This is a genomic window from uncultured Moraxella sp. (genome assembly GCF_945873075.1).
In the GTDB taxonomy this organism is placed as follows: domain Bacteria; phylum Pseudomonadota; class Gammaproteobacteria; order Pseudomonadales; family Moraxellaceae; genus Moraxella.
The window spans coordinates 1-44,688 of the sequence record NZ_CAMCBS010000018.1 but is presented as its reverse complement, the minus strand read 5'-3'; the positions used below and the strand labels follow the sequence as shown (position 1 = coordinate 44,688).

The 44,688-nt window shown below is 47.4% G+C and carries 43 protein-coding genes and 1 tRNA gene; 9 read left to right on the top strand and 35 right to left on the bottom strand.

The annotated features are described in order from the left end of the window. Positions 1–64 precede the first annotated feature (64 nt). Both pta and Q0N89_RS07260 read right to left on the bottom strand, forming a co-directional pair. The gene (gene pta / locus Q0N89_RS07265) at positions 65–1,444 is read right to left on the bottom strand and encodes a phosphate acetyltransferase (protein WP_294034905.1); all 1,380 of its coding nucleotides are present in this window, start codon (positions 1,442–1,444) and stop codon (positions 65–67) included. A gap of 85 nt (positions 1,445–1,529) precedes the next feature. After that, entirely contained in the window at positions 1,530–2,714 is a 1,185-nt protein-coding gene (locus Q0N89_RS07260; RefSeq protein ID WP_253223196.1) for an acetate/propionate family kinase, read from the bottom strand. 336 nt (positions 2,715–3,050) lie between these two features. Here Q0N89_RS07260 and Q0N89_RS07255 point away from each other — a divergent pair, with 336 nt between their 5' ends. Next, a complete protein-coding gene (locus Q0N89_RS07255; RefSeq protein WP_294034901.1) occupies positions 3,051–3,218 on the top strand; it encodes a lipoprotein in 168 nt (55 codons plus the stop codon). Between the two features lie 54 nt (positions 3,219–3,272). Beyond that, positions 3,273–4,583, top strand: a complete 1,311-nt coding sequence (gene lysA / locus Q0N89_RS07250) for a diaminopimelate decarboxylase (RefSeq protein WP_294034899.1) — start codon at positions 3,273–3,275, stop codon at positions 4,581–4,583. A 74-nt stretch (positions 4,584–4,657) separates the two neighbouring features. Here lysA and uvrC read toward each other — a convergent pair whose 3' ends face one another. After that, a complete protein-coding gene (gene uvrC / locus Q0N89_RS07245) occupies positions 4,658–6,502 on the bottom strand; it encodes an excinuclease ABC subunit UvrC (RefSeq protein WP_294034911.1) in 1,845 nt (614 codons plus the stop codon). A gap of 267 nt (positions 6,503–6,769) precedes the next feature. On the opposite strand from uvrC, the gene Q0N89_RS07240 reads away from it, so the two are divergent. Further along, positions 6,770–7,291, top strand: coding sequence for a DUF4442 domain-containing protein (locus Q0N89_RS07240; protein WP_294034897.1), 522 nt, complete (start codon positions 6,770–6,772; stop codon positions 7,289–7,291). A gap of 68 nt (positions 7,292–7,359) precedes the next feature. Here Q0N89_RS07240 and Q0N89_RS07235 read toward each other — a convergent pair whose 3' ends face one another. Both Q0N89_RS07235 and Q0N89_RS07230 read right to left on the bottom strand, forming a co-directional pair. Continuing rightward, positions 7,360–8,040, bottom strand: coding sequence for a hypothetical protein (locus tag Q0N89_RS07235; RefSeq protein WP_294034895.1), 681 nt, complete (start codon positions 8,038–8,040; stop codon positions 7,360–7,362). A gap of 10 nt (positions 8,041–8,050) precedes the next feature. Beyond that, the gene (locus Q0N89_RS07230; protein ID WP_294034893.1) at positions 8,051–8,368 is read right to left on the bottom strand and encodes a YhbY family RNA-binding protein; all 318 of its coding nucleotides are present in this window, start codon (positions 8,366–8,368) and stop codon (positions 8,051–8,053) included. A gap of 142 nt (positions 8,369–8,510) precedes the next feature. On the opposite strand from Q0N89_RS07230, the gene Q0N89_RS07225 reads away from it, so the two are divergent. Both Q0N89_RS07225 and ftsH read left to right on the top strand, forming a co-directional pair. Then, the gene (locus Q0N89_RS07225) at positions 8,511–9,143 is read left to right on the top strand and encodes an RlmE family RNA methyltransferase (protein WP_078254828.1); all 633 of its coding nucleotides are present in this window, start codon (positions 8,511–8,513) and stop codon (positions 9,141–9,143) included. Positions 9,144–9,272: 129 nt separating this feature from the next. Further along, the gene (gene ftsH, locus Q0N89_RS07220) at positions 9,273–11,168 is read left to right on the top strand and encodes an ATP-dependent zinc metalloprotease FtsH (RefSeq protein WP_294034909.1); all 1,896 of its coding nucleotides are present in this window, start codon (positions 9,273–9,275) and stop codon (positions 11,166–11,168) included. Positions 11,169–11,248: 80 nt separating this feature from the next. Here ftsH and Q0N89_RS07215 read toward each other — a convergent pair whose 3' ends face one another. The 12 genes from Q0N89_RS07215 to Q0N89_RS07160 all read right to left on the bottom strand — a co-directional run bounded on the left by Q0N89_RS07215 (position 11,249) and on the right by Q0N89_RS07160 (position 21,573). Next, positions 11,249–12,043, bottom strand: coding sequence for a crotonase/enoyl-CoA hydratase family protein (locus Q0N89_RS07215; protein ID WP_294034890.1), 795 nt, complete (start codon positions 12,041–12,043; stop codon positions 11,249–11,251). Between the two features lie 132 nt (positions 12,044–12,175). Beyond that, positions 12,176–12,679: a DUF2726 domain-containing protein gene (locus Q0N89_RS07210; RefSeq protein WP_294034888.1), complete on the bottom strand. Its 504-nt coding sequence runs from the start codon at positions 12,677–12,679 to the stop codon at positions 12,176–12,178. A gap of 64 nt (positions 12,680–12,743) precedes the next feature. Then, positions 12,744–13,892 carry a LysM peptidoglycan-binding domain-containing protein gene (locus Q0N89_RS07205; protein WP_294034886.1) on the bottom strand — a complete coding sequence of 383 codons (1,149 nt, stop codon included), beginning with the start codon at positions 13,890–13,892 and terminating at the stop codon, positions 12,744–12,746. Positions 13,893–14,050: 158 nt separating this feature from the next. Then, on the bottom strand, positions 14,051–15,379 hold the full coding sequence (locus tag Q0N89_RS07200) for a folylpolyglutamate synthase/dihydrofolate synthase family protein (protein WP_294034884.1): 1,329 nt from the start codon (positions 15,377–15,379) through the stop codon (positions 14,051–14,053). A gap of 99 nt (positions 15,380–15,478) precedes the next feature. Then, positions 15,479–16,363, bottom strand: coding sequence for an acetyl-CoA carboxylase, carboxyltransferase subunit beta (gene accD, locus Q0N89_RS07195; protein WP_294034881.1), 885 nt, complete (start codon positions 16,361–16,363; stop codon positions 15,479–15,481). 157 nt (positions 16,364–16,520) lie between these two features. After that, the gene (locus tag Q0N89_RS07190) at positions 16,521–16,871 is read right to left on the bottom strand and encodes a type II toxin-antitoxin system RelE/ParE family toxin (RefSeq protein WP_294034879.1); all 351 of its coding nucleotides are present in this window, start codon (positions 16,869–16,871) and stop codon (positions 16,521–16,523) included. Next, complete coding sequence (locus Q0N89_RS07185) at positions 16,859–17,143, bottom strand: hypothetical protein (protein ID WP_294034877.1); 285 nt, start codon at positions 17,141–17,143, stop codon at positions 16,859–16,861. Before Q0N89_RS07185 ends, Q0N89_RS07190 begins: the two co-directional genes overlap by 13 nt. Positions 17,144–17,222: 79 nt before the next feature. Further along, entirely contained in the window at positions 17,223–18,053 is an 831-nt protein-coding gene (trpA, locus tag Q0N89_RS07180) for a tryptophan synthase subunit alpha (RefSeq protein ID WP_294034875.1), read from the bottom strand. A 38-nt stretch (positions 18,054–18,091) separates the two neighbouring features. Then, the gene (gene trpB / locus Q0N89_RS07175; RefSeq protein WP_294034873.1) at positions 18,092–19,306 is read right to left on the bottom strand and encodes a tryptophan synthase subunit beta; all 1,215 of its coding nucleotides are present in this window, start codon (positions 19,304–19,306) and stop codon (positions 18,092–18,094) included. Positions 19,307–19,332: 26 nt separating this feature from the next. Then, positions 19,333–20,076, bottom strand: coding sequence for an SDR family NAD(P)-dependent oxidoreductase (locus Q0N89_RS07170; RefSeq protein ID WP_294034871.1), 744 nt, complete (start codon positions 20,074–20,076; stop codon positions 19,333–19,335). Positions 20,077–20,188: 112 nt separating this feature from the next. Beyond that, on the bottom strand, positions 20,189–20,830 hold the full coding sequence (locus tag Q0N89_RS07165) for a phosphoribosylanthranilate isomerase (RefSeq protein WP_294034869.1): 642 nt from the start codon (positions 20,828–20,830) through the stop codon (positions 20,189–20,191). Between the two features lie 74 nt (positions 20,831–20,904). Then, positions 20,905–21,573 carry a DUF4230 domain-containing protein gene (locus Q0N89_RS07160; RefSeq protein ID WP_294034867.1) on the bottom strand — a complete coding sequence of 223 codons (669 nt, stop codon included), beginning with the start codon at positions 21,571–21,573 and terminating at the stop codon, positions 20,905–20,907. A gap of 182 nt (positions 21,574–21,755) precedes the next feature. Here Q0N89_RS07160 and Q0N89_RS07155 point away from each other — a divergent pair, with 182 nt between their 5' ends. After that, complete coding sequence (locus tag Q0N89_RS07155; RefSeq protein ID WP_294034865.1) at positions 21,756–23,474, top strand: proline--tRNA ligase; 1,719 nt, start codon at positions 21,756–21,758, stop codon at positions 23,472–23,474. Between the two features lie 220 nt (positions 23,475–23,694). Here Q0N89_RS07155 and Q0N89_RS07150 read toward each other — a convergent pair whose 3' ends face one another. The 5 genes from Q0N89_RS07150 to Q0N89_RS07130 all read right to left on the bottom strand — a co-directional run bounded on the left by Q0N89_RS07150 (position 23,695) and on the right by Q0N89_RS07130 (position 27,995). Further along, entirely contained in the window at positions 23,695–24,390 is a 696-nt protein-coding gene (locus Q0N89_RS07150) for a hypothetical protein (protein ID WP_294034863.1), read from the bottom strand. 120 nt (positions 24,391–24,510) lie between these two features. Continuing rightward, positions 24,511–25,353 (bottom strand): NADPH-dependent 7-cyano-7-deazaguanine reductase QueF, encoded by an 843-nt coding sequence (gene queF / locus Q0N89_RS07145; RefSeq protein WP_294034861.1) that lies wholly within the window; start codon positions 25,351–25,353, stop codon positions 24,511–24,513. A 76-nt stretch (positions 25,354–25,429) separates the two neighbouring features. Continuing rightward, positions 25,430–26,203: an ABC transporter permease gene (locus Q0N89_RS07140; protein WP_078254811.1), complete on the bottom strand. Its 774-nt coding sequence runs from the start codon at positions 26,201–26,203 to the stop codon at positions 25,430–25,432. A 21-nt stretch (positions 26,204–26,224) separates the two neighbouring features. Next, entirely contained in the window at positions 26,225–27,184 is a 960-nt protein-coding gene (locus Q0N89_RS07135; RefSeq protein ID WP_294034857.1) for an ABC transporter ATP-binding protein, read from the bottom strand. Positions 27,185–27,356: 172 nt separating this feature from the next. Then, on the bottom strand, positions 27,357–27,995 hold the full coding sequence (locus Q0N89_RS07130) for a cytochrome c5 family protein (protein WP_294034855.1): 639 nt from the start codon (positions 27,993–27,995) through the stop codon (positions 27,357–27,359). Between the two features lie 268 nt (positions 27,996–28,263). Between Q0N89_RS07130 and Q0N89_RS07125 the strand changes: the two genes are divergently transcribed. Beyond that, positions 28,264–28,340, top strand: a tRNA-Arg gene (locus Q0N89_RS07125). 74 nt (positions 28,341–28,414) lie between these two features. Here Q0N89_RS07125 and gloA read toward each other — a convergent pair. The 11 genes from gloA to miaB form a co-directional block, all read right to left on the bottom strand. Then, on the bottom strand, positions 28,415–28,951 hold the full coding sequence (gene gloA / locus Q0N89_RS07120; RefSeq protein ID WP_294034853.1) for a lactoylglutathione lyase: 537 nt from the start codon (positions 28,949–28,951) through the stop codon (positions 28,415–28,417). A gap of 33 nt (positions 28,952–28,984) precedes the next feature. After that, positions 28,985–29,614, bottom strand: a complete 630-nt coding sequence (locus Q0N89_RS07115; protein WP_294034851.1) for a carbonic anhydrase — start codon at positions 29,612–29,614, stop codon at positions 28,985–28,987. 12 nt (positions 29,615–29,626) lie between these two features. After that, positions 29,627–30,604, bottom strand: a complete 978-nt coding sequence (locus tag Q0N89_RS07110; RefSeq protein WP_294034849.1) for a hypothetical protein — start codon at positions 30,602–30,604, stop codon at positions 29,627–29,629. A 33-nt stretch (positions 30,605–30,637) separates the two neighbouring features. Next, the gene (gene aroB, locus Q0N89_RS07105; protein ID WP_294034833.1) at positions 30,638–31,729 is read right to left on the bottom strand and encodes a 3-dehydroquinate synthase; all 1,092 of its coding nucleotides are present in this window, start codon (positions 31,727–31,729) and stop codon (positions 30,638–30,640) included. Between the two features lie 45 nt (positions 31,730–31,774). Then, the gene (aroK, locus tag Q0N89_RS07100) at positions 31,775–32,314 is read right to left on the bottom strand and encodes a shikimate kinase AroK (RefSeq protein WP_294034907.1); all 540 of its coding nucleotides are present in this window, start codon (positions 32,312–32,314) and stop codon (positions 31,775–31,777) included. A gap of 175 nt (positions 32,315–32,489) precedes the next feature. Next, positions 32,490–33,890 carry a type IV pilus secretin PilQ gene (locus tag Q0N89_RS07095; RefSeq protein WP_294034832.1) on the bottom strand — a complete coding sequence of 467 codons (1,401 nt, stop codon included), beginning with the start codon at positions 33,888–33,890 and terminating at the stop codon, positions 32,490–32,492. A gap of 15 nt (positions 33,891–33,905) precedes the next feature. Further along, on the bottom strand, positions 33,906–34,622 hold the full coding sequence (locus tag Q0N89_RS07090; protein WP_294034831.1) for a pilus assembly protein PilP: 717 nt from the start codon (positions 34,620–34,622) through the stop codon (positions 33,906–33,908). Beyond that, a complete protein-coding gene (locus Q0N89_RS07085; RefSeq protein WP_294034830.1) occupies positions 34,619–35,263 on the bottom strand; it encodes a type 4a pilus biogenesis protein PilO in 645 nt (214 codons plus the stop codon). Before Q0N89_RS07085 ends, Q0N89_RS07090 begins: the two co-directional genes overlap by 4 nt. 3 nt (positions 35,264–35,266) lie before the next feature. Further along, positions 35,267–37,162, bottom strand: coding sequence for a pilus assembly protein PilM (gene pilM, locus Q0N89_RS07080; protein ID WP_294034829.1), 1,896 nt, complete (start codon positions 37,160–37,162; stop codon positions 35,267–35,269). A 15-nt stretch (positions 37,163–37,177) separates the two neighbouring features. Beyond that, on the bottom strand, positions 37,178–37,684 hold the full coding sequence (locus Q0N89_RS07075) for a GNAT family N-acetyltransferase (RefSeq protein ID WP_294034828.1): 507 nt from the start codon (positions 37,682–37,684) through the stop codon (positions 37,178–37,180). A gap of 72 nt (positions 37,685–37,756) precedes the next feature. Next, positions 37,757–39,226: a tRNA (N6-isopentenyl adenosine(37)-C2)-methylthiotransferase MiaB gene (gene miaB, locus Q0N89_RS07070; protein WP_078254799.1), complete on the bottom strand. Its 1,470-nt coding sequence runs from the start codon at positions 39,224–39,226 to the stop codon at positions 37,757–37,759. Positions 39,227–39,450: 224 nt separating this feature from the next. Between miaB and Q0N89_RS07065 the strand changes: the two genes are divergently transcribed. Continuing rightward, positions 39,451–41,472, top strand: a complete 2,022-nt coding sequence (locus Q0N89_RS07065; RefSeq protein ID WP_294034827.1) for a lytic transglycosylase domain-containing protein — start codon at positions 39,451–39,453, stop codon at positions 41,470–41,472. A 116-nt stretch (positions 41,473–41,588) separates the two neighbouring features. Here Q0N89_RS07065 and Q0N89_RS07060 read toward each other — a convergent pair whose 3' ends face one another. Both Q0N89_RS07060 and Q0N89_RS07055 read right to left on the bottom strand, forming a co-directional pair. After that, a complete protein-coding gene (locus tag Q0N89_RS07060; RefSeq protein ID WP_294034826.1) occupies positions 41,589–42,365 on the bottom strand; it encodes a 1-acyl-sn-glycerol-3-phosphate acyltransferase in 777 nt (258 codons plus the stop codon). 229 nt (positions 42,366–42,594) lie between these two features. After that, the gene (locus Q0N89_RS07055) at positions 42,595–43,080 is read right to left on the bottom strand and encodes a peptidylprolyl isomerase (RefSeq protein WP_078253356.1); all 486 of its coding nucleotides are present in this window, start codon (positions 43,078–43,080) and stop codon (positions 42,595–42,597) included. Positions 43,081–43,309: 229 nt separating this feature from the next. Between Q0N89_RS07055 and Q0N89_RS07050 the strand changes: the two genes are divergently transcribed. After that, a partial coding sequence (locus tag Q0N89_RS07050; RefSeq protein ID WP_294034825.1) for a M61 family peptidase occupies positions 43,310–44,688 on the top strand: 1,379 nt, incomplete at its 3' end.

Here is a 44,688-nt window from a genome sequence, read left to right as displayed (position 1 = left end):
AAAAAACCGCCCACCCATAGGCAGACGGTATTTGCAGGATGACTTGGTATCAGTCAGCCAATCATCAAACCGCTTGAATTGCAGTCAAGGCGATGGTATAGACGATGTCATCCACCAAGCAGCCACGAGATAGGTCATTGACAGGCTTGTTTAGACCTTGTAGCATTGGGCCGACAGCGATGACATTGGCGTTTCTTTGTACCGCTTTATACAGCGCATTACCGACCGATAGACTTGGGAAAATAAAGACATTCGCCTGACCTGCTACAGGTGAGTTTGGCGCTTTTGATTTTGCCACGCTCTCAACCACTGCTGCATCGTATTGTAGCGGGCCATCGACTGCCAATTCTGGCTTTCTTTGGCGGACGATTTCGGTTGCATTCGCCACCAAATCCACATCCGCGCCTGCGCCTGATGTGCCAGTTGAGTAGCTGATCATCGCTACTTTTGGCTCGATACCAAAGGCTTTTGCCGAATCAGCGGTTTGGATAGCGATCTCTGCCAGCTCTTCGGCATTTGGATTTGGGTTCACCGCACAGTCAGCATAGACTGCCACAGATTCAGGCAATAGCATAAAGAAACAGCTAGATACTAGGCTGTACTGTGGTGCAGTTTTGATCAGCTGAAACGCAGGGCGGATGGTGTTCGCTGTGGTGTGAATCGCACCTGATACCAAGCCATCGACATCGCCCATTTGTAGCATCATCGTGCCTAGTACGACGGTGTCTTGTAGTTGCTCTTTTGCCCCTGCTTCATCAAGCTTACCCTTACGACGCTCAACCATCGGTGCGACATATTGCTCTTGCAAAGTGGCAGGATCGATGATTTGTAGATCGCTTGGTAGGGTTAGGCCTTTTTCATCAGCGACTTTTTGTACTTCATCTTTGGTCGCTAGCAAGATACAGTCAGCGATGCCACGAGTTTGGCAAATCACCGCCGCTTCGACAGTGCGTGGCTCAGCACCTTCTGGTAGGACGATGCGTTTTTTGGCGGCTTGGGCTTTTTTGACCAGCTCAACACGGAATGCCGATGGTGATAGATTTGGCTTACGAGTGCTTGCTTTGATAAATGCTTTGGCATCGCCCGTGGTCGCGACTTCACCAACCACACGCTCGCCATACACTGCTTTGCCGATGCTAAGTAGTGCTGTGTTATCACCCACCAATACCACATCAGCATCTAGCGCTAGTGCCAAATCACGGTTGACTTGGTTGGCATACGGATGCTTTGGATTGATACCTGCCACGACCTTGATGGCGTCGCTGTTTTCGTTTGCTTTGGCATAGATTAGCTCAAGCAAATCATCTAGATTGCTCTTTGCCAAAGCTGTTTCAAATGCCGCTTGACCAAATGATGCAAATGGCAAAAACGCATTGTCAGCGGTTTTGGTTGCAAAGCCATCGATGTCAAATTCTTCGACAGGCACAAGTAAAATTGTCGTCATAGTTTTTCCTAAAAAAATATCTTTATCTAGCTGATTCATTTAAAATCAATCAAAAACGCACCGTCAACACAGTGCGTTTTTATTATTACAGACCAAGCACCGCACGGCTTTCGCTAGCGATTTGGAATTCTTCGTCAGTTGGGATAACCCACAGTTCAACCGCTGAATCTGCTGCGTGGAAGCTACCTTCTGCACCACGGAATAGCTCAGCATTTTTTGCCAAGTCTGCTTTTGCACCAATGTGCTTGAGCGCACCAACGATGGCAGCGCGCATATCAGCGCCATTTTCGCCCACGCCGCCCGTGAATGCGATACCAGTCAGCTCAGGCAAAGCAGCGGTCAAGCCTAGGATGTATTTGGCAGTGCGATAAGCGAACATTTGTAGCGCAAGCTTGGCATCTTCGTTGCCTTCTTTGTCGGCGGCTTCTAGGTTACGCATATCATTTGAGACGGTTGATACACCCAATAGACCGCTCTTTTTGTTCAATAGTGTATCAATCTCATCGATCGACATACCTAGAGTGCGGCTTAGATGGATGTGCAGACCCGGATCGACATCACCGCTACGAGTACCCATCATTAAGCCTTCTAGCGGGGTGATGCCCATGCTGGTGTCTTGGCTTTTGCCGTCATAGACCGCAGTTGCCGAGCAGCCATTGCCTAGGTGAGCGATGATCCAGCCGTGTGTGCCTGCTTTGTCAGTCAGTTCGCTAGCACGGTTTGACACATAGGCGTGTGATGAGCCGTGGAAGCCATAGCGACGGATTTGATGCTCAGTGTATAGTGCTTTTGGCACAGCATAGCGATAAGCGTGTGCAGGCATGGTTTGGTGGAATGCAGTATCAAAGATCGCCACTTGTGGCAAATCAGGATAGATGCTATTGATCGCACGGATACCAGCAGCGTTTGCAGGGTTGTGTAGTGGTGCAAGTGCGGTCAGCTCATCGATGGTCGCTAGCACTTCATCAGTGATGACGGTCGCTGATTTGAATTTATCACCGCCATGTACGACACGATGACCCACTGCCACAGGCTTGTGTTCTTTGATTAGATCTTCTAGGATGACTTTTAGAGCATCAGCATGGACGCCGTTTGGAATCTCGATTACGGTTGCTTCGCCATCTAGGTTTTTGTGCTTGATGCGTGCTTCAGGGTTGCCCAAGCCTTCTGCCAAACCTTCGATACGGCTTTCGCCGTCTTCGCTGATTAGGGCGTATTTGATTGATGATGAACCGCAGTTCAGGACTAGAGTAGGATTCACTAAGCTCATAAATGCTCCGACGTGATATGGTTTGTTGTTGATGTTCCATATGGGTTTGTCCGCCCACATTTTTTGTATGGATAACCAAATAAATTAACCTTGATTGACCCTATTGTCAAGCTATAAATCATAGATTTGAATAAATTAATCCATCATAATAAGTCAAATCATCGCCACGCACCAAAGCCACTTGATACAATTTAACAAAATGTTGACAAAATAATGAACCATCGCCTGGCTTGTGGCATGAAATTTTTGCCAAAAAAACCTGACAATTTTGGCGTAAGTATCTGAAATTATGCTACAATGAGAGCATTTTATTCTCAAGCATTTTGGATAGCGACCATGAAACACACTTTAGCATGGCTTTTGATTGGCTCTGCCGTTTTGCTCACCGCCTGCGGTCAAAAAGGCGCATTATACCTGCCGACAGACAGCACGCCTGCCATTGATAACACGCCAAGTATCGACACTAATGGCGATGCAGCCACCACCAATCCAGATGATTATTAATTGACCCAATTCTTTATCATTGACTAAATATTGACCAAATAATAAGAGATTCTAATGACTTTTTTGCCTGCCAGTCGCACCAAAGATGGTGCGCTTAGCATTGATGCTAGTGTATTGACCGATGCTTTGCCGTATTTTTCTTATGTGGATAATATCCTACATATTGATGGTGTCAGTAGCCAAACTTTAAAATCACACTACGACACGCCCCTGTATGTCTATTCACGCCGTGCGTTATTGGATAATTATCATGCTTATACACAAGCATTTGATGAGATTGAGCATCAGATTTGCTACGCTGTCAAAGCCAACTCAAATCTTGCGGTGCTAAAGACCCTAGCCGATGCTGGTGCGGGTTTTGATATCGTCTCAAAAGGCGAGCTAGCTCGTGTGCTACAAGTCACCGACGCCAAAAAAGTCGTCTATTCAGGCGTGGGCAAAACCCATGACGACATCGAATATGCGCTAAGTGCCGATATCCACTGCTTCAATGTCGAAGCGGTAAGCGAGCTTGATAGCATCAGCCGTGTGGCAGTGAAGCTTGGCAAAACCGCTCGTATCTCCCTGCGTATCAATCCTGATGTCGATGCCAAGACACATCCGTATATCTCAACTGGCATGAAAGATAATAAATTTGGCATCAGTCATGAACAGGCGGTTGCTGCTTATCTGCACGCCAATAGTCTGCCAAATCTACAAATCACTGGTATCGACTGCCATATCGGCTCGCAGCTACTCGATGCACAAGGCTTTAGTGATGCACTTGATAAGCTCATCGAGCTAATTGATGAGTTATCTGCCAATGGCATCACGCTTGATCATATTGACCTTGGCGGCGGTCTTGGCGTGCGTTATATTGACGAAAATCCCGTCAGTGTCGATGACTATGCCAAGCTACTTTTGCCACGCCTAAAAGCACTGGGGCTCAAGCTATATCTAGAGCCGGGTCGTAGCTTGGTCGCCAATACAGGCGTACTCTTGACCAGTGTCGATGTGCTCAAGCCGACTGAATTTAAGAACTTCGCCATCGTCGATAGCTCAATGAGTGAGCTGATTCGCCCTGCACTGTATGAGTCAGTGATGGCGATTATCCCGACAGATTTATCCAAGTCAGGCGATGAGAAAGTATGGGATGTGGTCGGCACAGTCTGCGAGTCGAGCGATTTTATTGGTAAAGATCGCCTGTTGTCACTGTCCGTCGGTGATACTTTGGCGGTGACAGGTGCGGGTGCTTATGGCTTTACGATGGCGAGCAACTACAACACTCGCCCACGCCCTTGTGAAGTGATGGTCGATGATGGCGCACATCGTGTGGTGCGTAAGCGTGAAGTGCTGTCAGATTTATGGCGTGATGAGATTGCTTAATGAGCAAGTTTAGCAAGTCATGAAAAATAAAAAAAAGATGAGCAGTGTCGATTGCTCATCTTTTTTGTGCAAAATCAGCCGTGCAATGCCTTATAAATCGTACTTGCCAAGACCTTGCCAATGCCTTGCACTTCGCTGATGTCCTTTTCGGATGCGCCGAGTAGCTGACCGATACCGCCAAAATGATTGAGCAAATCTCGGCGACGCTTCGCCCCAAGCCCCGGGATGACTTCTAGCACCGAACTACCCCGTTTTTTGTCCCGTTTTTTGCGGTGAGCGGTGATGGCAAAGCGATGCGCCTCATCACGCACCTGCATGATTAGGTGCAATGCTTTGCTATCAGCAGGCAAATCAAGCGGTTCATGATTGACAAAATGCAGCACTTCAAGCCCCGCTTTACGCCCTTCACCTTTTGCCACACCGACAAGCAAGGTATCGTCAAGCTTACCAAGTGCCGTCAGCACTTCGATGGCGATATTCAGCTGACCCTTACCCCCATCGACGAGTAGCAAATCAGGCAATGGCTGTTTGCTATATCGGCGTGTCAGCACTTGTCTCATGGCGGCATAGTCATCGCCTGCGGTGATGTCATGGATGGCGTATTGGCGATAATCTCGCTTACGAGCACCACCTTGATCAAACACCACACACGAGCCAATCGCCGCTTCACCCATCGTATGACTGATGTCAAAGCACTCAATGCGATCAATGGTGCGATCTGTCACATCAGCCAGCACACTTCTTAGCATCTCAAAGCGTGCGTGTAGCTCACGATGGTCTTTGAGTTGTGTGGCAAGCGCATTATTGGCATTGAGCGTGGCAATATTGAGCCAATCAGCTCGGTGCGTCTGCACTCGATGCTTGATGACCGTCTTGTGATTGAACTGACTTGCCAAGACATCAGCCAAAGCATCAGCATCATCAAGCGCTGTATTGACAATGATTTCGCTTGGCAAATCATCACTAACCTGAAAATAAAACGACAGCAAAAACTCGGATAATTTTTCGCCCAGATGTTTGGCATCAGGGGCAATACCATCGGGGAAATAATTTTTGCCACCCAAGACCTGCCCGCCACGCACCGTCAGCACATGGATGGCGGTCACGCCTGCTTGCTCACTGATGGCGAACACATCCGCTTCACCTTCGAGCCGATAGACCGACTGCTTGGCGGACAGATCATTAATCATCGTCAAGCGATCTCGATAAAACACCGCCTGCTCAAAGTTCATCTGCGCCGCTGCTTCTTCCATCTTGGCGACGAGCGTTGCTTGGATTTGTCCTGTATCACCCTGCAAGAATTTCAAGGTCGCATCGACATCAGCATCATAGTCAGCCTGCGATACCATGCCGACACATGGTGCTTTACAGCGTTTGATTTGATACTCAAGACAGGGGCGTTTACGCTGACTAAAAAAAGAGTTGGTACAGCTTCTTAGCATAAACAGCTTTTGCATCAATGCTAGCGAAGTCTTGGCACTCACTGCCGATGGATAAGGCCCAAAAAACCGCCCCTGAACATGATTGCCCTTACCCCGACCGATACCTAGACGGGGGAATTTATCCGTGCTGACATAGACATACAGGTAGGATTTGTCGTCTCTTAGGATGACATTATAAGGTGGTAAGTGATTTTTAATTAAGTTTTGCTCAAGCAATAAGGCTTCGGTTTCGCTTGTGGTGATGATGATTTCGATATCATAAATCCGCTGTACGAGCGCTTGAGTCTTTGGGTGTTCGATGGTCTTAGCAAAGTAGCTATTGACCCGATTTTTGAGTGATTTTGCCTTGCCGACATACAGGATTTCGCCGGTTTTGCCAAGCATCTTATACACGCCTGGTAAGTTAGGCAATCCTTTGACAAGTGCCGACAGATGCACCTTACGATCCACACCATCAGCCAAGATTGGGCGCGCCATCGGATTGACTGACACATCAGCACCATCATCAAAGCCATCATCGATAGGCTCGGACACTTCATCAAGCAATTGGTCTATATCGGGGCGGTCTTGTTGTGTTGGCATGGGTATTTTTATAAATAGATATTGGGATTAGGCTATTTTAGCATGACTTGCCCACAATCAGCTAATATCATCACGCCTGCCAACTTCTGTACAAAAATTAAACAGCTTTATTTCGTGGATAAAGTATGGCACAATACAGTGATTTTTTGAAGGGATAAACTCATGGCACTGACAACCGCCAAAAACAAACTCGGCAAACTCATCAAACAAGGCAAAAAAGCCACCTACCCACAGCTTGTCCCGCACATCATCAAAAGCAAGCTAAACACCTTTGCGCCGTTTTTGGGTGCGGGGATTCGCCTTGAGATGGTGGATTTGGACAATGGCTTGTGTGTGGTGGGACTGCCGATGACACGGCTAAATAAGAGCCTGACCGGTACGCAATTTGGCGCAAGTATGCACATGATGACCGACCCATTTATCTGCACCATGCTAGCGCATAAGCTGGGCAAGGACTATCAAGTGTGGGATATCTCATCGACCATCGAGTATCTGGGCACGACAGAAGATAAAGTCACCGCTCGTATCAAAATCAGCACCGAAGAAGTGCTTGAGATTCTTGAGCTTGTCAAATCAGGCGATACCATCTGCCGTGATTATCATATCGATATCACCGACAGCCATCAAAAAATCATCGCTAAAGTGAGCAAAACCATCGGCATTAAGCGACTTGAAAAAATGTAAATAAAATCAATGGCAAAGCTTTGATAAAGCTTGAATGCTGTTATTATACCAAGCCTAACACGGCTTTATCACACCACGCTCTGCCACACTGCCTGCTGATGAAAATCAGGCGGTACAGCGTGCTGATAAGCATAATAAATCGGCACAGTTTGACCATCAATCACAGGGTATAAAATCACGGTTGGATTTATCTTAAGCTGCGATACATCGATGCCTGTCGCAGTTTCGGTCATGTCAAAATTAGTCGCTTTAAAATTAACCGCTTGAAAATTAGCCGCTTCAAAACCAAAGCAGAATGCTACTTCATCTTGATGGACATAGCTTTGTACATCGCACGCATGACTTGTCACCGGTGGCATCACATCGGGCGTGCGATAGTCATCAAACTGATAGCTATTAAATTCACCTGCGGTATTGGCATTGATTTCTAGATAAGCAGGCTCATCCATATGACCGATAAAGCACTCAAAGCAATCTTGTTGCCACAAAAAATCCGCTCGGCGCATGAATAATCGCTTGGCAGATTCACCCAAGTCCGCCACCGCAAACACATCTTTGGTGTGGCAAGTTTTCTCTACCACAAAACTCACCTGCACCGCACCATCCACCACCGACACAGATGCCGTGATAGCGGGCGGCGATACCGCCTTGTCCAAATGCACAAAATCGCCATCAATGACAGCGATTAGGGGAAATGTACGCACCGTATCAATCGCACGATGTGCAAATAATGCTTGATGCCTATTCATCAGACAACCATCAAAAACCAAAACGGCTTAGGTTGGATAGTTTTGGATTTGGCTCAGGGTTGGCACGCAGTAGTAGCACCATGCGTCCGATGTGGTGAATCACTTCAGACTCGGTAGCAGCAGCGATGGCATTGGCGCACTCTTTGCGTTCATCGGCTGAACCTGCTGGGATTTTGATTTTGATAAGTTCGTGATCATGCAAGGCGCGTGCCACTTCTTCGATTAGGGTTGGGGTTAGACCATTTGCGCCGACGATGACGATTGGGCTAAGCTGATGACCGATGCCACGCAGGGCTTTGATGTCTTGCAGTTTTGATTTTTTGCTCATGAAAGTTCCAAATTTGCCGAATATTAAGGTGGCAGTGAGAAATAATTACGCTATTATAGCAGAATTTCACCAAATTTGCTGTCAATAATGGTAAACTAATTGATTGGTATTGATTTGATAAATTGTAGGTAATTTACCCCCAATGGCAACTCGCATTAAAAACAAAAAACTCTCCAAATCCAGTCGCAGTTGGATGAAAGAACATTTGGATGATTTTTATGTCCAAAAAGCATGGAAAGAAGGCTATCGTGCCCGTGCCGCCTATAAACTGCTTGAGATTAACGAAAAAACCAATCTCATCAAAAAAGGCATGACCGTCGTCGATCTTGGCTCTGCGCCGGGCAGTTGGTCACAGGTGGCAGGTCAGCTTGTCGGTGATAACGGTGTGCTGATTGCATCGGATATTTTGCCGATGGATACGCTTGAGAATGTCACCTTTATCCAAGGTGATTTTCGTGAAGAAGCGGTATTTAACCAAATCATGGACGAAGTCGGCGGTCGCAAAGTCGATGTGGTGCTGTCTGATATGGCGCCGAACACATCAGGCATGGCAGCGGTCGATCAGCCACGCATGATGTATCTGTGTGAGCTGGCGGTGGATTTTGCCCTAAAGGTACTGCCAGAAGGTGGCGCACTCATTATGAAAGTTTTCCAAGGTGAAGGCTCTCAAGAATTGCGAGCCCAAATGCAAAAGCAATTTAGCAAAATTAAAAGCATCAAGCCTGCAGCATCACGCCCCCGCTCAAAAGAGATGTTTTGGGTAGCGATTAAGTAAATCAATCGCAGTCTTTGGCTTGAAAAACTGGCAAATAACCAATATATAGGTACAATTAAATTCGTATTCATAGCGTCAGATACAATGTGGCTTGACGCAATTTAACCTAGGATGAAAAGTTTGAGCGACATGGTAAAAAATACCTTATTGTGGCTGGTGATTATCGGTATTGTGGTTGCGATTTTTAGCAATCTTGATAATCGCAGTGCCGATGCTGACACCATGAATTATTCGGCATTTGTGACGGCAGTATCACAAGGCGAAATCAAAGATGTAAAAATTAACGGTGAAGAAATCACCGGCACCAAGGTCAATGGCAAAGAGTTTGAAACCATTCGCCCTGATGTGACCGACAACGAGCTGATGCCACTACTTCGTGAGCATAAGGTCGAAGTCGAAGGCACTGCCCCTGAGCGTCAAGGCGTCGGTATGCAGCTACTGATGGCGGCGTTTCCTATTCTGCTGATTGTCGGTCTGTTTTGGCTATTCATGCGTGGCATGGGTGGCGGTGCAGGCGGTGGCGGTATGGGCGGTCGCAACCCGATGAGCTTTGGTAAATCAAAAGCCAAAATGCTCTCCGAAGACCAAATCAAAGTCACCTTTGATGATGTCGCTGGCGTCGAAGAATCCAAGCAAGAAGTCGCTGAGATTGTTGATTTTCTAAAAGACCCAAGCAAATTTACCAAGCTTGGTGCAACCATTCCCCGTGGCGTACTGATGGTCGGCCCACCGGGTACTGGTAAGACGCTACTTGCCAAAGCCATCGCTGGTGAAGCCAAAGTGCCGTTTTTCTCGATTTCGGGCTCGGATTTTGTTGAAATGTTCGTCGGTGTCGGTGCATCTCGCGTCCGTGATATGTTTGACCAAGCCAAGAAAAACGCACCGTGCATTATCTTTATTGATGAGATTGATGCCGTCGGTCGTCATCGTGGCAGTGGCATGGGCGGCGGTCATGATGAACGTGAACAGACATTGAACCAGTTGCTTGTTGAGATGGACGGCTTTGAAGGTAATGACGGCGTCATCGTCATCGCTGCAACCAACCGTGTCGATGTCCTAGATAAAGCACTGCTTCGCCCGGGTCGTTTTGACCGTCAAGTATCTGTTGGCTTGCCTGATATCAAAGGCCGTGAGCAGATTTTGAATGTGCACCTTAAAAAACTACCATCCACCATCGGTGTCGATGTCAATGCCCTAGCTCGTGGCACGCCAGGATTTAGCGGTGCACAGCTTGCCAATCTAGTCAATGAAGCTGCGCTATTTGCCGCTCGTCGCAATAAGCCAAGTGTGGATATGAACGACTTTGAAGACGCCAAAGATAAGCTATACATGGGCCCTGAACGCAAATCGATGGTACTGCGTGAAGAAGAACGCCGTGCCACTGCTTATCATGAAGCAGGTCATGCCCTAGTCGCTGAGCTACTACCAGGTACCGACCCTGTACACAAGGTTACCATCATGCCACGCGGCTGGGCACTGGGTGTGACTTGGCAGCTGCCTGAGCAAGATCAGGTAAGTAATTATAAAGATAAGATGCTGAACGAAATCTCAATCTTGTTCGGCGGTCGTATCGCTGAAGAGATTTTTGTTGATCGCAAATCAACTGGCGCATCAAACGACTTTGAGCGTGCCACCAAGATGGCTCGTGCGATGGTTACTCGCTACGGTATGTCAGATGCGATGGGCGTGATGGTCTATGAAGCCGAAGAACATGGTGGTTATTTTGGTGGTAGCACTCGCACCATCTCAGAAGCCACTCAGCAAAAAGTCGATGACGAGATTCGTCATATCCTAGAAGCGCAGTATGATGTGGCGTACAAGCTGATTGATGAGAATCATGACAAGATGCACGCTATGGTGGATGCACTGATGAAGTGGGAAACCATCGACCGTGAGCAGTTCTTGCAAATCATGGCAGGCGAAGAGCCGCGAGAACCAAAAGAGTATCAGCATGAAGTGCCAAGTGTGACAAGCACACCAACCACCCCTGCTGATGACGAGTTGCCACCGCCGCTGCCTGCATAAAGCACAACAACAAAAATTGCCCAAGTATCTAGATTTAGCTTGGGCAATTTTTTATTCAGATTAACGATTAACTTGGCACTCTACCCAAACTGCCGTTTGACAAATTGCACCGTATTATCCTTAGCTTTTTTGATGGCAAGCTTACGGTTATGACCGAACATCAGACGGATTTGCCACAGCTTTTCTTGATACAGCGTCAGATAATTCATCGGCGTACGAGCATGGATAACACGCTTGGCAGCGAGCACCGCATCAGGCGAACGGCTACTGATATCAGCAATCAGCTGATTTGCCCTTGCCAAAGGCTCATCATCGATCATCGTCACAAGTCCATCATCAAGCGCCGTCTTGGCATCGATAATCTCAGCAGTCATCGCAAGCTTAGCAAGCTTGTCCTTAGCAATCAGACTTGCCGTATGCGTGATACCCATATCAGCCACCAAGCCCCATTTGGCTTCAAGTACCGAGAATCTTGCATCAGGATGGGCGATGCGAATATCTGCACCCAGTGCCAATTGCAGTCCGCCACCAACACAGACACCTTGAATCACAGCAATCACAGGCATCGGCAAGCTTTGCCAAATTAGGCAAACTTGCTGAAATTTGCTTGGCGTGGGTTTAATCAGCTGATAGGATGCGTTGAGCAGATTTTTAGAATTGTTTAAATCCGCCAAATCCAGCCCTGAACAAAAATCACCACCGCTACCGGTAATCATCACTGCCTTGAGCGTTTTGTTCTTTTTTAAGGTTTTGGCAAGATGAATCAGCTCATCCATCATCACAAAGCTTAGAGCGTTTTTCTTGTCAGGACGATTGAGCGTGATGGTCATCACATCTTGGCTGATGGCCGTGGTGATGGTTTGGTAAGTTGTCATTGTATATTCCTTTAATCTGTATTATCAATTGTGCTAATTTTAATTGATAATCATCATCTCATTAGCCACTTAGTATGCCAAGCCACGCCATCATAGCCAAGCCAAAAATCAGACCGCACAGTCATCATGCGCTTATCGATAGGCACGCAACACATCGAGCACTTCTTGGCGAATCATCTGTGCTGATGGCATTTTTTCGGCATGAAAGCGGATGATGGGAATGCCTGCACTGGCGAGCGCCTTGTCTTTTTTGGCATCTTGTTTTTGGCGAGCCTTGCTCTCATGTGTCCAATCATCGAGCTCAATGGCAGCCAGCACCGTCTGCAAGTCGTCATCAACCAGCACATAATCCACGCTTTGGCGACAGACACGATTGAACCAAAATTGGCGTTCGTCCGCCACATCTTCGGTCGGTTCAATCATTCGAGATAGCTGTACTTGCCCAAACAGATGAAATTCTGGCAATGCCATTTTTAATTTTTTATAAAATAACACTTCGCTATCAGTCATCAAAGGCATTGGCTCAAAGGGCCAGACAGGCATATCATCGCCTTTGATTTTCTTAGTTTTAGGGCGACATAGCCACAGGATAATCAGCACGGCGAGCAGTGCCAAACCGATTTGCCAAATACTCATAACTCACTCTCAAAAATAACAAAAAGCACGGCAAACACCGTGCTTTTGCGCAAATAGTTTGGGATTATTGAACTTGATGGATAAATGCACCGTTAGAATTGACACGGCCATCACCGTTAATCTTATTACGCAGTGCCTTTGCACCTTCGGCAGTCTTTTCGTTGCCGACGACGACACGCACGCCTTTGCTGGTATTGGTCGTGGTTACCTTATAGCCAGCAGCTTTGTACTGCTTGACCACGGCATCCACTTTGGCTTTGTCAGGGCTGATGGCAACTTGCACGGTATATCTACCTGACATTTGTGGATTTTGGGTGTTTTTTTCTGTATTTTTTGACTCAGACTTAGCGTCAGTCTTTTTTGCATCAGCTTTTTTTGGCTCAGTCTTTTTTTCTGTTTTTGGTGCAGTGGTGTTGGTGCTTGGTTTTTTTGCGCCCGCAGGAATAACTAATTTACGACCTTCTCGCAGCATATCAGACTGGCTCATGCCATTCGCCGCCGCCAAAGCTTGTGCAGAGATGCCATGACGATTGGCGATACCTGTTAAGGTTTCACCAGACTGTACTGTATAGCTACTCTGTTTGGTGGTGGCTTGCTTGGTGGTTTCTGCTTTTTTTGCTTGGTCAGCTTTGGTTTGTTCAGCTTTTTTGGCAGCCTCTGCCTTTTTAGCTGCTTCTGCTTTTTTGGCAGCATCAAGCTTAGCCTGCTCCGCCTTTTGAGCATCGGTCGCTACAGGCTTGGTTTGCTCGGCTTTTTTGGCAGCTTCGGCAGCTAGCTTAGCTTCTTCGGCCTTGCGAGCAGCTTCGATGGCTTCTGGGCGAGTCTGCACCGTCGGCGCTGCAATCAGCTCACTTTGGGCAGCAGTGGCGCTGTTAGTTGGGGCAGGTGCTGTCGTGCCGTTTAATTCTGCATTGGCTTTATTGATGGCATTTTGACGGGCTTTTTCTTGCTCAGCAAGTAACTGTTCGGTGTGTTTTTGCAGTTGTTCGGTGTGTGCTTCACGCTCTTTTTGCTTTTGGGTAAGTAGCTTTTCTTCGGTCGCCACGTCAGCGGTCAATGGCTGCACGACAGGTTTGGCAACTTGACTGGTTTTTTCTGTCTGCGCCGCAGATTGCGCATCAGGGGTTTGATTGGCATTTTTTGACATCGCAAAAAAAACCACGCTACCACCCAATAATAACACTGAACCCAAAAGCACTTGTTTTGAAACCATGTTATACCCCACCAAAATCAAAAATTTTTCAACAGCAAATTATTCGCCAAATTAACGCTTTAAAATAAACGGTTATGACATGCTTGTCAATGATCATCACGCCAAAATTTGCAAAAATCCGCAAAATAGACACAATTACTTACAAACCAAACCTACTACTAATACGGTCTGCCAAGTAGCGCCACCAAGCTCTCGCCAATGGTATGAAACGACCCAAACGCCACAATCAAATCCACAGCCGAGCTACTGTCAATCACCCCAAAAGTCGCCGCATCCAAATTCTCATACACCACCATGTCAATATCAGGCACACACGCCTGCATGATAGCGGTCAGCGTCTCGATATCCATCGCTCGCTCATGGCTGATGGCAGCGGTATGCCAGCTTGCAGATGGTAGCACGCCATCAGCTGTCGCCTGCTCGATTTGCTTAAGTACGGCAGACACATCCTTATCCCCAAGCATCGAGAATAAGAAATACAGCTTGGCATCAGGGTACTTGGCTAGGTGTTGTTGCCATGCCATCGTAAGCTGTTTTAATAAAAACTTAATACCATCTTCATTATGTGCAACATCAAAAATCCACTGACGCTGATTGATGACCCGTTGGTCAAATCGCCCTGCCAATACCACCTTGGATAAGCCATCAGCAATCTGCACCGTCGTAATCAGCAAATCACTTGCCAAAATCGCACTCACCGCATTGACTGCATTATGTAGTGATAGCTTTGGCACAGGCAGCCGTGCTGTCAGTGATGCACTGCTATAAATCCAGTCATCAGCACCAGTATCCGCACCTAGCGTATAAGCAAAATCCTTGCCAAACTGATACACTCGGGCATCGTGCGCCGCCGCAACCTTGTGCACACTATCAGGCATGACATCATCGCCCAAAATCACAGGGATACCATCACGGATGATGCCCGCTTTCTCTGCGCCGATTTTTTCGACATCATCACCGAGCCAATCGACATGGTCAATGCCAATATTGGTAATCACTGCCACATCAGGGTCGATGATATTGACCACATCCAAGCGTCCGCCCAGCCCAATCTCAAGCACCCAAACATCACAATCAGCCTGCTTAAACAACCAAAACGCCGCCAAAGTCGTCATCTCAAAAAATGACAATGACAAGCCCTCGTCAAGGCGTGCCGATTCGACCGCCTCAAATGCCTGTATCAACGCCTCATCGCTCGCCTCAACGCCATCAATACGCACTCGCTCGGTGAATGATACCAAGTGTGGGGATTGGTACAAAGCGGTCTTTAGCCCTGCACTTTGGCAAATGGCGGCAATAGTCGCTGTGGTTGAGCCTTTGCCATTCGTGCCTGCGACGGTAAAGACGGTCGGCGCTGTATCCAAATCCGCCTTTAGCACGCCCAATCGCTTGGCAACAGGTAGCACACGCTCTAGCCCCATATCAATGGCGGATACATGAATACTGCCCATATAGGCAAGCCATTGGCTTAAGTTTCTGTCTGTCATGTGAATTTTTCCAAAAATTTGGGCATATTGTAAACTTATCCTAGCCCAAACACAACAAAACACCCAAAACCATCGGTCTTGGGTGCTCTATCAGCCAAATTATGCAGCGGCTTTTGATAATTTTGCCAAAATGCGATGCGTGGTATCGACAAGCTGATGACGATGTACAACCATATCCACTGTGCCTTTTTCGAGCAAAAATTCAGCACGCTGGAACGGCTCATCCAACACTTCACGCACGGTCTGCTCAATCACTCGTTTACCAGCAAAACCAATCATCGCCTTAGGCTCAGCGATATGCACATCACCAAGCATGGCAAGGCTTGCTGTCACCCCGCCATAGACAGGATTGGTCAAGATAACCACATAAGGCACGGCTGCCAATCTTAGACGCTCAATCGCTGCACTGGTGCGAGCCATCTGCATCAGTGACAATAGACCTTCTTGCATACGAGCACCGCCTGATGCAGCAAAGCAAACCAATGGCTTACGCTCTGCTAAGGCTTTTTCGGCAGCAAGTACAAAGCGGTCGCCCACCACCGAGCCCATCGAACCACCCATAAAGCGAAAATCAAAGGCACACGCAATGACATCCAAATTCTTAAGCTTACCTGTCATCACCACCAAGCCTTCGGACTCACCTGTCTTGGTTTGCGCTTCTTTCATACGCTCAGGATACGGCTTAGAATCAACGAAATTCAGCGGATTACCTGTGGTGAACTCTTGACCAAGCTCAGCATCCACGCTATCAAAGAACCATTCTAGACGCTTACGAGCTGTCATCGTCAAATGATAGTCGCACTCAGGGCAGACATATTGGTTCAAAATCAGCGCCGTATTGGTCGTCAATGAATGGCACTCAGGACACTTAGTTGATGGCTCAGTCTCGACCGCTGTCAAGGTTGGCACGGTCGTTTGCTTAATGCCCGGTACGGCACGCTTTAGCCAGATGGTCGGCTCAGTTGCAGTTTCGCTTTGACTCATGTGATTTTCCTTTTACTATACTTGTCAAATTGGCATTCGCCAATGATTGGCATATAGTTTACACTTGTAAATCGATTTTGGCAAAGTGATTTTGAAAAAGATGGCAAATTTTTGAGTAAATTTGCAAAAATTGTACGATTTGCCATCATGCCGACATTCATACAGAATCAAAATTCAGTAAATCCAAGCGATAAGCATTTTCACGAAAATGTTTCACGGTCAAAATCAGCACTTGGGCGTTTGGTTCATCATGCCAAAACAGATAGCTATATCCGCCTTTGCCATAGGACACCATCACTTCACGCACATGATCAAGCGTTTCGCCATCAATCGACAATTGATAAGCCTTACCATGGTTGGGTTTATTTTGTACGATTACAAAAGAATCTTTGAGCAGTTGCATGACAGTGACCGCTTGTCTGGTCGCCCCCAAATCGCTCAAAAATTCATAAATCCGCGCCAAATCTGCCTGCGCAAGCCTTGAGATGACAAGCGTTACTTGTGACATTTTGGGATTTCCTTGACATCGTCCATCTCAAGACTTGCCACCCAATCCATAAACTCATTGAGCGTGATGTGCAGACCCGTCTCTTGATAATCTCGATACGCCTGCATTGCCCGTCTGTCATAGGCTTGCTTGGCTTTTAGGTGCTCAATATGACTATCCACCGCATCAAGCACCAAACTGTGCACACTCCCACCCATTTCGGTGGCAAGTTCTTGCAAAATTGATTTGCGGTAGCCGAGTTTGACACTGGTTACCTCTTGAGTATCACGCATGACACACCCCTTGATGTTTGATGATTGGTTTGATTATAGTAACACCAAAGTATTACCAAATCAAACACTCAGCACGACACTACACTTCTGCCAATGCCGATTTTAGCTCATCCATCTTGGCAAGTAGCTTATCAATCGCAGCTGCCACCGCTTGACTGTCTGATGCGTCGATATCGGCAAAGTTTTTTACCAGCTCACTACCGACAATCACGCCATCTGCCACCGCACCGAGTGCCTTAGCCGATGCGCCATCACGGATGCCAAAGCCCACGCAGACAGGGATGTCGGTTTCGACTTTGATTTTTTGGACTTGCTCACTGACCGCTGCCACATCCAGACTTGCCGAGCCTGTAACGCCTTTTAATGACACATAATAAATAAATCCACTACACTCTGCGATGACTTTGGCACGGCGAGCCGGTTCGGTAGTTGGGGATAATAGGAAAATTTGGTTCATCGGATTGTCGGTGCGTGCGGTGAGCTTCTTTGGGAAATCGCCCGCTTCTTTTGGTGGCAAATCCACCATCAAAATTGCATCCACACCAGCATCAGCGCACATATCGCTAAAGGCATCATAGCCAATAATCTCAACAGGATTCAGATAGCCCATCACCAGCACAGGCGTCGTGGTATTGGTCTTGCGAAATTCTCGCACCATCTCGATGGCATCACGAGTGCTTGTGCCTGCCGCCAAAGCTCGCTCAGCAGCGTGTGCAATCACAGGTCCATCCGCCATTGGGTCGCTAAACGGCAAGCCAACTTCGATGATGTCCGCCCCATGCTCAACAAGCTTATGCATCAACTCCACCGTCACCGCAGGATATGGGTCGCCTGCCATGATGTAGGGAATTAGGGCTTTTTTGTTTTGGGCTTTGAGTGTGTCAAAGGTTGTTTCGATACGGGTTTTCATTATTATTCCAATTTAATCTATTTTAATAGTAAAGCTTTTCAATCCACATCAATCCCATCAACTTTCATCACCGTGTGCAAATCTTTATCGCCACGGCCTGACATATTGATGATGATGGATTTATCAGAGCTCATCGTTGCGGCAAGCTTCATGCCATACGCCACAGCGTGCGAGCTTTCGAGTGCAGGGATAATACCTTCTTTACGAGTCACTTCACGAAATGCGTGCAGGGCTTCTTCGTCGGTAGCGCCGACATAGTTCACACGGTTCATGTCTTTTAGGAAACTATGCTCAGGCCCAACCCCGGGATAATCCAGTCCTGCCGAAATAGAGTGCGTGCCTAGGATTTGCCCTTCGTCATCGCACATCAGATAAGTGCGATTGCCATGCAATACACCGATGCGACCTGCTTGTAGCGGGGCTGCATGATGCGGTGTATCGATGCCTAAGCCATTAGCTTCGACGCCATACATCGCGACTTCAGTGTCATTTAAGAAATCATAAAACAAACCGATGGCATTACTACCACCGCCGACGCACGCCACGAGCGCATCAGGCAGTTTGCCAGTTTTTTCAAGATGCTGTACTCGTGCTTCACGGCCGATAATCGCCTGAAAATCACGCACCAGTAGCGGATATGGATGCGGCCCTGCGACCGTACCAATGATGTAATATGTGCTATCGACATTGGCGACCCAGTCACGCATCGCTTCATTCATCGCATCTTTGAGTGTGCGAGAGCCACTCGTGACTGGCACGACCGTCGCGCCGAGCAGACGCATACGATAGACATTCATCTTTTGGCGTTCGACATCATCAGCGCCCATATAGACGATACACTCAAGTCCCAATCGTGCTGCAATCGTCGCCGTCGCTACGCCATGCTGACCTGCGCCTGTCTCGGCGATGATGCGTTTTTTGCCACTCATCTTGGCAAGTAGCGCCTGCCCGATGGTGTTATTGACCTTGTGTGCGCCTGTGTGGTTCAAATCTTCACGCTTAAAATAAATCTGCGCCCCACCAATCTCATCCGACAGACGGCGAGCATGATACAGCGGTGTCGGACGACCCACATAATCGGTCAAATCCGCCATAAACTGCGCCCAAAACTCAGGGTTGGCTTTGGCCTTATTGTACAATGTTTCAAGCTCTTCTAGGGCTTTCATCAAGGTCTCAGACACAAAGCGACCGCCATGCACCCCAAAATGCCCGTCCACATCAGGATAATTATTATAATTCACTACATCTGTCATTACATTTGCCTTATCGTTAGAAAAATTTAAATATCTCGAGCCACTGCCAAGCCTGCATAGGTCTGCGCTGTTGGCATCAGTTCAATCGAATTGATATTCACATGCCATGGCTGTGACACCACCCATTGTACGGTGTTGCTGATGTCTTTGGCGGTCAAAAATTCCACGCCTGTATAAACGGCTGCCACCTTATCATCATCACCTTTAAAGCGAACATTGCTAAACTCTGTGCCACCGCACATCCCCGGCTCGATATTGGTCACTCGCACTCGTGTACCAATCAAATCTGCTCGCAGATTATTGCTAAATTGCTTAACAAATGCTTTGGTCGCACCATAGACATTCGCGCCAAAATACGGATGATTGCCTGCGGTTGAGCCAATATTAATCACCGTGCCGGCATTATTCGCCACCATAAACGGTAGCACAAGCTGCGTCACCGTCACAAGCCCTTTGACATTGACATCAATCATCGTCTGCCAATCACCCAAATCCGCTCGCTGTGCAGGCTCAAGCCCCAAGGCAAGCCCTGCGTTATTGATAAGCACATCAATGCTCGCCAAATCAATCGCTGATAAACTCGCCTGCACCGCATCAGCATCCGACACATCAAAGCACAATGGCACAAATCGCTCGCCAAGTGCATCACGCAGGGCGTTTAGCTTATCCATGCGTCTGCCTGTGCCATAGACGGTATGCCCTGCCGCTACAAAATCACGGGCAATCTGTTCGCCAAATCCTGCCGTCGCCCCTGTTACGATGATGTTCATGATTTATTCCTTTTTATTTGGATAAAATAAATTTAACAAACCAAAGTTCATTGTACCGACAAAATCAACTTTTAGCAATTTATCGGACATTTTTTTCTTATGCCATTTGCTACTAGTTACCACAAGCATAACGCATAAACGCCGCCATCATATCCGCATCTTTAATACCCTTATCAGACTCGATGCCACCGCTGACATCAAGCGCATAGATGGGCAGATTTGCCGTCATGGCGACATTATCTGGTGTCAACCCCCCTGCCAAAATAATCGGCAAAGGCGAATCAGCAGGAATTAGCAACCAGTCAAATCGCTCGCCCGTACCGCCAAATTTATCGGCATGATAGGCATCGAGTAGAATCGAGCTTGCCCCTGCCGTCTGATACTCCGCAATCAGTGATGTGATGCTCGCAGGCGTATGGCGTGTGGCATCGATACGCAGTGCCTTTATCCAGCGTTTATTGATAAGCTTGGCTTGTCGTCTGCACTCATCGGGCGACTCATCACCATGAAACTGAATGACATCAAACACCACCGACTTGGCAATCTTAACAAGCTCATCATCACTGATATTCACCACGAGTGCAACCGTGCTAACAAAGGCAGGAATATGCACCACAAGCTGACTTGCCTGCTCGACACTCACCGCTCTAGGGCTTGGCGGATAAAAGACCAAGCCAATGGCATCCACGCCAAGCGCCACCGCTTGCTGGATATCTTCGCTACGGGTCAGCCCGCAGTATTTGATTTTTTTCATAAATTTTACTTAGGTTTATCTTATAAATAAATTAGAAATACCAACTCAACTTAGCACGGTTGATGGCTGATTACTCATGGTTTGGCGACAAGCTGACACGCCCCTGTGCCTTGTGTCGTGACTTCAACCACACTGCCTGTCAGCATAAATAAGCCCTTGATTTGTTCGGCGGCACTTGTCATCGCAAGATTTAGCACATCACCTTGACAGGCTTTGGCGAGCACTTCGGCTTTGGCATCAGCCTGCACTTGGGCGAATAGCTTGGGGTCGCCCGCCACCGTGCCAAATAGCCCTGTTTGCCAATCATAGACTTCGATGTCATCCAAAAACACTTCAAACACCTGTGATGGTGGCAGCGTGATATGCACCACATCCACCGACTCGCCCTTGTCATTCTTGGTTTGGCTAAGCTGCACCATCTCGGCGCTGATACCGCTCAAATCCACACCTGCCAGCACTCGCCCTTTGATGATAAATAGCCCTTTTTGCTTATCCTGCCACAGATTTTGCCAAGTGCCTGCCTTGTCCGCCGTCACGATGGTATCGACGCTATAAGTGACCGTCTGTAAGCGTGACAGCGTCTGGATTTCGGTGACGATGCCGTCTTTGGTAATGGTGCTGACATAGTTGTCCGATTTATTCATCAGCCAAAAGCCTGCCATCGCAAGCACTGCCACCAAGACCATCGCAAGCACCACAGAAAATAGCGCATTGCCCGCTTGTCTGTTTTGGGAAATTTTCATCAGCATTCACCCAATCAATCGTTTAAGATTAAAATACCACAAAAGCCTGACAAATTGTGTAAAAATTGCGGAAATTTAGTTGCATAAATGGCATTTTTTGCCGTAAGATAGACAGGTTATCTTTTGTAAATTTTATTATTTACCATATTTACTAATTATCATTAGATTTTATAAGGTTAGCCATGAAAGCCAGTCAATTTTTATTCGCCACATTAAAAGAAACGCCAAACGATGCCGACATCGTCTCAAGTCAGCTGATGGTGCGTGCCGGTCTGATTCGTAAGCTTGCATCAGGTCTGTATGTATGGATGCCGATGGGTCTAAGAGTGCTTAAGCGTGTGGAGCGTATCGTGCGTGAAGAGATGGATGGCATCGGTAGCCAAGAGCTACTCATGACCGTCACTCAGCCGGGTGAGCTGTGGCATGAGTCTGGCCGCTGGGAAGATTATGGCGCAGAGCTCTTACGCTTTAAGGACCGTCATCAGCGTGATTTTGTGCTTGGCCCGACGCACGAAGAAGTCATCACCGACATCGCTCGCAATGAGCTTAAGAGCTACAAACAGCTACCGGTTACTTTTTATCAAGTACAGACCAAATTCCGTGACGAGATTCGCCCACGCTTTGGGGTGATGCGCGCTCGTGAATTTACCATGAAAGATGCGTATTCTTTCCACATTGACAAAGAATCGCTTGCCCAAACTTATCAAGATATGTACGATGCCTATAGCCGTGTGTTTAGCCGTCTTGGGCTAAATTTCCGTGCAGTACAGGCAGATACAGGCTCTATCGGTGGCTTTGCATCGCATGAGTTTCATGTGCTAGCAGACAGTGGCGAAGATGATATCGCATTCTCAAGCGAATCCGACTACGCTGCCAATGTCGAGCTTGCCGAAGCCATCTGCACCGATGTCCGCCAAGCACCAAGCCAAGCACGCCAAGATGTCGATACGCCAAATATGCCAACTTGTGAAGCAGTAGCAGAGCATCTGGGCATCGCACTGACTCAGACGGTCAAAACCCTGATTGTCAAAGGTGCGTATAGCGAAGACAACCCTGATGCACCAAAACTTGTGGCACTCGTGCTGCGTGGCGATCACACATTGAACGAAATCAAAGCCGAAAAAATCGCCGCCGTCCATGCACCGCTGACGATGGCGACCGAAGAAGAGATCAAAGCCGCAGGTCTGATCAAAGGCTACATCAGCGTGGATCTCACCATCCCTGTCTATGTCGATCGTGCCGCCGCTGCCCTATCTGATTTCGTCAGTGGCGCAAATGTCGAGCACAAGCACACCACTGGCATGAACTGGGAGCGTGACGCTGCCATCACCGAAGTCGTCGATATCCGCAATGTCGTCGATGGCGATCCATCACCAGATGGCAAAGGCGTGCTATCGATCAAGCGCGGTATCGAAGTGGGTCACATTTTCCAATTGGGTGATAAATACTCAAAAGCCCTAAACTGCTCAGTACTGGGCAAAGAAGGCAAACCTGTTACCTTGATGATGGGCTGTTATGGCATTGGCGTCAGTCGTATCATCGCCGCCGCCATCGAACAAAACCATGATGACAATGGTATCATCTGGGCAGAGCCACAGGACAAGGCTGACAGCATCGCACCGTTTTATGTCGCTATCGTACCGATGAAATCAAAAGACGGCGTCGCCGAACAAAAAGCCGAAGAGCTGTACCAAACGCTCAAATCTCGTGGTATCAATGTACTGCTAGATGACCGTGATGAGCGTCCAGGGGTGAAATTTGCTGACCTTGAGCTTATCGGTATCCCGCATCGTATCGTCGTCTCAGAGCGCAATCTTGCCGAAGGCAAATACGAATATGTCAATCGTGCCAATGGCGAAAAAGTCATGCTAGACCTTGAAGAAGTCTTGGCAAAATTCTAATCGCTAAGTCTGTTTGGGTAAAACCCCATCAATCACGCCCCAAAAGCTGGACTCAACTGCCAGCCTTTGGGGTGTTTTTTTGGTACAATATTTATTGGTTTTTTTATGGTGCGTGGTACACGCCCGATTGGGTTGGCTTCCCAACCAAACAAATAACCAATCGTGTGACTGGTTATTTGTTTGGTGAGAAAACAATCTATCAAATAAGTGAACTGATTGATTATTTTTGAGCTTTAAAATTCTTAAATCCTACAAATGCAATGTAGCCTGATAACAAAACAGAGATATAAAAACCAAATCCATAGCTTATTTTCAACTCAAAACCTCGCATTCCAAACTGTCCCATCAATTGAGAAAGCTGCTTTGTTTGAGCAGCAAAGTCTGCAACACCGCTCTTAATCATGATTGAAATCAAAAGAATATACGCCAATGGGATAAAGTACAAGAACCAACCTTTAGTGTCTTGAATGAAATTCTTACCAAAAGGTGCTAATACAGCAACAATGAATAAAAATCCATAAAAACCCCCAAGTGCCATAAATGGGGCTCCGTGTGTGCCACCATAAGGAATGGTAACTGAGAAGAATTTAAAAACAAAAGCTGATACAATTAAAGCGGCAATACACCCCATTACAGGCTTACTCATGCCACTAGTCGCCACATTTAGAAAATTTTTGCCATTTTGTGTAGCTGTTGCAAAAGCCTGGTCTGCTTTTTGCTTGGCAACATCCACATTATCAACCAAAGTGACGCTTTTTACATCACCATCATCATCCAAAAGCACCTCAACCACAGCACCAATAACAGGCGGCTCTCCAGATTTCCAATGCTTCTCCAAGCTAAAAGTCTTTTGCACACCATCAACAAAAATGATGCCATCGCCATTAGCAGTATCTCTCAGAATCTTACCTTGCATATTCAAACCTCAATAAACTCACTGAAAATATTATTATAAAATAACATTACAATTAAAATCAAGGATTGTATTCAGATTTATTTAAAAGAGAAATCCCCCCCTTGCTCAACCAAGAATATCTTATTGACGCACCAAACGCCCGATATTTGGCACGGGATGATTCAGCACACGCACAGGATTGATGTCAATCCCACCACGACGAGTGTAGTTGGCTTGTACCATCAGACTTGTCGGTGCATAGACGGTCAATAGGTCAGCAAAAATCTGCTCGACACACTGCTCATGAAAGCCATTATGCTTACGAAAGCTCAGCACATAAGCCAACACCTTAGCATACTCTACCTGCTTGGTAGTCGTGATGAATACCGACAGCGTGCCCCAGTCTGGCTGATTGGTTACAGGGCAGTTTGAACGCAGTAAGTTGGTGTGAAATTGATAGGTCTGCATCACGCCATCCACCGCCACACCAAGTAGCGACGCATCCACATCATCAACCACAGCGACCATCTTACCGCCATCTAGCACGGTATCGATACACTCACCCATCGGGGTGACCACCGCAAAATCAGTACCATCTAGCGCACCAATCTCAACGATGACCTGCGCCCCCACGCACGCTGTCAAATCACGCTCAATGGTCTGCTTGACCGCCGCCACATCATCAAACTGGGTGAAATTCAGACTGTTTAGGTACAGCTTGAGCGACTTGGATTCGACGATATTTGGCGAATCAGCAGGGATATGAATACGAGCGATGGCGACTTTTGAGATGCCTTGTGGGTTTAGCCATGACAGCTCGAATGCCTGCCACACATCGACACCTGCCACCAGATGCTCTGCTGATACACCCGACTTCGCCAAAATCTCATCTCGCCCAAGCGTACGGCTAATGGCGAACAGCACACTGTTATCATAACTTTGGGGATAGCTAGTACTCTCGCCCAGTACACCGTGAATACTCATAATTATCTCTTAATCTTTATTAACTGGTTATCAAATATAATAAATATGCTCAATTAGCCGTCTGATTTATCCATCATTACAGGCGCAGTCTTGAGCCATTGGCAAGTAAGCGATACGACACCGCATACAGCACCACACAAAAGCCCAAAATCGCCACCAACGACCACCAAACATTAACATCAGAATAGCCCAAGATACCATAGCGAAAGGCATTAACCATATAGACGATAGGGTTTAGTAGCGATAAAGTCTGCCAAAATCCTGACAAATTTTCCAAAGAATAAAACACCCCGCCAAGATAAGTCAATGGCGTCAGTACAAAGCTTGGAATGATGGAAATATCATCAAACGAGCGAGCAAACACCGCATTAATCAGACCGCCCAGACTAAACAGCACCGATGTACCGACAATGGTCGTCAGCATCACACCCAAATGCGTGATACCAAGCTTGGTAAAAAACAGCGCCACAATGGTAACAATCAGCGCAATGGCAAGCCCACGAAACACACCGCCTGCCACATAACCGAACAAAATCGTATGCTTGGACACCGGCGAGACCAGCAGCTCTTCGATACTGCCTTGAAACTTCATACTAAAAAAGCTCGACACCACATTGGAATAGCTATTGGTAATCACCGCCATCATAATCAGACCTGGTACGATGAACTGCATATAGCTCACCCCACCCATCTCACCGACACGACTGCCAATCATCTGCCCAAAAATCACAAAATACAGCGTCATCGTGATGACAGGCGGTAATAGCGTCTGTGGCCAAATACGCAAAATACGCTTGATTTCTTTGATTAAAATGGTGGTGAATGCCACCCACTGCTTGCCAAAATTCATAAGATACTCTTGTTATTATTGTTAGTCATTGGAGAGTTTTTCGGTCAAGTTATTCTCAACCAAGCTCATAAACAGCTCTTCTAGGCGGTTGGATTTATTACGCATACTGGCAATCTGCACACCTTGGGTCGATAGCTGAGCAAAGACATCGTTTAGACTTTCGCCTTTTTTGAGCGTCACTTCAAGGCTATATTCATCGATTTGTTGGAATTTGACGACATTATCAAGTGTAATCTGACCATCGAACGGCTTGGCAAAATCCAAAATAAAGCTCTCAATATCAAGACTTGCCAACAGGCTCTTCATATCGGTATTGATGCGAATCTCGCCCTTATCTAGGATGGCGATGTGCTTGCACAGCTGTTCGGCTTCTTCAAGATAATGCGTGGTCAAAATGATGGTGGTCTGCTCTTCTTGGTTAATGTATTCCATAAATTCCCACATCGAACGGCGCAGCTCAATATCCACGCCTGCGGTCGGCTCATCCAAGATAAGCAGTCTTGGCTTATGCATCAAAGCCCGAGCAATCATCAATCGGCGCTTCATACCGCCTGAGAGCATACGGGCTTTGGTGTCTTTTTTGTCCCATAGACCGAGTGCCTTGAGCAGTTTTTCGGCACGGGGGCGAGCATCGCGGGCAGGGATGCCAAAATACCCTGCTTGATTAATCAGGATATCTTGGACATTTTCAAACTGCATAAAGTTAAACTCTTGGGGAACAACGCCCAAAAATTCTTTGGCTTTGGCAGGTTCTTTGAACAAATCCACCCCAAAAATCTCAACTGTACCCGCCGTCGGACGAAATAGGGAGCTGACGATACCGATGGTCGTGGATTTGCCTGCGCCATTTGGCCCAAGTAACGCAAAAAACCCGCCCTGTGGCACGGTCAAATCAATCCCCTTGAGTGCAGTAAAGCCGTTATTATAAGTCTTGGTCAGTCCGCTGATTTTGAGCGCAGGGACTTCGGTGGTCGTATTCATAATTTTCTCGAGCAATCAGTTGTGCTAACTAGATGATGGCTTGGGGTGATTTTTCAAGCAAAACAGCCATCATTCCCAAGATTTTGTCTAAGATTTTGGCAAACAAAAATCCCAAGCCACCCAAGAAGGTAGCTTAGGATTCTTCATCACTGTCTAAAAATCAGTCAGCTAATTAGCTTGATTGACCAATCATATAATCAACAGCGTTTTTGACTTCATCATCAGATAGATCTGGACTGCCACCACGAGCAGGCATTGAGTTAAAGCCGTTGATCGCATGGTTGTATAGAGTCTCTTTACCTTTGCCGATGCGTGGGCCCCAAGCACCTTTGTCGCCAACTTTTGGTGCGCCAATCAAACCAGCATCATGACATGATGAGCAGATGGCTTGGTATAGGACATCACCAGCACGAGCTTGACCTTCGACCGCAGGTGGTAGTGCCGTGATTTTGATATCACATTCTTCGCCATCAAAACACACTTTGCCAACAGGCTCAATGCGAGCAATTAGCTTAGGATATGCCGCCACCAATTTTGCCACTTGTGGCGAATCCTTCGGCGCTTCTTCAGCAGGCTTGGCAGGCGCAGGTGCCGCTGCATCTGCAGGCTGAGCGTCTGTCGCTGCTGCATCAGCAGGGGCAGCAGCATCGGTTGCTGGTGCTTGTGCGTCTGTCGCAGGTGCTGCTTCAGTGGTTGCTGCCGCCGTTGCTTCGGCAGGCTTTGCAGCATTGTCTTGTGCTTGGGTTGCCATTGTTGAAACCGCCAACAATGTAGCAACAGATAACATAACCGCTTTTTTCATTGTCATCATCTCGTTTTATAGCCTTGAGCCATCGCTCTGGGTGTGTCAAACAGTGCATCAACATCGTGATTGTTGCCCTGTTCTAACGATACAAAATTTTCCCTACTATTATAAGGGAAAAAGCAGGTAAAATGCCATGTTTTTTATCAAATCTGTTAAAATTTAGCAAGATTTGTCAAAAATTGGCAGTATTTTGCGATTTTTATGATTAATTTTGGGCAAATGATGGCAATTTTTATAAAAACTTGCTAGAATTTGCCACCGATTCATCGCATTTGCACCTATAGCTCAGTTGGATAGAGTGTCAGCCTCCGAAGCTGAAGGTCGTGGGTTCGATTCCCGCTAGGTGCGCCATTTTTTATTGACACCCAATTTTATTAAATTGGGTGTTTTTTGTGGTTGATAAACACCATCACGCAGATGGGCAATTATCGATTGTTATTAATCTCAATGATTTCTACCCAATAGCCATCAGGGTCTTTGATAAAGGCGATGTCTTTCATACTGCCTTCTTCGGGGCGTTTCTTAAATTCTACACCATTGGCATCAAACCATGCCACCGCATCGGCAAGGTTTGGCACGCTAAAGCAAATATGCCCAAAACCTCTTGGGTCGCTATTACCATCATGATAGCTAAAGCTGTCATCATCTTCGGTGCCATAATTGTGCGTCAGCTCAAGAATACTGCGCTGGCGTGAGACGAAGTCTTTGAGCTCATCACCTGCTGGTAAGTTGTTGCGCTCATCGACGGTCAGCTTGGCAAGAAAATACAAATCAAACTTCGCATCAGGGAAGCTGCGATGCTTAAGCAAAGTCATGCCCAGCACACCAGTATAGAACTCAAGCGATTTGACAGGGTCTTTGACTCGTAGCATGGTATGGTTATAAATAAAGCCTTCGGACGCCACAGGAATATCCTTGACGCCATTGGCGGTTAGGGCATTGGTAGGTTGTTTAATTGTCATATTATCTCCTTGTGTTATACATTCAAACTTATGTTATGCGTTCAAAAATTTCACTCGGCCTGTCGCCACATCATATTCAGCACCGACGATGAGCAAATCCCCTGCATCCACCATATCCTCTAGGATGCGTGAGCCGTGACGAAGTTGTCCGACTGACATACGCACATTGGCACGGATTGAGCGGTCAATGAGCTCATCCATATCGACATCATCGCCCGATGCGGTGGCAATCTCATGCAGATTGAGCACGCTTGGACGGATGCGATCGACGATAGATTGTAAGTTTGGTGAATAATACTGTTCAGGATTGACAAGTGCTTCGATACAGGCTGTCACCGCACCACAATGTGAATGACCAAGCACCACCACAAGGCGTGTGCCAAATTTCTCAGCGGCAAATTCCACCGAGCCGATTTGGCTTGGGGCGACGACATTACCCGCCACACGGATGACGAACAAATCCCCCAAACCCTGATCAAAAATCAGCTCAACAGGCACTCGAGCATCCGAACAGCCTAGAATAATGGCGTTGGGCTTTTGTTCCTTGACCAAAGTTGGTGGCGGAATGCGAATATTCTCGGTACTGGCAAGATTTGCCACATAGCGCTCATTGCCTGCTTTGAGCATCTCAAGCACGGCATGCGCATCAGGTAGTGCTGTCATGTCATCACCTTATCAATAAGTTTCACCAGTATCGGCTGCTTTTGGCTCAGGTTTCGGTTCCGCTTTTGGCTCAGGCTTGGTCGCTGGCGCAACTGTCAGCGTCTTTGGTGCTTCTTGGGTAGACTCAGGCTTGGCAGTAGGTGCAGCTTCTTGGGCAGCTGCCTGCGGCTCAACTGTGCGTGTTACCTGCTCATTGACCGCTGGTGCATCTTGATTCAGCTGTGCACGAGCCTGTGCCATACGGTGTTCACGCTGACGCTGCTCTTCTTCTTGCGCTAGTCGCTCTTGGGATTTGCTAATACTGCGATTCACCAAATCTTCATCGGCACGAGTCGCAGCACGCACTGGAATCTCGCTCTTGGTGGCTTGAAGATTGATACGGCGTGGCTGATTGCTTGACATATCGCTAATAGAATCAGCACGCATATAGTTATCAATGATTTCTAAATAATCGCCTGCTTTTTTAGTTGTCAAGTTGATGGTATTCGGCAGGCCAAAGTCTGTCGCCTTCATCGCAGCATCTGCTTCTGCTGCGGTGGCAAACTGTCCATAAGTTAGCACATAATGCGGCTTTTTATTGTCATCCAAATAACGGAAATAAGCGAATTTTTTGCGATCTGCTTGACCATCAAGATAATCAACAATCACTTGATTTTCAACCACATCCATCAGCTGAACGGTGTATTTATTGGCAATATTCTCAAAAAAGATTTTGTCACGAAATTCAGCAGGATAAGTACGCATATCACGCACCATCGTCGAAAAATCAATCGGCTTCACTTCTTTTTCTAGATCATGAAACTGATCAATGCGAGTCGGCAATGCCGTCTGTTCGACCGTCTCTTCAGGTGTGTCTTTTTTAATGATTTTCGGTGCTGTTGATGTAAGCCAAACTAACAGCCATGCTACAGCAGCGACACCTGCACCAATCAGCCAAAACTTGGATTGACGGCGAAAATATTTTGAGCTCATCGCTTGATTTTGCGACATAATCTTAACCTTGAGTGTATTACTATTAAATTATCAATGATTGGCTGACAGCACTGCTTCGAGCACCGCCAAATCAAAATCAGCCGTCACAAAGGCATCGCCAATGGCACGTAGTAGCACTAGGCGAATCTTGCCTTGTTGGACTTTTTTGTCATGACCCATCAAATCCAGTGCCTGATCCACAGCAATCACAGGTGGCACGGTCGGCAGATGGAACGCCTTTAGCACTCGCTCAATGCGTGACACATCATCAGCACCAATCAAGCCAAGTTTGGCTGACATCAATGCCGCCTGCATCATGCCTGCTGCTACCGCCTCGCCATGTAGCCATGCACCATAGCCTTGATGCGCCTCGATGACATGACCAAAGGTATGACCAAAATTCAGCAGCGCACGCTTGCCCGACTCTCGCTCATCAGCGGCAACCACTTGCGCCTTAAAATCACAACAGCGATAAACCATCTCGCCTAGGATTTTGCCATCTTTGGCATTGATGGCGTCAGCATGAGTCTCAAGCCAAGTCAAAAAGTCAGCATCCATAATTAAGGCATACTTAATCACTTCTGCCATACCTGCGGCAAATTCTCGCTCAGGCAAGCTCTTAAAAGTCGCCATATTAGCCAGCACGCATTGTGGCTGCCAAAATGCACCAATCATATTTTTGCCGCGTGTATGATTGATGCCTGTCTTGCCACCGACGCTAGAATCCACCTGCGCAAGCAAGGTCGTCGGCACTTGGATAAAGTTCACTCCACGCATAAAGCTTGCCGCAGCAAAGCCTGTCATATCGCCAATCACACCACCACCTAGGGCAATCAGCGTACAGTCACGGGCAAAATGATATTCAAGCAGTTTATCATAAATCGCATTGATACTGTCTTGACTTTTATAAGCTTCACCATCGGGCAGCACGCAGTCCACCACCGTAAAGCCTGCCGTCTCTAGCGACTGATGCAATGGCGCTAAATACAGTGGCGCCACCACATCATTACTGACAATCAGCACCTGATTACCCTTGATAAATGGGATAATCTGACTTGCTAAATCAGGTACGCCTTCACTGGCACAAATAAAAATCGGATAATCGTGGCTTTGGGTTTGGACTGTCAATGTAGCTGATGACATAATTTTTTCCTTGATACAGCACGCTTATTGGCAATATGGCACAATTTATGATTGGCGGATTTTGCCATTATAATTTTTTAATATTTCTAAAATATCGCTAATCATCTGCTTGGGATAAGCTCGCCCTGTCGGTACGATGATATCCGCCACTTCACGATATAGCGGATTGCGTTTTTGGTACAATTCTTCAAGCACAGCACGGGGATTGTCTGATTGTAACAGGGGGCGATTTTTGTCTTTTTTGGTGCGAGATAGCTGGGTATCGACACTGGCATCTAGATAGATAACCAAGCCTTTTTTGAGCAATTCACGATTTTCGGCACGGCCAACTGCGCCGCCACCCGTTGCCATCACGATGTTTGGCATCGCCGTCAAGTCCATCAAGGCACGGGTCTCACGATCTCGAAAGCCTGTCTCGCCCTCTTTTTCAAAAATCCACGGAATATCAGCACCCGTTTGATCGACGATATACCAATCGCAATCAATAAACTCACGCCCCAAATGCTTAGCAAGCAACTTGCCAATCGTCGTCTTGCCCGCCCCCATTGGGCCCACCAAGAAAATCGATGGCAAGCACTTTGCCAAAGCGGCGTTGGTTTTTTCGACAACCACTTCTTCGATGATTGCCGAGTCCTCTTCAAGCATAACACATCCAATTCAATTCTTTTATAAATAGACTATGATACAAGTTTTGAGATTTTGTTGCCACTGTTTTTCGTATTGATTTGTTGAACTTCTCACCATTGATCACTAATAACCATCATCCACCAGTTGCCGTGACCAGTTTTGGCGTAATAAAAATCATCAGCTCAGTCTTATCATTGCCCTTGTCATCATGTCGAAATAGCCGACCAAGCACAGGTACATCACCCAGAACTGGTACTTTATTGGCTTGCTTATTATCCGCTTGGCGATAGATGCCACCAAGCACGACCGTTTGACCATTTTCGACGATGACATTGGTCTCGATGACATCTTCTTGGATGGCGATGTTACCAAGCGTGGTGATCGGTGTGCCGTTTTTGATGGTTAATTTCATAGTGATTTTGCCATCCGGGGTGATTGACGGTGTTGCTTCAAGTAGTAGCACCGCTTCTTTAAAGCTCGTTGTGGTGGCGCCAGCATAAGTTGTCTCTTGATAAGGAATCTGTACGCCCGATGAGATGCGTGCGGTCTGCTTGTCAGCAGTGAGCACCTTTGGCGTCGAGATAACTTCGCCCTTGTTTTCAGCTTGCATGGCAGATAATTCCAAATCCAAGATACCATCGGGCAAATTCAGCAGCCCAAAGGCAATGCGCCCCATTGCATCTGCTACACCCAGATTTACCCCTTGATAATTGGTATTATACTCGCCTGCATTCATGCCTTGATTGCGCATCGCCCACAGCGAATTTTGGGAGCCTGAGACTTGTACATTACCCACCGATGCTTGTGCGCCAAGCCGTACACCAAGCTGTCTGCCAAAGCTTTCGTTCGCCGAGATGATGCGTGCTTCGATCATCACCTGCTCGACAGGAATGTCAATCCGCGCAATCATCTCACGGATATTTGCCACACTTTGGGCGGTGTCTTGGATGATGAGCGTGTTGGTACGCTTATCAACTGTAACTGTGCCTTTTTCGGATAATAGGCTGCCGCGCTCGACCGTCACGACAGTCTCATCGGTCTGCTGATAGCGAGTCATGGGCGATAGCTGATTGGCGCCATCGTTACGGCTGCTGCGATTGATATTACCCCGCTCAATCTTTTGTCCCATGATCAGCGCCGCCACATCTTCTGCCATCGCATAATGCAGGCGGATGTATTCTGTGCCGATGGGCTGATTGGCTTGGATAGATTTTGAGCTGACGATCCAGACATTACCATTTTTTAGCACGGATAAATTGCGCATCTGCATCACTACATCAAATGCCTGATCCCAAGGCACATTGGTCATACGAATGGTGATATTACCCGTGACGCTATCATCGGTGATGATATTAATCCCCGTAAAGCTTGCCAAGACATCAAGCACCGCTCGCACAGGCATATCAGCGAACTCAAGGCTGATGGGCTTACCTGTATAACCGCTCGTAGGCGTATCGACGATAGCTGTATCAGCCTGCACGCCAGTCGATAGCGCGAGCAGCCCAATCATCATCCACGGGGATAGTTTTTTCATCTTATGACCTTCCGATTATTTCTTCATAAAGCCAAGCTCGGCTGTGCGATGATAGTAATACCCATCATCAGCAAGTACCGCTTCATCGAGATAAATACCCCGCTCATCAATGCGCACCACCTGCCCATGATGTCGCCCCAGATAGTGACCGACAGCGACCTGATGCACACGCCCATCGGGACTTTGGACGATCGCCACCATGCGTGCACCATCACTGATACGCCCTTGATAACTCAGCTGACCAAGCTCAAACAGCTCAAGCGGTTGGCGTGGGCGCTGTGTATCGATCTTGACACGCTTGGCATGACGATACCATGCTGATTCGGCAGGCTTTTGGCTTGTATTGATACTTGCATTGGCGCTTGCAGGTTTGCTTGGCTGCTCTTGTGGTGGTTTGGCTATCCTACTTGCATCAGATGATGGTTGATCGCTTGATGGCTTGGTTTTATTATCCACGCCTGTATCGGACTTGGCATCTGATTTATCCGATGGGGCGGATGTGTCTTGAGCAGTTGGCGGTTCAGTATTTACTTGGCGATAGGGATTAACAAATGGATCTTTGTTAGTCTCATAACTGATTGTCGGCATCGGCTCAGATGGTCGTGGCACAGCCGTTGGTACACTTGGCGCATCCATCACAGTGGCAAGCTTGGCATCAGCGATGTCTTCAGCACTTTGACCACAGGCAGTCATGCATAGCAGTGCACCCATCAACCACAGATAGCGCATCATGGCTTGACTTCCTGTGCTGTGCTGACAGGCTGATTATTGGCTTGATAGCTCACTAGACGCATGGTCAGCCTAAGGCGATTTGACGCCCCATCTGCCATCAGCTCATAATCCCCCATCATCAAAAGATACTCGCTACTATCAATTGCAACGAGCCACCGCCCTAGCGCATGATAATCACCCGTCGCCACCACCATCATCGGACGCTCGATGATGTGCGCTTGCGTCTTATCCATCGGCTGCACTGTTGCGCTTTGCACCTGCACGCTTGCTTGACTGGCCTGTGTATGGATCATGCTGATAATCTCGGTCATTGGTGCGCTTTTTGGCACTTGGGCAAGCCGTGCATCGAGTGCTTGACTTTCTTCCGTGAGCTGAGATTTTCTGGTCTCAAGCAAGCGCAGTTGTTGGTAACTGCGTGCAAAGTCATCGATTAGCACTCGCTCTTGGCTCATCAGTGCGGAGCGCTTGGTCATGCTTGGGGAAATCAGCACCAGCCACACCACAATCGCCATCACGCATACCACAAGCGCAATGACAACCGCCTGTACTGACGATGGCGCACTGCCGATATTATGGCGATTGACTTGATTGAGCGTACGCCAAAATCTCTGCGATGATAAACGAAGGTTATCCATTTTCATCAATTAGTTATCCTTACCAATCATCTGTACATCTTGGATGGATGCTTGATTTGTAGGCATAATTTTCTTTGCTGAAATGCTAAAGCGCATCGCCTGCTTGGCATCTTGTAATGAAGTGACAAGCACTTCTTGATACACCCCAGACAGCTCAAGCGAACTGGCAAATGCCGACACCTGTGCCGAAGTTGTGCTCATGCCAGTGATGCTCACTTCATCCGCGCTCTCTTGAATACTATCCAGATACACACCTTGTGGCACAAGGTTTGGTAGCGCCTGCCAAGTGGTGAGTAGCTGATTATCTTGATCAAGTAAATCGATGGCGGCAAGCTTGGATTTTGTGTCGTTGATTTTTTGTTCGATGGCGTGTATTTGGTTGATCTTGGTTTGATTCTCTTCGATGCGTGCTGTGATGATGGCATTAACTTGAGTTTGCTTGTGCGTCTGATAAGCCATCAGCGCATAAATCACTCCTAGAATCATGGCTGTGATGGACAAGACTATAATAAATTTTTTCTTAAAATTATCCGCATCCGTTAGGCGTTTTTGATCTCGCCATGGCAAAAGATTCACACCATGAATGTCCGCCGATAATGCCATCGCCGTCAAAAGCTGTGGTGCATCCGTGCCAAGATCTGCATGATACAGCTGTGGATCTGGCACTCCATACACTGCCTTTATGCCAAGCTTCTCGGTTAATCGCTCATCAAGCCCTGCCCATACAGCTGTATCGATACCCGATAGCAGTAGTCGTGATGGTAATGGCGCTTGATGTATCTGATAGCTATGTAGCATGGTCATAAGCCGATCGCACATCGCATCGATCTGCATGCTATCCATCGCCGTCTGCGGATGGACAGGCTCCTCCACTTGTCGCAGCTCACCTGTGGATACATCACCAAAGCTGATTTGATACTCATCCTGTACTGCATTTGGCTGCTCCGCCTGCTGCAAAGATAAGCTATCCACTGCATCACTTTCTAGCGATGAGTCCAAATCCATCACGGACTGCACCTGTTGGGCGGAGTCATTTGGGTTGTTTGCTTGATATTGAGCCAAAAACTGATAAAAATCAAGACCATCGCCATCTGATGTTTTGGATACTGCTTGAGGTGATGAATCAACATCATCCGACGGCGTATGCGATACTGCCTGCGACGCTATAAGCTGGTCAGATGCCGTCTGGCTTTCTGTGAATGTGTGCGTACCAAACAGCGCTGTCGTCCGGTATGCCACCCCAGATTCATCTAGCACCAGCAGCTGCGTTTGATGCGTCTGAATGTCAAGCACCGCAACCGTCGGCTCATCTAAGGTGCAAAATGCTCGTACCGCTTGCGCCATTGATTGCGACCACACGCCCACCGACTGCGTCTCAAGATTTGCCATCGCCAAGACTTCTGCACAGTCATCGACCGCTTGACGATGTGCGACGGTGAGCCATACTTGGGTACGCTCAACTGAGCCATGCGTCACATAGCCATCAATACAAAAATCAACATACACTTCATCGATCGGCTGTCCGATGTAGCGCTCAGCATCGATCAAAATCGCCGCTTCCACTTCATCATCGTCCAGATGACCAAGCAATTCGATGCGTGTACGCATGATGGCATCATCGGCCACAGTCGTGATGGCAGAGACTGGTGTGATGAGCAGTTGGTCTATGGCTGCCGTGATGGCATCGGCCAGTGCGGATTTGTCAATGATTTTGCCATGCATGAGCGCATCATGGCAAGGTGCGATGGCATAGTCTAGCAGATGATACTGTCCTGCATGCACATCGACCAGCGCAGCCGTGACAGCAGCATCACTCATTGATATGCCTACAACAGGCGTCGTAGGCACACGACCAAATACAGTGGAGATAGATAGCTTCGGTAAGCGTATGGATGGACGAGTCAAGGGCACAGCATATCCTTATGGCAAAAGCCTACGCCCCATAATCACCGTATCCGCCAAAAAACCATCCATATCACACACCTTAGGCAGTACGCCCCACTGCACAAAATCAAACTGCGCAAATAAGGATAAACTTGGTAAATTATGCTGAAAAATCAGCGCCACGACATTATCAATGCCATGCTTTGGTGCGACCGATAGCATGAATGCCAGCAGTGATTTGCCCATACCACGATGGTGGTATGGCTTGGTGATATACAGGCTAATCTCGGCGGTGATGTGATAAGCAGGCAAGCTGTACAAATCGCTAAAGCTTGCCCAAGCGACGATTTGCCCATCATCGACGACGACATAGATGGGGCGAGTGGCGTCATTATGCGCTTCAAACCAAGCCATCCGCCCATCAACCGTGTGCGGTGTCAGGCTAGCATGAGCGATTTTGTCATCAACCGTTTCATTAAAAATCTCAACCAGTCGTGGCAAATCAGCCCGTCTTGCCAATCGGATTTGTTGCGCTATCGCCATCACATTCCCTTGATTATCAAATAATTAGCACAAATAATGACCACAAACAATTGCCAAACTTAGCTACCAAACTTAGCCGATGACTTCGACCAACTCACCCTCGACTAGGTGCATACTTTTGGCGGCGGTGATTTTGACCATGACAAATTTACCCAGCAATGACTCATCACCGGCAAAGACCACCGAGCGAGTATTGTCCGCCGAGCCATGCAGATAGCCTTCATAGCGACTGGCAGGCTCTTCGACGAGCACACGCACCACTTGACCGACCATCGCACGAGTTTTGGCAAAGGTTGATTCTTTGATGACTTCTTGAAACTGCGCTAAGCGAGCTTTTTTGGTCTCAAAGCTGACATCATCAGGCAGCTCAGATGCTGGCGTGCCCGGGCGTTTTGAATAAATAAAGCTGTACGAGTGGTCAAAATCCAAGTCCTTGGCAAGCTGTAGCGTCTCATTAAAATCGCTATCAGTCTCACCGGGAAAGCCGATGATAAAATCACTCGATAAGTGCAAATCAGGACGAATCGCTTTGAGCTTATTAATCTGATTGATATACACATCCACCGTGTGATTACGCTTCATTGCAGCTAGGATGTTGTTTGAGCCACTTTGCACAGGCAAGTGCAGGTGCGAGACCAGCTTATCAATGCTCTTGTACGCATCAATGATGTCATCGGTGAACTCTAGCGGGTGGCTGGTGGTGTAGCGGATACGCTCGATGCCATCGATATGCGCGACATAGTGCAATAGCTCGCTAAAGCGACAAATCGTGCCGTCGTCTTTTTCGCCACGATAGCCATTGACATTTTGACCAAGCAGATTAATCTCACGCACGCCTTGCTCTGCCAAAGCATCAATCTCAGCCAAGACATCATCAAGCGGACGGGACAGCTCTTCGCCACGAGTATAAGGCACGACGCAAAATGAGCAGTATTTTGAACAGCCTTCCATGATAGAGACGAACGCCTTGTAGCCTTCAACCTTTGGCTCAGGCAAAAAGTCAAATTTTTCGATACTTGGAAACGACACATCAACCACGCCGATGCGGTTTTTTGGGAGTTCGTCGTGCTGTTTAGTGGATTGTTCGTACAGCTCAGGCAAGCGGTGCAAGGTCTGCGGCCCAAAGACCATATCGACATACGGCGCGCGTTTTTGGATATTATCCCCTTCTTGGGATGCCACACAGCCACCGACACCGATGACGAGATTGGGATTTTTTTCTTTGAGTTTACGCCATCTGCCAAGCTCACTAAAGACCTTCTCTTGCGCCTTTTCACGGATGGAGCAGGTGTTCATGAGTAGCACATCAGCTTCATTGATGTCATGGGTGACGACCATGCCATGCGATTGACCCAGCACATCGCCCATTTTTTCAGAATCGTATTCATTCATCTGACAGCCTTGCGTGACGATATAGACTTTTTTGGTCTTTTTGTCGCTGATGTCGGCGACATTTTGCACAGGCAAATCGTGACTGTTGTTATGAATTGTGTTAGTGGCGGTGCTTTGGTGGGCTTTTGGGTCAAACGTGGCGACTTTCATGACGGGGTTTTCCAAAATGACAAAATAAACGGGTTATTTTAGCATAATTGGTCAAGGTTGTGGTAGGATAATGCCAAAAATCCCCATTGGATTTGCCTGTTGTCCTGCTTGTACCCTGCTTGGGCTTTATAATTGGACTGTTAATTACAACTTTTATACATCCAAGCAACCTTGATTTGATACCCTAGACAAACCTTTATCCATCATTTGACATTAGATGAGTTATGAAAACTTTTAAGATTACCAAACTTCACTGTGCGACCCTACTATGTGCCATCGGCGCTATCACCCAAGTGGCGTGCGCCAAAGGCAATGCCAATGATGGCAGTATTTATCAGTTCATCGATGCCGACCGCCAAAAATCCAATATGAGTGCCCTATACGATTATGAACAAAGTATGCAAGGCACGCTGTTTGGCGTCTATCCGACCTATTGGCGACTCAATGCCAATCTATCAAGTCAAAGCCCAAGCACGGTCAATGACTTTGTACGCCAATATCCAAGCAATGTCATGAGCGAAAAACTCGCCGCCGACTATGCCGAGACCAAAGCTCGTCAAGGCGACTACGCATCGGTGCGTGCTGTGGCAAATAGCATCGAAAACCCCGATACATCCGAAGCGTGCGCCATCGCTCTAGGCTTTAACCAAAGCGATGACAGTATGCGTGCCCTATACCAAAAACCCAATGTCTGGCTCAACACCCAAATCAAGCAATCACTGTGCGATAAGCTTGCCACCGAGATGAGCAGTAACCCACGCATCACCAATACTGACAAGCACGAACAGCTGGTGCGTATGCTACGCATTGATAAGCGTCAATTATCCAGCCGTCAATCACCACTGGATAAAACAGGCGATATCATGACGCTGATTAATCAGCTGAACTTACCAATCAGTTATCAGACGATTAATGAAATTCGCAGTAATCCCAATGCGTTTTTGACCAGATTTCAACAAGAACCTTATAGCGATGCTAATCAATATCTGTACATCTACGCCATCAGTCAGCTGGCACATCGCTCGCACTGGGAGGCTGTGACACAGCTCAACTACGACATCAGTCAAGACAACAACCGCAGTCAGCGACTGATTTCCGAAATGGCTCGTCGCTATGCGTGGCGTAGCATTGCCGTCAAGCGGATGAATATGAATACCGACGAAGGCTTTAGCATGGATTCGGTGACTTATTTCAAAAATAGCTTGGGCGAGCCATTCAACTACGAAGAAGCCGAAGACTACGCCCAAGCCGCCATTCACTTTAGCCAATGGCAAGATGTCATCAACGCCATCGGTGCGATGACCGCAGTACAACAGCAAGAGCGTGTATGGCAATATTGGCTGGCTCGTGCTTATGAACAAACGGGCAAATCCGCCGATGCCAAGCGACTGTATGGCAATTTGTCATCAGGTATCGACTACTATGGACTACTTGCCAAAGACCGACTAGGTCAGCGTCTGACACTTTCGGATATCGGTGGTAATGTTTTGCCAACTGTCACCACCAAAGATGCCGAGCGTGTGATGAATAATGACTATTTTGCCCGCGCTTATCTGCTCATGCAAAATAACGCAAGTCTTGAGCATATCAACCGTGAATGGAACTGGGCAGTGCGTAAGGCTCGTGAAGCAGGCGATACCGCACTGATTCTAGCAGCAGCGACTAAGGCGCACAATCTAGGCTACTATCATCGCAGTATCCAAGCCATCGAGACGACCGATAATCTAAGAAATGCCGCTCTATCGCACCCGATGCCGTATTATGACAATACCATCCGCCACAGTCGCAATGTCGGCATTGACCCTGCGTGGGCATATGGCATTATGCGTCAAGAAAGTCGCTTTCAGCCATCGGCACAGTCAGGCGCAGGCGCTGGCGGCCTGATGCAAATCATCCCCGGCACTGCCAGCCAAATCGCCCGTGGCATGGGCGAGAGCACAGGCAGTATGAGCGACCCTGATACCAATATCCGCTATGGCACATGGTTCTTGAACGACCTTGCCAATAAAGCAGGCGGTCAAATCGCCGTCGCCACCGCGGGCTACAACGCAGGACCGGGTGCTGCTCGCAAATGGATTCCTAAGCATGGCAGTATCAGCGCCGACCAATATGTCGAAGCCATTCCCTATGCCGAGACTCGTGCCTATGTCAAGCACGTGATGGAAAACGCCACCATTTATAGCGTGCTACTGGGTCAATCGACACCGATTAGTCAGCGTATGGGTACGGTCAATCCGTCGTTCTAAGTCATCATCAAACCATAACCAACAGCCAAAGACAAACCCCAAAAGTCATCAGCCAACTTTTGGGGTTTGTTATTTTGCACACCTTGGCTATTTTTTGCCAAGTTGGCAAGATTGCATTAAGCAGTCAGCACTCGGCGATGTAGCTCGGCAAGCCCTGCTTCCATCGCTAATTGTAGCTCTTCGGTCAGCGTGCGTTGATCTTTATTCTCTGGATAAATCGGCGCAAGCGGTAACACATGAGCGGTGATGCCTTTTGAGTCGGCGACTTTTTTTAGGCTATCAGCCATCGAACGCTCGCCATAATACGCCGCATCATCAGACAGCTTACCATCTTTATCCACATACGCAATCACCAGTGGACAAATCGGCAAGCCAGTATCGATGGCGGATTTGAGCAGTTTGCCATAGATTTTTTTGATTTGCTTGCCATCTGTGGTGGTCGCTTCAGGGAAAAATACCACCGATGAGCCACCTTGCAAAAAGCTTGTAATCTGGTCAGACACCGAGCCTGTATCGCCCGAGCCACGCTTGATAAATAGCGTCCCGCCTGCTTTGGCAAGCTTGCCAAAGATTGGCCATTCGCCGATTTCTGCTTTGGATAAGAAAAACACCGGCGCCACACTGCCAACCACAGGAATATCGAGCCATGACACATGGTTACTCACCCAAAGACCATGCGTCTGCGGTACGGGCTCAACCTGCACGACATTCACCCCAAATGAGCCCGCCATACGACGGCAAAACTCTTGAACATAAGGCGAGAGTTTCTCACGGGATGCTTGACCGCCAAAAGCGCCCACTTTTTGGGCAGCACGAAAGCCACCCACCAAAGTGCCTGTCATGCCGATGAGTTTTTTGCTGCGATTGTATTGAGTGCGGATAAATGTAACCATAGCCTGTGCTTGTTTGTCAAAAATCTTAAGTGTACAAGCCTAAACCCAAATGCAAAAAAAATCAAGTAATTTTGGTGAACGCTTATACACTTTTTGTAAATTGACACGGCTTGGCAACAGCTTTTCTTTGTTAATTAACAAACATTCAACCTGTTATGACTCACAAAAAAAATCGCCCAAGCCATAGACTTGAGCGATAGTTAATCCCAAATGGATTAGTGATTAGCGATTAGTGGTGATGACCGCCGACACCGTGCGCATGGCCGTGTGCGATTTCGTCCGCAGTAGCAGCACGCACTTCGACGATTTCAACATCAAAGGTCAGCTCAACGCCTGCAAGTGGATGGTTGCCATCAACCACAACCACTTCATCATTGACATCTTTGACAGTAACCAGCATCACATGACCGTCGTCGGTTTGTGATTGGAACTGCATACCCACTTCGATATTGTCCACACCTTGGAAATTGGCGCGTGGCACTTCTTGCACCGCTTCTGCGATGTACTCGCCGTACGCTTCTTCAGGAGCGACGGTGACTTTGAATTTGTCGCCAGCAGCTTTGCCAGTCATTTCTTTTTCAAGACCTGGAATGATGTTGTGATGACCATGTAGATACGCCAATGGCTCGCCACGAGATTGGTCAAGGGTTTCGCCCTTGTCGTTGGTTAGGGTGTAGTTAAATTTTACAACGGTATCATTTGCGATAGTTGTCATAAGAGATTCCTTACAAAATTGTGCCAAAAGCGTCCAAGCCAAATGCTATAGCCGCCCAAATTGGCAAAAAGTTATCGCCATTATAACAGAAGTTTGGTAAATTTGCCCATCAATTACAAAAAAGTCGTTACAAGCTGTAAATTTCAGCCCAATGATTGCAAAATCAGCCAAGTTTGCTATGATATTTCACCAATTCATCAATCACAAAAAAACATTAAGGAAATAACCCATGACCATTCACTATCATCTTGATTTTACACGCTATTATGACCATCTGTGCGATGTAGAGTTGCAGTTTAGCGCAGATACGGACGCACCGCAGTTATCGATGGTGACTTGGATTGCAGGCAGTTATTTGATTCGTGAATTTGCCAAGAACATTACTAAGGTTATCTACACGATTGATAGCGTAGAGTATCGTGCGACCAAAGCCGATAAGCACACCTTTAGGCTCGACCACGCCAAAACAGGTGATGCTGTGAGCGTGCGCTATGAAGTGTATTGTTATGATTTGTCCGTGCGTACGGCATTTGTCGATGGTCAGCGGATTTTTGGGAATTTTAGCTCATTATTGTTATTATTAAATCATGATAAATACCGTCCTGCAACTGTCAGCTTATATATCCCAAATACCTTTATCCATCAGCATCCAAGCTGTACCATCGCCTGCGGATTACCCCATAAAAGCACTCAAGATACTAATGGCATCACTTATCAATTTGCATCGATGCCTGCCTTTGATTATTTGGATTATCCATTTGAGATTGGCACGCAAGATGTGTTTGACTTTACTGTCACCGACCAACACGGACACACCATCCCCCATCGCTCATTCATCGCAGGTCACCATCAATCTGATTTAGACAGACTAAAAAATGACCTACAAAAAATCTGCCAAGCTTATGTCGATTGGCTCGGTGATACGCCGTTTAATGATTATACCTTTATGACGATGGTCACGGGCAATGACTATGGCGGGCTTGAGCATATCAATTCGACGGCACTCGTCAGTCCACGCACTGATTTGCCAAGCATCACCGAGCCTGCCATGCCAAGCAGTGACTATCAGCGATACTTGGGGCTGTGTAGCCATGAGTATTTTCACGCATGGTGGGTCAAGACCGTCAAGCCTGATGTGATGGTGGACAATCCGCTTACCAATGAAGCTTATACGCCGCTGCTTTGGGTGTTTGAAGGTTTTACATCGTATTTTGATGATTTGATGTTGCTACGCTCGGGGGTGATTGATGAGAAAAATTATCTCAAATTACTCACCGCCCAAATCAATCGCTATCTACAAACCGACGGTAGAGCACACCAAAGCGTCGCCGAATCAAGCTTTGATACTTGGATTAAGCTGTATCGCGCGGACGAAAACACCGCCAATCAAGGCATCAGCTATTATAACAAAGGCGCACTGGTCGCCCTACTGCTGGATTTGGCACTGCTTGAGCATAGTGATGGCAAGTATCGTCTGTTTGATGTCGTCAAAGTCTTGTATGAACAATCAGGTGGCAAGCCTATGGGCATTAGCACTGATACGCTTGGTCAAGTCATCGTATCGATGATGGGTGATGCGCCATGGCAAGCATTTTATCAAGCCTATGT

Excerpts from the sequence above, each read along its gene's own strand:
- Q0N89_RS07190 (WP_294034879.1), bottom strand. The coding sequence starts at position 16,871 with ATGTCACAAGTAACGCTTGTCATCTCAAGGCTTGCGCAGGCAGATTTG.
- Q0N89_RS07230 (WP_294034893.1), bottom strand. The coding sequence starts at position 8,368 with ATGAGCAAAAAATCAAAACTGCAAGACATCAAAGCCCTGCGTGGCATC.
- Q0N89_RS07255 (WP_294034901.1), top strand. The coding sequence starts at position 3,051 with ATGAAACACACTTTAGCATGGCTTTTGATTGGCTCTGCCGTTTTGCTC.
- Q0N89_RS07235 (WP_294034895.1), bottom strand. The coding sequence starts at position 8,040 with ATGAATAGGCATCAAGCATTATTTGCACATCGTGCGATTGATACGGTG.
- Q0N89_RS07130 (WP_294034855.1), bottom strand. The coding sequence starts at position 27,995 with ATGATGACAATGAAAAAAGCGGTTATGTTATCTGTTGCTACATTGTTG.
- pta (WP_294034905.1), bottom strand. The coding sequence starts at position 1,444 with ATGACGACAATTTTACTTGTGCCTGTCGAAGAATTTGACATCGATGGC.
- aroB (WP_294034833.1), bottom strand. The coding sequence starts at position 31,729 with ATGTCATCAGCTACATTGACAGTCCAAACCCAAAGCCACGATTATCCG.
- lysA (WP_294034899.1), top strand. The coding sequence starts at position 3,273 with ATGACTTTTTTGCCTGCCAGTCGCACCAAAGATGGTGCGCTTAGCATT.
- Q0N89_RS07135 (WP_294034857.1), bottom strand. The coding sequence starts at position 27,184 with ATGAATACGACCACCGAAGTCCCTGCGCTCAAAATCAGCGGACTGACC.
- Q0N89_RS07115 (WP_294034851.1), bottom strand. The coding sequence starts at position 29,614 with ATGACAGCACTACCTGATGCGCATGCCGTGCTTGAGATGCTCAAAGCA.
- queF (WP_294034861.1), bottom strand. The coding sequence starts at position 25,353 with ATGAGTATTCACGGTGTACTGGGCGAGAGTACTAGCTATCCCCAAAGT.
- Q0N89_RS07170 (WP_294034871.1), bottom strand. The coding sequence starts at position 20,076 with ATGAACATCATCGTAACAGGGGCGACGGCAGGATTTGGCGAACAGATT.
- trpB (WP_294034873.1), bottom strand. The coding sequence starts at position 19,306 with ATGACAGATGTAGTGAATTATAATAATTATCCTGATGTGGACGGGCAT.
- Q0N89_RS07240 (WP_294034897.1), top strand. The coding sequence starts at position 6,770 with ATGGCACTGACAACCGCCAAAAACAAACTCGGCAAACTCATCAAACAA.
- Q0N89_RS07210 (WP_294034888.1), bottom strand. The coding sequence starts at position 12,679 with ATGAGTATTTGGCAAATCGGTTTGGCACTGCTCGCCGTGCTGATTATC.
- trpA (WP_294034875.1), bottom strand. The coding sequence starts at position 18,053 with ATGAAAACCCGTATCGAAACAACCTTTGACACACTCAAAGCCCAAAAC.
- Q0N89_RS07185 (WP_294034877.1), bottom strand. The coding sequence starts at position 17,143 with ATGCGTGATACTCAAGAGGTAACCAGTGTCAAACTCGGCTACCGCAAA.
- ftsH (WP_294034909.1), top strand. The coding sequence starts at position 9,273 with ATGGTAAAAAATACCTTATTGTGGCTGGTGATTATCGGTATTGTGGTT.
- Q0N89_RS07225 (WP_078254828.1), top strand. The coding sequence starts at position 8,511 with ATGGCAACTCGCATTAAAAACAAAAAACTCTCCAAATCCAGTCGCAGT.
- accD (WP_294034881.1), bottom strand. The coding sequence starts at position 16,363 with ATGAGTCAAAGCGAAACTGCAACTGAGCCGACCATCTGGCTAAAGCGT.
- Q0N89_RS07215 (WP_294034890.1), bottom strand. The coding sequence starts at position 12,043 with ATGACAACTTACCAAACCATCACCACGGCCATCAGCCAAGATGTGATG.
- Q0N89_RS07095 (WP_294034832.1), bottom strand. The coding sequence starts at position 33,890 with ATGAAAAAACTATCCCCGTGGATGATGATTGGGCTGCTCGCGCTATCG.
- Q0N89_RS07090 (WP_294034831.1), bottom strand. The coding sequence starts at position 34,622 with ATGATGCGCTATCTGTGGTTGATGGGTGCACTGCTATGCATGACTGCC.
- Q0N89_RS07165 (WP_294034869.1), bottom strand. The coding sequence starts at position 20,830 with ATGAAAAAAATCAAATACTGCGGGCTGACCCGTAGCGAAGATATCCAG.
- Q0N89_RS07075 (WP_294034828.1), bottom strand. The coding sequence starts at position 37,684 with ATGGCGATAGCGCAACAAATCCGATTGGCAAGACGGGCTGATTTGCCA.
- Q0N89_RS07200 (WP_294034884.1), bottom strand. The coding sequence starts at position 15,379 with ATGACAGACAGAAACTTAAGCCAATGGCTTGCCTATATGGGCAGTATT.
- Q0N89_RS07150 (WP_294034863.1), bottom strand. The coding sequence starts at position 24,390 with ATGCAAGGTAAGATTCTGAGAGATACTGCTAATGGCGATGGCATCATT.
- uvrC (WP_294034911.1), bottom strand. The coding sequence starts at position 6,502 with ATGGCGCGCCCAATCTTGGCTGATGGTGTGGATCGTAAGGTGCATCTG.
- Q0N89_RS07140 (WP_078254811.1), bottom strand. The coding sequence starts at position 26,203 with ATGAATTTTGGCAAGCAGTGGGTGGCATTCACCACCATTTTAATCAAA.
- Q0N89_RS07065 (WP_294034827.1), top strand. The coding sequence starts at position 39,451 with ATGAAAACTTTTAAGATTACCAAACTTCACTGTGCGACCCTACTATGT.
- gloA (WP_294034853.1), bottom strand. The coding sequence starts at position 28,951 with ATGACAATTAAACAACCTACCAATGCCCTAACCGCCAATGGCGTCAAG.
- Q0N89_RS07205 (WP_294034886.1), bottom strand. The coding sequence starts at position 13,892 with ATGGTTTCAAAACAAGTGCTTTTGGGTTCAGTGTTATTATTGGGTGGT.
- Q0N89_RS07160 (WP_294034867.1), bottom strand. The coding sequence starts at position 21,573 with ATGAAAATTTCCCAAAACAGACAAGCGGGCAATGCGCTATTTTCTGTG.
- Q0N89_RS07110 (WP_294034849.1), bottom strand. The coding sequence starts at position 30,604 with ATGTCGCAAAATCAAGCGATGAGCTCAAAATATTTTCGCCGTCAATCC.
- miaB (WP_078254799.1), bottom strand. The coding sequence starts at position 39,226 with ATGAAAGTCGCCACGTTTGACCCAAAAGCCCACCAAAGCACCGCCACT.
- Q0N89_RS07055 (WP_078253356.1), bottom strand. The coding sequence starts at position 43,080 with ATGACAACTATCGCAAATGATACCGTTGTAAAATTTAACTACACCCTA.
- Q0N89_RS07060 (WP_294034826.1), bottom strand. The coding sequence starts at position 42,365 with ATGGTTACATTTATCCGCACTCAATACAATCGCAGCAAAAAACTCATC.
- Q0N89_RS07260 (WP_253223196.1), bottom strand. The coding sequence starts at position 2,714 with ATGAGCTTAGTGAATCCTACTCTAGTCCTGAACTGCGGTTCATCATCA.
- Q0N89_RS07085 (WP_294034830.1), bottom strand. The coding sequence starts at position 35,263 with ATGAAAATGGATAACCTTCGTTTATCATCGCAGAGATTTTGGCGTACG.
- Q0N89_RS07155 (WP_294034865.1), top strand. The coding sequence starts at position 21,756 with ATGAAAGCCAGTCAATTTTTATTCGCCACATTAAAAGAAACGCCAAAC.